Source organism: Niallia sp. 03133 (assembly GCF_052663225.1).
This window is the reverse complement of the sequence record NZ_JBQTCY010000009.1, coordinates 57,672-115,342: the sequence shown is the minus strand read 5'-3', so window position 1 is coordinate 115,342 and position 57,671 is coordinate 57,672. Positions and strand designations below refer to the sequence as shown.

Below are 57,671 nucleotides of genomic sequence, written 5' to 3'. Positions count from 1 at the left end.
CAGACAATTGGTGTATCCATTCTTCTGTTCGTGGTGGCATATTTTCTTGTTGCTTATTTACAGCTGGAAATAAAGTGGCTGTTTGTTTTTACGGCAGTATGGATAGCCTTATTCATTATTGCCTGGATACAAGAAAAGTTTGCAGCAGGGGAACAAATAAGAGGAATGATGTATGTATTAGTAGCTGCTACCTTTCTCAATCAGTCAGTTTTTAGTATCGAAATTAATTTTTTCACCTTATTTTTTTATCGATTGATGCTGATGGTAGTAGCTGCGCTGTATCTTTTTTATAGCATAAAGGAAAAACGTCTCGTAAAAGATTTTCAGCAGCTGCCTTTAAAGGGAGTCTGGTTGTTTTTATGTATATGGTTTTGCTATGGCTGTATTTCCGTTCTGTGGGCAAAATCTATTATAGATGCAGTCAAGTATATGCTGCTGCTGACAATCGGAATGATGTTTGTGTACTTAGCGAATATCATCTTTACAAGAGTTTCCCGTCTGCTTATTTTTTACGTGATATGGATGGGCATGACTGTAGTCTTGTTGATGCTAGGACTCATTAATCACTATATGCAAATTCAGCTGCCAAGTTCAAGCCTTTATGGTGGACCGGAATATAAGCTTGCCTATCCAACAGCAGTATTTTTTAATCAAAATGACCTTGCAACCTTTTTAAGCATATCGTTCTTTTTTTATATGGCTGCGGCAAGAAACAGCAGCAGTGTATGGATAAGAAGAGGTTCATGGCTGCTCGGAATACTTTCTGTTTATGTTATTTATTTAACTGAATCACGTGCCAGTTTATTGGCGATTATTGCTGGAATTTGTGTTTACTTCTTTTTGCTGTCAAACCATAAGGTCAAAAAAGCAATAGGCTTTTCTTTTGTCATTTTCAGTATTATCGGTATGTTAATTACTGCACCAATAGTAATAAACAAAATGGAAGAGTGGACAATGATTTCAGAAAGTTATGAGGGAATAAAGCCATTGCCTTCTAATCTTGCAAGAATAAATTTATTAAAAAACACTTTTTATTATGTGCTAGATTCATATGGATTAGGAGTAGGGGCAGGGAATATACCGTATTACTTAGAAAAATATCCATTCTACCCAACTGGTGATATATGGCAAGTGCATAACTGGCTGGCAGAGATTATTGGGAATTTTGGAATCTTTATCTTTTTAGGCTATATTGGAATGATTTTCTACATCTGTCTATCTTTATATAAACTCTATAAGGTAGCCTATAGTCCTGCATACAGAATGTTATTAGAAGCATGCTTTACTGCTCAGATAGCTTTTCTTGTCTCAAGTATTAGCCCAAGTTCTGTGAGCAATCTTTATTTTCATTGGGTATTTTTAGGATTTGTGCTTTCCACTATAGCTGTATTAAAAAGGCGGAAACACAAAAGGGTGAAGGAGTATGTTTTTTTATGAAAGAAATGATGGTTAGAATAGTTCAGCGTATGAAGAAAAAATTATGGTTATGTATAATCATTATTTTTATGTGCAGTTTGATTGGAGCAGCAATGCCATTTGGAAAGGAAAAGCAAACTTATACAACAGAAGCGGATATAGAGTTGGGAAGCTATGATAATTCTTCCTTTAATAATGCGAACCAAGTTGTACAGATGGTAACGAACAAAGCTTTTTATGATCAGTATGTAGAGAAAGATTGGTTTGAATTGATAAACAAGTCTTTAGTGGTGGCTGTTTCTGCCAATAACAGCGTTCATTTTACTTATACAGGATCGAATGAAGAAGAGTCATTGGGTAACTTAACAAAAGTTATTCAAGCCTTTTTAAAATTAGATCAAGAACATTTTTCCCAAAAAAAATCAATTATACAAGAAAATATTACTGCTTTAGGGAAAATGGAGGTCAGCCCAGATACAGCAGTTGACAAGCAGCGTTTTTTATATGAGCTGCAAAATAGTGAGATAGATATGGTGCCAGCTTCTATAGTGAAGGATGTTTCACTAATCGAAAAAAGCAGAACATTATCGGCGAAAGACAGAGGTGTATTAGGAGCTTTAATAGGAATCACTTTCAGTTTTATATGGGTGCTTTGGCCTGGGGGGCAGACAAGATATCCTAAAACGTATTCCTCAAAAAGGAAGGTGTCTTCAGATGAAGTATGAAAATGATTTAGTATCGATTATTATGCCTTCCTATAATAGCAGGAAATATATTCAAGAAAGTATTCATTCGGTGCTACAACAAACGTATAAAAATTGGGAATTGATTATTGTTGACGACTGTTCGTCAGATGGAAGCCAAGTGCTGCTGCAAGAGTTGGAAAAAGAGGATAAAAGAATACAAGTATTTTATGAGAAGGAAAACGGAGGAGCTGCTGTTGCTAGGAATAAGGCGCTTCAGCAGGCAAAAGGAAGATTTGTCGCTTTTTTAGACAGTGATGATAGATGGAAACCCAATAAATTAGCAGTACAGATAGCATTTATGAAACAGAATCAATATACTTTTACATTTACAGCATATGAGTATATGTCCGAAGAAGCAGCACTTTTAGGGAAAATAGTGTATGCACCAAAGGAAGTCACGTATCAAGATATGTTAAAAAACACGATTGTGGGCTGTTTAACGGTTGTGATAGATCAAAAGAAAACAGGTCCTTTCCAGATGCCCGATATTCGAACAAGGCAAGACTTGGCAACATGGCTGAGTATTTTAAAAAAGGGATACAGAGCATATGGGATAAATGAAGTGTTGGCAGAATATAGAGTTGGTAATATATCAATATCGGGGAATAAATGGCGGGCAGCCCAAAAAACATGGTATGTCTACCGTCAAGTGGAAAATCTAAACCTTATAAAAGCCACTTGGTGTTTTTCCCACTATGCTTTTCATGCTGTCCGCAAAAGATTATAAAGTGAACCTTTCCATCAGTGGGAATCTTACTGCCCGTTAAGAGTGGGATAAAAATAAAAGGAAGAAAAGGGAAAAGAGATGAAAAAAATCCATGTAATCGTTGCAACAGGAGAATGGACAGGAGACCTGCTTCGTTATCGCAGGCATCGACTTGCAGAGTTTTTATTGAAACAGCAAGAGACAGAAGAGGTTATTTGGCTATGCCCCGCTTCTAAAAATAAGATCTTTCCAGAGAAGCTGCAAAGTGGCATTACACAATGGCCGATATCCGATGCAGGGGAAAGCAAACTGTTTCGTTTCAGCCGTTTTATTTCTTTTTTTTATAAAAAGAAACTAGATTCCCTTATTGCATATTTAGAAGAGAAGAAGAATGAATATCAATTCATACTTTGGTATACGTACCCTGCTTATGCTGCCCTATCTGAGCGGCTGCCATGGGATAACATAATTTATGACTGCAGTGATTTATGGTCCCATCCGATTAATGGAACTCCATCCTTTTTAGCCTCTGTAAGGGAAAAGTTAATTTATCAAAGCGAAGAAAAAATAATAAAACAAGCAGAACATATAACATGTACTTCTCTTTTCCTATTTAATAAAATGCAAGAAAGAATTTCGGAAAGCAAAAAGGAAAAGGTGTATACCTATGAAAACGGAGTTGAATTTGATTCTTTTCAAATACAAGATAATAAAGAGGAAGACATTCTTCCTGATTTAGCGACTGGCACGGTGTTTGGCTATATTGGCGGAATTAAGCCAAAGCTGGATTTTGATTTAATTAAAAAAGTGGCTCAACAAAAAAAAGACTGGTTGTTTTTATTCGTTGGACCTGACGGAACGAATGGAAGTGAAGATTTCCAGCAATTATTAACAGAAAAGAATGTACGATGGACGGGGAGTGTTCCTCCGGATCTTGTGCCTTTATATATGAATAAAGTAGATATAGGCATCATGCCATATAAAGCATCTCTTTATAATAAAGCTATTTTTCCCCTCAAACTATTTGAATTTTTGGCTGCAGGCAAACCAGTAGTTGGTGTACATCTCCCATCAACCAATCTATATAAAGAGACCGGAGTTTACAATCCATTAGATGATAATGACAGTCACGTTTTTATCCAAGCTTGTGAAGAACTAGAGAAGCAATTAGACAATAAAGCATTGATAAACAGAAGAATCCAATTGGCAAAAATGAAAGATTGGGATACTATATTTGCAGAAATGCTCAGGGTAGCTTTGAGCAAAGAAGTTGGATCACAAGTAATCTAAAAGAAGCAGTACTTCCTTTACGGAGGTACTGCTTCCTTTTTTATATTTAATTGGTTCGTCGGGCTGAAAAAAGGAAGGGGGATAATTTGTTCGAAAATAAGAAAGTATAAAATTTTTGAAGTTAGACTAGTGTCTAGCTCCAGCGCCCTATCGACTTCAACGCTTCCCTCACCTCGTCTACGATAAGTCAACATCGAATCGCTTGCGCTCTTCGTGTTTCCTTTATCTCACTCGATTCAGTCCATCTTATTCCGTCGATAAGCAAGGGCGCTAGCGCTTTTCTTATCTATGTAAAGCGATAGTTGTATAAATTGAAGATTTATTATATCAAAAGTAGAAATATATAGCGCTGTCATTTTGTCCATACACATCAATAGGTTATACTAATTACAGTTGCCAAAAAAGTGAGAGTATGTATAAGCTATGGGAACGAATTAATTAAGGAGTTAATTTGTGAACAAATAGACACAAAAAACTAGCTGTTAATCCTTATAATAAATGGGATAATGACCCTATAAAGTGAACCTTCCATCAGTGGAGATCTTCTTTATCCCCGCTGATGGTTAGTTGAACTTATCGGACCTTTACGGGCAGTTATCCCCCACCTAGCTTCCTTGATTTCTTAGCATCTTTAGGTGGGGGTCCTACTGCCCGTTAAGAGTGGGATAAATTAATGGAATTATGAGGTGGATCAAGTGAAGACAATTGTAGTTGTAGGTGGAGGAATAACGGGATTATCTACGATGTATTATTTGCAGAAGATAAAAAGAGCAAATAATTTAGATGTGAAACTTTTATTAGTAGAAGAAAAAGAAGCATTGGGCGGAAAAATTCATTCCATTGAAAAAGATGGATTTATCATGGAAACAGGGGCAGACTCTATTGTAGCCAGAAATAAAAATGTACTGCCGTTTGTAAAAGAGCTTCAACTAGAAGACGAGCTTGTTTATAATGCGACAGGAATTTCCTATATTCATACGAAAGATAAGCTATTAGAAATACCGAAGGACTCTATTTTTGGCATTCCGATGAGCTTAGATTCCCTTTTTTCTAGTGAACTTGTATCTGCAAAGGGGAAGCTGGAAGCATTAAAAGATTTATTTAAAAGAAATAAGAGTTTTACGAAAGAAACGTCTATTGGTGAATTTTTAGAGTGTTTTTTGGGAAAAGAACTAGTCGAAAAACAAATTGCTCCAGTATTGGCAGGCGTTTATTCGGGCAGTTTGGAGACATTATCAATGGCATCGACGCTTCCCTATCTATTGGATTATAAAGAAGAATATGGAAGTATCATTCAAGGGTTGGCGAAGAATAAAAGCACATTTCAATCGGCAGCCAATAAAAAATTTATTTCTTTTAAAAATGGTCTGTCATCGATTATCAATCGTTTAGAAGAAGTGTTAACAGACGCAACAATTATAAAAGGAATACAAACAACTAAAATAAACAAGAACAATCAAACATATACCCTTTCTTTTTCTAATCACGCTGATATAGAAGCTGATTCTGTTATTTTAACAACTCCCCATGATGTGTCACAGCGCTTGTTGGCCAGCGATGAGCTGAATCTTGATTTTAATAAATTGCAAAATTCATCGAATATTACAATGTATTTAGCATATGATGTCCCAGATGAAGCTCTTCCTAAAGATGGGACTGGATTCATTGTTGCTGAGGATAGTGAATTAATTTGTAATGCATGTACGTGGACAAGCAGAAAATGGGAGCATACATCCACCAACAACCAGTTGCTTTTACGGATTTTTTATAAAAAATCTAATCCGGCTTATGAATATCTTAATGGATTGACAGAAAATGAACTAGTCAACACAGCAATGAAAGATATTGAAAAAAGCCTTGGCATTAATGTGAAGCCAACAAGCTATGAGATTACAAAATGGAATAACTTAATGCCTGTTTATTCCTTGCAGCATAAAGAAGCAATTGACAGCTTAACAACCAAATTAGCAACTCTTTATCCCGATGTATTATTGGCAGGATGCTCTTATTATGGTGTAGGAATAGCTGCGTGTATTGCCAATGGAGAAGAAACTGCAGGGAAAATCGCCAAGGTATTGATGAAAGAAATATACTGAAAATAAAAGGATGATAATGTGTTGCATAAGCAATCGGATTATCATCCTTTTTGTAGATACCAGTTAATAGTATTTATATCTTTTTTTCCGCGATTGTGGATAAAAATTAAAGATAAATAAAACTGCGGCTAATGCATAGCAACAATAGGAGATGGAAGGAAAACTGACTGAATTTTTGACTCCGATGGCAATAAAAGCCCAAATTAATACGAGAGGGTAAAGCCAATCTTTTTCTTTTATTCGGAAAAGGATGCCGACACCTGATGCTACACCTAATAAAGTAACCGTCCATGTTGTATCAGAAAGAGAAAAAACATCCCATTCTTTATACTTTACGTAGTAGCTGATATTTAGGATGGATGCTACACTTATCCATCCTAAATAGATGGAAAAAGGAAAATAAGCGGAAAAGCTGCTAGAGTAAAATTTGATTTTTTTATATAAAAGGATCAAGGTAATCAGTAATAAAATCATTGTAACAACAGATAATGCCATATATTCATAATGCCAAACAATAATCCAGCAGGCATTCAATAAACAGCTTAGTATAAATAAAAAAGATGTTTGGGTATAAACGGAAGAGTTTCGTTTAGTTATTTGGATTTCTCTTACTAGCCATATGGCTACAGCCGTATAAATAAGTCCCCAAATCATAAAGGCGTATGGGGCAGGGGTAATCAGCACAATTACTTTATTGGATATTTCATCTGTCGTCTGTCCGTTAAGGGGAATGATATTGGCTAATGCATTGATTCCGATCATAATGAAAAAGGCAATTAGATGCAGAAAAAAACGTTTCACTATTATCTCCTCTTTCTGTAGGTTTTATCATTTTTATAAAGTGAACCTTCCATCAGTGGGGGTTTTGTTCATCCCCCACTGATGGTTAGTTGAACTTATCGGATCTTTACGGGCGGTTATCCCCCACCTAGCTTCCTCGATTTCTCAGCATCCCCGAGGTGGGGGTTTTACTGCCCGTTAAGTGTGGGATAAATTAGATCTTGGTAAATAAAGCAGCTGCAGGCTATTCAAAAACAATTGTATTTCGATGCGTGAAGCCTTGGTAGGAGCTAAAGCAAGTGTTTTGGTAATGAGTTTCCCGACTGCCTGGGTGATGCTTCTTTTTTTATTCCACAAAAGGGAGGCAGCTAATCCTTTTCAGGAGGAATTAATTTTGCTAGCAAGGCTGATTGCCCGCCATTATAATAAGATTAAGAGGTAGTTTTTTTTAAGAAATAAGAAAGTATAAGTTTTCTGAAGTCAGATAACTGTCTAGCTCCGACGTACAGGATGTACTAGTGCCGATGTTGCAACAGGCTCGCAGGATGCGGGTCAATCGACGTTGCAACAGGACGTTGCGTATTTAGTCGATTTTCCTCTTTTGCGTACTTAATCGGCCAGCGCCTATTGCCTATCGAACTTCAGGTCTTCTCCCTACGATAAGTCAACATCTACGCTTGCGCTCATCGTGTTTCCTTTATCACGTTATAACGGGCAGTAAGGTATCGCCTAAGAATTGTGAAGTAGGTGAAAAAACTGCCCGTAAAAACCTGATCGACTCAACTAACCATCAGGTGGAAATCGCCCTGATAGAAGGTTCGTCTTATCTCAGTCGAAGCCCTGCCAGTTCGTACGGCAATGAGCAAGGCGCTTGCGCTTTTCTTATTGTCTAGGAAATTATAAACGAGATAGAGTTGTGGATAACTTAGCAGTTTGGTCCGCGTCCAGCTCCAGCGCCTATCGCCTATCAAACTTCAGGTCATCTCCCTACGATAAGTCAACATCGATTCGCTATCTCTCATCGTGTTTCCTTTATCACGTTATAACGGGCAGTAAGGTATCGCCTAAGAATTGTGAAGTAGGTGAAAAAACTGCCCGTAAAAACCTGATCGACTCAACTAACCATCAGGGGGAAATCGCCCTGATAGAAGGTTCGTCTTATCTCAGTCGAAGCCTTTCCAGTTTGTACGGCGATGATCAAGGCGCTTGCGCTTTTGTTCTTGGCAGTGTACTTTTATGGTGAATTGAGGCTTAATAATGGATCAAGTGATTATGACTTATATTGTTGTTATGTCCGTAACAGGTGTTTTTCAAGTGATTTTAGGGATTATTGCCTATCAAAATAGAAAAGTTTTTGTAGGTACAAAAACTTTTGTCTGGCTTTCTGCTTTTTCTGCCATCTATTCCTTTGGCCATGCTTTAGAATTAACGAGTACAACCATGAGTGGAGTGATGTTTTGGGTTGTGTTTCAGTATATTGGTATGCCCTTTTCAGCACCGGCAACCTTAATTCTTGTGCTGCAGTATATTGGATTGGAGACACTTGTTAATAGGAAGACATATGTGTTATTTTATCTTATTCCATCTATTTCTTTTATATTGATAGCCACAAATGATTACCATCATCTTTTTTATAAAGCAACGGATCTCACTTATGAGAAAGGAACCGCGCTCCTAAATATAACAGTTGGACAGTGGTATATTGTCCACGGAAGTTATACGTTTGGAACACTTTTCATAGGAGCACTGCTTCTAATCTGGTATTGGATAAAAACAAAATCAAAGCATTGGAAGCAAATATTGACATTAATAGTAGGGATTATATTGCCTGTAACTGCTTCCTTTTCTTATTTAATTGAATTAACGCCAAAAGGAATCGACCCTGTTCCGGTGGTTATGTTTTTAACTTCCAGCATGTATTTATGGGCCATTATTTCGACACATTGGCTCGTCGTTAACCCGATAGCAAAAGATTATATCTTTGAAAGTATGCGGGATGGCGTTATTGTACTGGATATGTCGAGACAAGTAGTGGAATATAACTCATTAGCAATTGAACTATTTCCTTCTCTAGCCATAGGTCAAGAGATACAGGAAATAGAAGCGATGGATGCAAAAATACTGGATTCGCTAAAACAGTTGAAGCATACTCCTATCGTAGCGGAAATTAAATGTAGGAAAAGTAGCGAGCTGAACTATTTTCAAGTAAAAGTTTCCCCAGTCAGCAAGCGTACTGGTGAGATTGTTGGAAGCATCATCGTTTTAATAGATATTACAGAGCATAAGCAATTGCAAAAACAATTACAGCAGCTTGCTTATACAGATGGATTGACCAATATATATAATCGCACCTATTTTTATGAAAAAGCCCAAGAATTGGTTGTACATGCATTAGAGTATCAGCAGTCCGTTTCTTTTGTATTATTTGATATTGATTTTTTTAAACATATTAATGATCAATACGGGCATGCATGTAGAGACAAAGCAATACAGCATGTTGTATCAATAGGAAAAGAGCTTCTTGGGAATAAAGGTATTTTCGGTCGTTATGGCGGTGAAGAATTTGTGATGTGCTTACCTGAGTGTACTTTGCAAACAGCAGGTATATTTGCCAATAACTTAAGAAAAGAAATTGAAAGCAGAGTATTGGACTCTGATGGGATAAAACTTAAGATTACAGCAAGTTTCGGCATTTCTTCCATCACTTCTTCTAATATATTGGAAACGTTGGATGAACTGATTGAAAAAGCGGATCGGGCTCTGTATGCTTCAAAAAATAATGGACGAAACCAAGTACATATGGCAGAAGAAAATGAAATGAAAAAATTCACAACTATCCAATATATTCTCTAGCATTTTAGCAGGTTATATGGGATGTTAGGTTATCTGACAAATATAGTTGAAATATTTTGAAAATAGACAAAAAATGATTGCGAAAAGCACAAGCCTGTATTACAATTTCCATAAGGCATATGCATTATATTGAATATTTATGTTAACCCCATAAATACCTCATATAATATCCATGTGCAGCAGGAGGACGTTTATGTATAATCCTAATACTGTATATATTATTGGCGAGAGTAAAACATCTTCCAATAATGCTATTATGCAGCAATATAATGGCTTTTTTATTGCCCTTATTATTGATAAACAGACACATAAGATAATAGATGCAGAGTGTTCCTCTACCATTGATTTAACGTCAGCTTTTATTAAATCAATCTTAATTGGGAACTCGATCTTTGATACCGACTTCATTTTAAAAGAAATTGAATCACGCTATTTTGGGTCGTCTCAAAAAGCAGTAATGGTTGCTTTTAAAAATGCCTATTTAAAATATAAACAATTATAAAATAAAAAACTGCTTTTTCTGTTAAGCGCAGAGGAAATCCAGTTGATAGAGAACATACTTCTCTATCAACTGGATTTTTTTATTTATCCCACTCTTAACGGGCAGCAAGACCCCCACCTCGGGGACGTTGAGGAATGGAGGAAGCTAGGTGTTGAAACTCACCCGAGGGAGGTACACAAACGAAGGTCTCCACTTCCTGTGGCAACGTTTGTTTGATCCCCATCCTGTGGACCTCAAGCTTTCCATTAGGGGGGATGAAGAAAATCCCCCACTGATGGAAAGGTTCACTTTATCTAGAAATGTATCGTTACTTTGCTAAAAAACAGAATTTTCAATCTAGGTGTATAATACTAGTAATTACTAAAATATAGGAGGTTAATAAATTGAAAAAATTGTATATGTCTGTTGATATGGAAGGGATTACAGGTTTAATAGACCACACTCAAGTAGATTCAGGAAAACTAAATTATGATCGCAGTCGAATAATTATGACAGATGAAGCAAATTGCGTGGTAACTAGTGCTTTTGAAAATGGACTGGAAGAAGTAGTAGTAAACGATAGTCATAGTAAAATGAACAATTTACTGATTGAAAGATTGCATCCGAAAACAAAATTAATCACAGGTGATGTAAAGCCGTATTCCATGGTTCAAGGCTTAAATGAATCTTTTGATGGTGCCATTTTTGTTGGCTATCATGCACGTGCATCTACTCCTGGTGTTATGACACATAGCATGATTTACGGTGTTCGACATATGTACATAAATGATGTCATTGTTGGAGAATTGGGATTTAATGCATATGTTGCTGGATATTTCGGGGTCCCCGTTCTAATGGTGGCAGGCGATGACCAAGCAGCTAAAGAAGCAGAGGAGCTTATTCCTAATATTACAACAGCGGTAGTAAAAGAAAGCATATCCCGATCAGCTGCCCTTTCCTTAACGCCAAAAATGGCGGGCGAGCTGTTAAAGGAGAAAACGAAGCTTGCATTAGAAAGAAAAGCTTTTGTTCAGCCGCTGACTCCACCTGCAACCCCGCTTTTGCGAATTGAGTTTGCCAATTACGGTCAGGCCGAATGGGCTAACTTAATGCCTGGAACAGAAATAGAGCCAGGAACTACTATTGTTCGATTTCAAGCAAAAGATATCCTGGAAGCATATCAGGCGATGCTCGTCATGACTGAATTAGCAATGCACACAACATTTTGTTAGGAGTGGTACATCATGAGGTCCTACTATTTAAAAAGATTTTTTTCGATGATTGTTACATTATGGATTATTATAACGGCAACTTTTTTCCTGATGCATCTTACTCCTGGATCTCCCTTTAATGAAGAGCGAAGTACAAATAGCACCATTCAAAAAAACTTAGAGACCTATTACCACTTGGATCAGCCGTTAATTGTTCAATATGGCATTTATTTAAAGAAAATTGCAACATTTGACTTTGGCATATCGATAAAAAAATCGTCCCAAACCGTTAATGAAATGATTGGAAGAGGTTTTCCCGTTTCATTAGAGCTTGGAGTAATCGCTCTTATTGTCGCCGTGATTTCTGGGATAACGCTAGGAGTCATTGCAGCATTAAAGCATAACGGATTCATTGATTATCTAGCGATGACCTTTGCGGTAATTGGTATTTCTATTCCGAATTTTGTGTTGGCAACCATGTTAATACAGCAATTTGCTGTGAATTGGCAAATACTCCCCACTGCGACATGGACAAGCTGGAAGCATATGGTGATGCCTACTGTCGCATTGGCAACAGGACCAACAGCCATCATCGCAAGGTTAACAAGGACAAGCATGCTGGAAGTGTTAACACAAGATTACATAAAAACAGCAAAAGCCAAGGGGTTGACGCCAGTAAAAATTATTTTTAAGCATGCACTTCGAAATGCACTTCTTCCAGTCATCACCTTGCTCGGGGCACTTGCTGCCAGCATATTGACAGGCACATTTGTCATAGAAAAAATATTTGCCATACCTGGAATGGGAAAATATTTTGTAGACAGCATTAATAACCGGGACTATCCGGTGATAATGGGCACGACTATTTTTTATAGTGCGATTTTAATCGTGATGCTGTTTCTAGTCGATGTTGCATATGGGCTATTGGATCCAAGAATAAAGCTGCATAAGAAGGAGGGGGAATAAAGATGGGCTTGCGTAAGGAACGCTTCGTTGAAAACTCACAGCATGACAGTGCTTTAGATGAATGGTTTGTGCCATTGCAAAAAAAAGAAGGGGAGGCAGAAGCGGTTGTTCGACCTAGTCTTTCTTATTGGCATGATGCGTGGAGAAGATTAGTAAAGAATAAATTAGCAATGAGCGGGCTGGTTTTTTTAATAGGTTTAATTATCATGGCTATAATTGGTCCAATTATTTCTCTTCACACTATTAGTGAACAAAAGCTGATGAATCAAAATCTTCCTCCTTCTTCAAAGTACTGGTTTGGCACGGATAATTTAGGTCGAGATGTTTTTTCTAGAACATGGTATGGAGCGCGTATTTCCCTTTTTGTAGGGACGGTTGCTGCGTTGATTGATTTTGTTATCGGTGTTTTATATGGAGGACTTTCGGGATATAAAGGTGGAAAAATCGATCATTATATGATGAGAGTTGTCGAAGTTTTATATGGATTGCCCTATTTATTAATTGTCATTTTAATTATGGTGGTAATAGGACCTGGACTTTCTACTATTATTATTGCCCTATCTATAACAGGCTGGGTTGGCATGGCAAGAATTGTGAGAGGGCAAGTACTGCAAATAAAAAACTATGAATTTATATTAGCTTCTAAAACGTTTGGAACAAAAACATCCAGAATATTAAAAAAGCATCTTTTGCCGAATACGATGGGCCCGATTATTGTGCAAATGACCTTAACGATTCCAACTGCCATATTTGCGGAAGCTTTTTTAAGTTTTTTAGGATTAGGAATTCAGGCTCCCTTAACAAGTTGGGGTGTAATGGCAGAAGAAGGATTGTCTGCTGTATTGTCTGGTCATTGGTGGAGATTATTTTTTCCAACTCTCTTTATCTCTTTGACTATGTTTGCATTTAACGTTTTAGGGGACGGTTTACAAGATGCCCTTGATCCAAAGTTAAGGAGGTAGCATATGACGAACATATTAGAAGTGAATAATCTTCATGTATCTTTTTCAACATATGGGGGAGAAGTGAAAGCGGTAAGAGGTGTAACTTTTGTTCTGAAAAAAGGCGAAACACTGGCAATTGTAGGAGAATCAGGCTGTGGGAAAAGCGTTACCTCACAGAGCATTATGCGCTTAATTCCAAATCCTCCTGGGCAGATAAAAGACGGTTCTATTTTGTTTAAAAACAAAGATTTGACGAAGCTAAAAGAGAAAGAGATGCAAAAAATCCGAGGGGTGGATATCTCGATGATCTTTCAAGATCCCATGACGGCACTTAATCCTAGCATAACAATTGGAGAGCAAATTATGGAAGGAATTAGACAGCATAAAGGGATATCGAAAAACGAATCAAAAGAGAAGGCTCTTAAGATGCTCCAATTAGTAGGCATTCCAAATGCGGAGATGAGGTTAAAGCAATATCCTCATCAGTTTAGCGGCGGGATGAGACAAAGAATTGTTATCGCCATGGCGTTGATTTGCGAGCCGGAAGTTCTGATTGCAGATGAACCGACTACCGCTCTTGATGTTACCATACAAGCTCAAATAATAGATTTATTTAGAGAAATTCAACAGAAAACGCAAGTCTCTATTATTCTCATTACACATGATTTAGGTGTTGTCGCTCAAGTAGCGGATAGGGTGGCTGTTATGTATGCTGGAAAAATGGTTGAAATCGGAGATCGAAGGGATATTTTTTATCATCCGCAGCACCCTTACACAAAAGGTTTGTTGCGTTCTGTGCCTCGTTTGGATAAGGAAGGAGAGTTGCTGCCAATTGACGGCACACCGCCGGATTTATTTTCTCCTCCTGCAGGCTGTCCGTTTGCTCCTCGATGTGATTTTGCAATGGAGGTTTGCCAAAGGATATATCCGATGAAGACTTTTATAAAGAGTGAACATGAAGTAGACTGCTGGCTTCAGGATGAGCGTGCTCAAAAATTGATGGCTAGATAAGGACTGTCGAATATAGCATGGGGATTTTGTCATCTATTTGCTTCTTTCTAAATTAATTTAGAGAAAGCAATTAATAGATATAGTAAACTATTTCAATTTTAGGGGGAAAACAATGAAAAAAGTATGGAGCAGTATACTAGCAATTATGCTGATTTTTACACTTGCAGCATGTACAGCAAACAGTGATGCAGGCACCGAAAAGAAAAAGAAAGAAAGTGAAAAAGTGCTTTATTTAAACAATCAGGTAGAGCCAACATCTTTTGATCCGCCAATTGGATTTGACAGTGTATCATGGAGCGCATTAAACAATTTAATGGAAGGATTAGTAAGGCTGGATAAAAACAATGAGCCAGTTGCTGCCACTGCTGAAAAGTGGGATGTATCACAGGATGGAAAAGTGTATACATTTCATATTCGTGATAATGCGAAATGGTCGAATGGAGATGATGTAACAGCAGGCGATTTTGTGTTTGCATGGAAAAGGCTTTTAAATCCGGAAACGGCTTCACCTGCTTCTTTCCTTGGATATTTCATTGAAGGAGCAGAAGATTATGCCAATGGAAAAGGTTCTGCTGATGACGTGAAAGTGAAAGCAGTGGATGATAAAACATTGGAAGTAACGCTAACAAGCCCGCAGGCATTCTTTTTAAATGTTATTTCTAATCCGGCATTTTTTCCAATAAATGAAAAAGTTGCGAAAGAGAATCCAAAATGGTTTGCAGAAGCAGACAGCTTTGTAGGCAATGGACCATTTAATTTAACTGCATGGGAGCATGACAATTATTTTGAAATGACAAAAAATAAAAAGTATTGGGATGCAGATACAGTGAAATTGGATAAAGTTCACTGGGCAATGATCAATGATACCAATACAGAATATCAAATGTTCCAAAATGGAGAGTTAGATACTTCTGATGTTCCGGCAGATTTAAGTGAACAGCTGTTTAAGGATGGAAAAGTGAAAGTAGAAGATCAAGCTGGAACTTATTTTTATCGTTTTAATGTAACGAAAGAGCCTTTTCAAAATAAAAATATTCGTAAAGCATTTGCAATGGCTGTAGATCAACAGCAGATCGTTGATTTTGTGACAAAAAGCAAAGAGAAGCCAGCATATGGTTTTGTTTCTTATGGATTTAAAGATGCAAACGGCAAAGATTTCCGTGAAACAAGCGGCGACTTATTGAAAACAAATGTAGAAGAAGCGAAGAAATTATTGGCACAAGGGATGAAAGAAGAGGGATACAGTAAACTTCCTGAAGTGACATTAACCTATAGTACAAGTGATACACATAAAGCAATTGCAGAAGCGCTTCAACAGATGTTTAAAGATAATTTAGGAGTAGATGTAAAGCTTGCCAATATGGAAGCCAATGTATTTGTTCAAGACCAAACAGCATTAAAGCTGCAGTTATCAAGAAGTTCTTTCTTAGCTGATTACGGGGATCCGATTAATTACCTTGAAAATTTCCAAACAGGTTTAGCGATGAATAGAACTGGCTGGTCTAACAAAAAGTATGATCAATTAATAAAAGAAGCGAAAAATGAATCAAATGAAGCAAAACGTTTTGACCTTATGTATGAGGCTGAAAAACTGCTGCTGGATGAGGCACCGATCTTCCCTATCTATTTTTATAACTATGTATACTTGCAAAATGAAGATGTATCGGGAATTGTCCGCCACCCTGTTGGATATTTAGAATTAAAATGGGCTGACAAGAAGTAATTGGCAAATGGGGGCTGACTTTCATCATGTTGTGAAAAGACAGCCTCCTAAATAATATCATGGTAGTTTTTAGCAAAAAGAATGGACTGTAAATATTGCAATAGCCGTAAGTAATGGAGGTGAAAGAATTGAAGCCAATCAGATTACAAAAAGGGGATACAGTAGCCGTTATTGCTCCAGCAAGCCCTCCTAATAAAACAAACGTTGAAAAGGGAATTGCCTTTTTAGAAAATATAGGCTTAAAAGTGAATTTTGGGAATAATCTTTTTCGTCATTATGGCTATTTAGCAGGCAGTGATCAACAAAGGCTGGATGACTTTCATTGGGCATTTGCAGATAAGGACATAAAAGGAATTATTTGTGCGTGTGGAGGATATGGAACAGCTCGCATTGCTGAGGGAATAGACTATTCTATTATAGAAGCAAATCCAAAAGTCTTTTGGGGCTATAGTGATATTACGTACTTGCATCATGCCATTTTTAAACAAACAGGTTTAACTACCTTCCATGGACCGATGTTGTCTTCCGATATAGGAATGCCAGAATGTCATCCTTTAACGAAACACATGTTTCAACAATTATTTGAACCAACGAATATCATCTATACAGAAGAATATTCTCCACTGAAAGCACTTGTGGTAGGAAGAGCGGCTGGCTTGATTGTCGGTGGAAATTTATCGCTGATTACCAGTACATTAGGAACCTCCTTTGAAATAGATACAAAATCAAAAATTCTATTAATAGAAGATGTACATGAAGAGCCAAGAGCAGTTGATCGAATGTTAAATCAGCTTCAGCTCGCAGGAAAGCTGCATGATGCTGAAGGTTTTATTGTTGGCGATTTTCATGATTGCGAGCCGAAAAGAGAGCATTCTTTATCGCTTGAGGATGTAATAGATACGTATATAACAAGAACAGGAAAACCAGCACTAAAAGGATTTAAAATCGGCCATTGCTCACCAAGCATTGCTGTTCCATTAGGTGCGTATGCTGAATTAGATACTAGTGCAAAAAAATTAACAATAGAAGCGGGCGTTCAATAAGGGGAATCTTCCATCCCTGTTCTTTTTTACTCTAATTGGATCATTATGGTAAGGTTGTCTCAAGTTTATATTTAAATGGAGACTGACTGCCAATTGAACTATTAAAAAAAGATCAAATCGGATTTGTACTAAGAACAGGTTAATAATTGAAACTAAGGATGATACATATTGATCATAACAAAAGTAGAGACATTCCGTGTTGCAGTTCCGTTAATCAAACCATTTAAGACGGCACTAAGAACCGTTACAGTAGCAGATTCTATTTTAGTGAAAATCAGCTGTGATAATGGGGTGATAGGCTGGGGTGAGGCTCCGCCGACAATTGTTATTACAGGAGAGAGCTTAAATAGTATTGAATCTGCTATTCAGCAAGTGTTTAAACCATATTTATTAACAAAAAACATATTGAGTTTAGAGTCATTGCTGCAAGGAATTCAAACAATCCTTATTGGCAATTCGAGTGCAAAAGCGGCAATTGATATGGCTTTGTATGATTGTTTTGCTCAATATTGCAATATGCCCTTATATCAGCTATTAGGAGGGCATAAGGACAAAATTGAAACGGATTTTACTGTTAGTGTGAATGGACCAGAAGAAATGGGAGAAGATGCTGTTTCCTATGTGAAACAAGGATTTAATGTGCTGAAAGTAAAAGTGGGGAAAGATGAAATCAATACGGATGTTGATCGTATTAGAGAAATAAGAAGAAGGATAGGCAGCGAGATAAAAATAAGACTGGATGCCAATCAAGGATGGAAGCCGAAAGAAGCGATAACTGCCATTCGGAAGATGGAAGATTTAGGGTTGAATATTGAATTGGTAGAGCAGCCGGTAAAAGCATATGATATTGATGGCTTAAAAAAAGTAACAGATGCTGTCGATACGTTTATTATGGCAGATGAAGCAGTATTCACCCCTAAACAGGCTTTTGAGGTGCTGAAGACAAGAAGCGCCGATATGATTAATATAAAATTAATGAAGTCAGGCGGTATTTATCAAGCTCAAATTATTAATCATCTTGCTGAGGTTTCAGGAATGGAATGTATGGTAGGGAGTATGATTGAGACAAAGCTGGGCATAACGGCAGCTGCACATTTTGCAGCAAGCAAAAAAAATATCACTCGTTATGATTTTGATGCTCCATTAATGCTTGCCCATGATATTGTTGATGGCGGTATAAAGTATGACGGAAAAGTGATTACTTTATCTCAAGGAAGCGGATTAGGAATCAATCGGATTTTATTAGAAGAAAGGAAGCGCATTGTATGAGTAAGGACACTGTTTATATTGTCGATGTGCCTGTTGCTACGCTGTGGACTTCTGATGATTCTGCTAGAGTAATAGATAATCCTGCATTGCAAAATCCATGTGTTCTTTCTGAGTGGATAGAGAGGTTGGATTACGATAGAAGATTGGAATTATGCACAAAAAATTTAGTACAGTCGCAAGTGCTGTTTGGCCAGGAAGTGTTGGTGCAGGAAATAAAAGCTGGATGGGCGAAAGTTCTTGTTCCAAAACAAACGACATCCAAGAATAAAACAGGGTATCCTGGCTGGATTCCACTAACTCAGCTAAAGCAAAATAGCAGCTATACATTCGCGGGCAAAAAGATAGCAGTTGTATCTATTCCGATCGCCAAATTGTTCGATAACGAGCTCCATGCTGTAATGGAAGTCTCCTATCAAACAACATTGCCTGTTTGCCGTCAAAAAGAAGAGTGGACGATTGTTCAGACTTCATCTGGTGAAAGGTGGATAAAAACATCAGATATTTGTATTTTTGATTCTAGCAGCAAGCGATTAAAGGGAAATGGAGCTAGAATTGTAGAGGAAGGAGAAAAGTTTCTTCATCTAGAATATCTATGGGGCGGCATGAGTGCCTATGGATATGACTGTTCTGGATTTAGTTATACGATGTGCAAAGCAAACGGATATAGTATTCCTAGGGATGCTCATGAGCAAGCTGATACTGGAAAAGAAATCCCATTAGATCAAATGGAACCTGGAGATTTATTGTTTTTTGCTCATGAGGAAGGAAAAGGAAAGATTCATCATGTCGGTATTTATTACGGCTCTAATAAACTTTTGCATTCACCAAAGACGGGAGAAACAATAAAAATTGAACCGATGTTGGGAACGCTATATGAAAAAGAGCTTTGCGCTGTAAGAAGATATTGGGAGTAAGGGAGATGCACTGAAGATGAGCCAACAAGTTTTATTAAAGGTAGAAAAATTGTCGAAAAATTTCACACTAGATCATAACGTTCAGCTGCAGGCAGTTAATGAAGTTTCCTTTCATATTAATAAGGGAGAAACCTTTGGCATTGTTGGAGAGTCGGGATGCGGTAAATCTACTCTTGGAAGAACCATTATCGGCTTGTATAAAAGTTCAAAAGGAACCATTCATTATGACAACAAGAAGATGGAAACATTAAGGGAAAAAGAAAAGTTTTCCTTTTATCAAAAAATGCAAATGATTTTTCAAGATCCCTATGCGTCCTTAAACCCGCGATCCACTGTAAGAGAAATTATTGCAGAGCCAATGGAAGTTCATCAACTCTATAAAAATAAAAAAGAACAAAATGAAAGGATTTATGAATTATTGGAAAGTGTCGGCTTAAATAAGGAACATGCTAATCGTTACCCGCATGAATTTAGCGGCGGACAAAGGCAGCGTATTGGCATTGCAAGAGCATTGGCGCTAAATCCTGAATTTATCATCGCAGATGAACCAATTTCTGCACTGGATGTTTCCGTACAAGCACAAGTTGTGAATCTATTAAAAAAATTACAAAAAGAGAAAGGGTTGACCTATCTTTTTATCGCGCATGATTTATCGATGGTAAAACAAATCAGCGACCGTATTGGTGTTATGTATTTAGGAAACTTAGTGGAACTAACGACAAGTCGAGAATTATATGCGAAGCCACTACATCCTTATACGGAAGCTCTGCTTTCCGCTATCCCGATACCAGATCCAGATTTAGAGGATCAGAGACAAAGGATCATTTTAAAGGGGGAATTGCCTAGTCCAATAAATCCTCCAAGTGGATGTGTTTTTCGAACACGCTGTCCAAAAGCGATGGACATTTGTGCAAAAGAAAAACCAGCATGGCAGGAAGTAGGAGAGGATCATTTTGTAGCATGCCACTTATATAAAGATGATACGAAAGAAAACGGATATTAAGATGGAGTTTTCGGCGCTTGAAAAAAAGATAAATGAACTTGTTTTACTCTATGGAAAATATGGACACATTGGCATAAGCATGGAGTGGCAGGAAAAAAAGATAGAATATAATAACAGTGATTTGTTTCCAAGTGCCAGCCTTATTAAGCTTCCTATATTAATAGAATTATATGAGCAAGCAAAAGAGGGGGAAATTAATTTACAGCATTTAATAAAAATCGCCGATATAGAACCAGTAGGCGGAGCTGGAATTGTTCAAGCGTTATCTTCTTCTAGTACCTTAACCATTAAAGATTTAGCAGCACTAATGATAATAACTTCTGATAATATGGCTGCCAATTTTCTCATAGATCGAGCAGGAGCAAATAGAATTAATGATCGATGTAAAAAGCTCGGAATGCATGCAACCAAATTAAATAGAAAAATGATGGATGAACAAGCAAGAAGACGAGGAATAGAAAACAGTACAACACCTTTAGATATGTTGAAATGTTTAAAAGAGATCAAGAAAAGCGAAATTTTATTTTCTGTATTATTGCAGCAGCAGCTTCAAAGCAAGCTTCCTTTTTATTTTAGGGAGGAAAGTGCCATTCAAATTGCCAATAAAACTGGCGAGTTGGATGGAGTTGACCATGACTGTGCCATTCTGCAATTTGGAAATCAAACGTTTTATGTTTCTGTACTTACAGAACAATTTTTAGATGATAATAAAGCGAAAGAATTTATTCGTTTAATTGGAAAATGCATCGCTGCCTTTTTGAAGGAAACGAGAGAAGGAGAATAGGCAATGTCTTAAAAATCAAATCATTTTCAGGATGTCGACAAACGCACGATTTCATATGAGGGAGTGGCTGCTATCAGCTAAGGTACAAAAAGCGATGGATAGAGTTACGGGTGTCATATATTGGATTTGGATGGATTTAAATTAGCATTGGCAAAGCAGAATTTTAAATAAGAGGCAGGAGCGATGAAGCTCTTGTCTTTTTCAGTTTTTTCAATGGTAATAAAACAATGTACGCATGAATAAAGTTAGAAATCATATATTTGTTACAGATATAAAAAGTTCACACAAATTTGATTACATTTGTCGTTCGCCATTATAATAATGGTATACAATAGAAGGAAATATGTAGAGAAGGTAAAGGTTGAGATGATGGAAAAAAACAAAGTGATAAATCAATTTATTCAAATTTTATCGGAAGAGAATGTTAAAATAGATGAACCATTAAATAAATATACGTACACAAAAATTGGCGGGAAAGCAGATCTTTTGTTATTCCCAACGACGTATCAGCAAATACAGGATGCTTATCAACTTGCATTAAAACAACAACTTCCCATCACTATATTAGGAAACGGATCGAATGTATTAATAAGAGATGGTGGAATAAGAGGAGTTGTCTTTAATTTAACAAGTTTAACTGATATTACATTAAAAGGGGATAAAATTATTGCTCAATGCGGGGCTGCAATTATTGATACATCTCGATTTGCTTTGGATCATTCTTTAACCGGTTTAGAGTTTGCCTGCGGAATTCCAGGTTCAATTGGTGGTGCATTGTATATGAATGCAGGTGCTTATGGCGGAGAGGTTGCAGATGTTTTGGAAAGTGCAAAAGTATTAACAAAAGCTGGTGAAGTAATATTGCTCGCAAAAGATGATTTAGAATTAGGATACAGAACGAGCAGCATCCAAAGGAACGGATTCATTGTATTAGAAGCTACGTTCCAATTAACGAAAGGCAATAAAAGTGAAATAAAAGCAAAAATGGATGAACTGACTTTTTTAAGAGAATCCAAGCAGCCTTTGGAATATCCTTCATGCGGAAGTGTATTTAAAAGACCGCCAAATTATTTTGCTGGAAAGTTAATACAAGACAGCGGATTACAGGGAGCGAAAATCGGCGGTGCGCAAGTATCAACGAAACATGCTGGGTTTATTGTTAATGTTGACAAGGCAACAGCAAATGACTATCTATCTTTGATCCGTCATGTTCAAAAAACGGTAAAAGAGAAATTCGATGTGCAATTAGAAACAGAAGTGAGAATTATTGGCGAAGAGTAAAAAATATAAAAGTGGTAGCATTAGGGTTTTTGAATAAAATTTCCATTGTTTATCTATATTAAAAAGGCCGACTTCAACAAGTTATTTTATTCTCCATAACTTGCAAAGTCGGCTCTTTTCTTTTCACTTTGTAAAATAGAAGATGCTTATTTTGCTTTTATAGGTTATTTTTTTTGTTAAACTGAAGAAAAGGTAGCCACAAATAGCTCCTAAAATATTTAAAATCAGGTCATCAATATCTGCTGCACGATCCATTGTAAAGTAATATTGTGTTAATTCAATGGATAGAGAACATAAAGCAGCAGCCATGATAGTAACGATCATTTTAAACCGTCTTTTATAAATGGCAGGAAAAAGAAAGCCGAACGGTACAAACATAAGAATATTCCCAATTGTATAGAGCATCCAAAAGAATGGGGGCTTATACTTAAACTGATAAAGAATTTGTACGTATGGGACGATATTGATATGCCCTTTATTACCAGGCGGAGAAAAATGAAATGGATTCAATGTAACATATAAAACAAGCAGAAGGTAAAGAAAAAAGATATTAACTAATACTTCTCTTCCAGTTCTCAAGTTATTTTGATATTGTTTACATCTATACGCTCGATAATAAATCCAAAAGGGAACAGTTAATAATAGAATAAAGGGAAAACTGAGAGAAAATTGAATACCGCTTTTTATCCAAAGAATAAAAAAAGCGAATATAATGATAAATGGCAGTAAAATCTTGTTAAAAATGTTCACTTTTGATCTAAAATCCTTTCTAGTAGTATCTTTATTATATATATATGGAGCTTGTTTTAAAAGTAGAAGAGTAATTATATTGAAAAAGAGTTGTTCACTAATAAAAGTCGGAATTTTCTTAAAGCAATACAGCGGGTATGATAGAATAGTTTCTAAAAGATGTATTTAATATATTGGTAATGATGATTTCCGCGGCCGTTTAGGTTTGCTGTTTAATGCTTAAGTAGTATAAAGTGAACCTTCCATCAGTGGGGGTTTTGTTCATCCCCCACTGATGGTTAGTTGAACTTATCGGATCTTTACGGGCAGTTATCCCCCACCTAGCTTCCTCGATTTCTCAGCATCCCCGAGATGGGGTTTTACTGCCCGTTAAGTGTGGGATAAACAATTGCTTCCTGCCTAATTCATAAAAGTTAGCAGAAGGCGTACAGAAAGGAAGCATATAGATAATGAAATCGAAACAACTAGTTGGAATTATATTAGCGGGTGGGCAATCTATAAGGTATGGTGAGCCGAAAGCATTTGTGAAAAAAGGGAGCAAGTTTTTTTATCAATATTCTATTGATGCTTTACTTCCATTTACTTCAGAAATATATCTTGTCGCACATCCAGATTTAAAAAGTCGATTTCTGTTTAATAAAAAAGTGCTGGTGACAGAAGACCATAAACCATTTCAAGGGTATGGCCCATTAGCAGGTATTTATTCTGTTATGGAGGAAATAGAAGCAGTCTGGTATTTCGTATTGCCGATTGATTGTCCATTTATAACGAAACAAACAATTGAAGAAGTGCTGGATTCTATTGCAGAAGGAGCAGAAGCTGTAGTTCCTGTAGTAAATGGGAAAAAACAGCCGCTGATTGCTGCATATCATCGAAAATCGAAAGAGCGAATATACGAAGCATTAAAAAAGAACACTTTGTCCATGAACGGATTATTAGAACATCTTTCTGTTACGTTTGTGGAATGCTTAAATAAAGAGGATTTTGTTAATATAAATAAACCAAATGATTATGCAAACTATATAAAGTGAACCTTTCCATCAGTGGGGTTTTCTTCATCCCCCACCTAGCTTCCTTGATTTCTCAGCATCCCCGAGGTGGGGGTCTTACTGCCTGTTAAGAGTGGGATAAATCCCAAAAATGGAAAGTATAAAAAGTAAAAGGAAAATTAAATGTTATGTACTGTAAAGAACGCAGGGAGGAAGAGTTGGTGACACATTTTCGTAAACCAATTCCGGTAGAAAAGGCTATTGAAAAGGTCTGGAAATGCCGTCAGCCGGGGATTGTGCAAACCGTAAAACTAAAAAAAGCGATGGGGCACTTTTTAGGTGAAACAATTATCGCTACATCAGATATACCAAGATTTGATAAATCGCCATATGATGGATTTGCCTTGCGGACTGACGATATAAAGGAAGCTGCCTCTGACAAGATAGTAGAACTGGAGGTTGTGGATCATATTGGAGCAGGGATGGTAAGTTTTAAAAAAATTCGACCTTATCAAGCCGTTCGAATTATGACAGGTGCACAAATACCAGAAGGGTGTGATGCTGTTATGATGTTGGAGCTGGTAAAGGAAATAAAGAAAAATGATAAAACGTATATTCAAGTAAAAAGAAACCTAAAAAAAGGGGAAAATATATCTTTTCAAGGAGAAGATATTCAGAAAGGAACAAGATTAGTAGAAAAGGGAGTAAAGATAAATCCTGGAGTACAGTCTCTTTTAGCAACCTTTGGTTATAGTGAAGTGAAGGTTATGCGTCCACCTGTTATCGGAGTATTCGCTACTGGCAATGAATTGCTGGATGTGGATGAACCGCTTGTCTCAGGGAAAATCCGCGACAGTAATAGCTACATGCTTGGTGCTCAGATTGAACGATGCGGGGCTGTGGCTAAATATTATGGGAAAATTCCTGATTCAATCGAAGAGGTCTGTGAAGTCATTAAAAAAGCAATAGATGAGGTGGATGTGGTGATAACATCTGGCGGAGTCTCTGTTGGTGATTTTGATTACATGCCTCAAGTATACGAAAAGCTTCATGCAGAAGTCCTTTGTAATAAGATTGGAATGCGGCCTGGAAGTGTAACAACAATTGCTGAATTAGATGGTAAACTATTGTATGGATTATCAGGAAATCCTTCAGCTTGTTATGTTGGTTTTGAGCTTTATGTACGCCCTATTATCCGTGATATGCTGGGAAGCAAGAAACCATTTGTGAAGAGAGCAAAAGCTATTTTAGCAAGCGATTTTCCAAAAGCGAATCCATTTCCTCGATTTGTCCGAGGTAAACTTCATTTTCAGGATGCTAGAATATATGCAACACCAGTGGGAAGAGATAAATCGAGTGTGATCTACTCTCTAGCTTTTGCAGATTGCTTGCTTGTTTTGCCGGGAGGAACTCGGGGATATCAAAAAGGTATGGAAGTCGATGTGCTATTATTAGAGGATCAAGAAGGCAGTGAGAAGTATTGATTGTTCAATTCGTAGGTTATCAAAATAGCGGAAAAACTACTGCGATGGAGTGGATGATTCGGACATTAACAGAAAAAGGAATTCGAGTAGTTGCTCTAAAGCACCACGGGCATGGAGGGGCACCCAGTTCTTATTTAAAAGATTCTGCAAAGCATCGAAAGGCAGGAGCCATGGCGAGTGTTGTCGAAGGAGATGGTGTTCTTCAATTAGAGATGGCTAAACAGGAATGGAGCTTTGAAAAGATTCAACGATGGCTTTCCTTTTTAGATTATGACCTTCTGTTGGTGGAGGGATATAAACAAGAGAGGTTTCCTAAAGTTGTTTTTTTGCGGTCAGACGAAGAGAAAAAAGAATTTGCATCCCTTACAAATATTCAGTTTATCGTTCCTTATTGTGAAACACTCGATGAAAAACAAGAATATTTACATGAAATTGTACAATGGATAGTGAGAGAAATAGAAATAATATAGAAGATTTTAGCATGTAGGTATAACATAATGAAAAGCTGAAAAAATAGAAAAGCAATCCATTGGAATAGTATAGAGCAAGTCATAGCTAAAAAGCAGCTCGTTTGGAGACGTGCAGAAGCACTTCTGTATAACATCAGAGGTGCTTTTTGTGTCATCATCAAGTAAGATGAATATGCTGATTATTTATTAAGGGGGATATAAGGTGAGTACGCAGTCATTTACAACCATAAATAAAGAAACAAAAGACCTGCCAATTTTTATAGAAGAATGGGAAGAAAAAGCAAAAGAAAAACTGGAAAAAGGCCCGTTTGATTATATAAGAAGCGGCTCTGGAGATGAAGAAACATTAAAGGCAAATCGGAATGTTTTTCAAAAATGGTCTATACTACCGAGAGTTTTAAGGGATGTATCATTAAGTTCTGCAGAAACAACTCTTTTGAATCAAAAGTTGTCATTTCCATTATTGTTGGCACCTGTAGGCTATCAAGGGCTGGCGGATAATGAGGGAGAAAAAGCGGCTGCAAGAGCAGCAGAGCGAGCAGGAATTCCTTATATAGCAAGTACAGTATCCACTTACTCGCTGGAAGAAATAGCGGAAGCTGCTCCAAACGGAAACAATTGGTTTCAATTGTACTGGTCAAGGAATAAAGAAGTATCTGCAAGCATGGTGAAAAGAGCAGAAAAGGCTGGATTTAAAGCGATTGTTGTTACGGTAGATACAGGGTTGTTAGGCTGGAGAAAAAGTGATTATAAAAATGGATTTGTTCCTTTAATGGAGTCGCTGGGTGATGCAAATTACCGGAATGATCCTGCATTTCAAAAAAGTGTACCGGAATGGAGCGACGAAAATATTGTAGCAGCTATACTTAGCAATATTTCACATCCTGATTTAAATTGGGAAGACGTCCTTTTTCTAAGAAAACACACTACATTGCCCATTATTCTAAAAGGTATTCTTCATCCGAAAGATGCAAAAAAAGCAGTGGAGTTAGGGTTTGATGGAATTATCGTTTCCAACCATGGAGGACGCCAGCTTGATGGAGCAATCTCCAGTTTAGATGCGTTGCAGCTTGTTTCAAAAGCAGTAAATAATCAAATACCCATTATGGTAGATGGTGGAATCCGAAATGGGGCTGACATGTTTAAGGCGATTGCCCTTGGAGCAGATGCTGTTGCAATAGGGCGTCCGTTTATATATGGGCTATGTGTTTCGGGTGAACTCGGTGTAACTTCTATTATTGATAATTTGAAAAAAGAATTTGAATTGGCATTAGCGCTTTCTGGAGAAGTATCTGTGCATGAGTTATCTGAAGAGAATCTCTATTCGGATAAGTAGATAATATTATTTTTCTAGTTGCAGTTTATTCTTGAAGAATGAATAAAAAATATACTGATATAATTTTATGATGAGTTGGAATAATACTATATGAAAGTTTCTCTTAATGGATATCAGAATCGAATCCTTACGAAAACAAGTACTTCTGACGTGGTATGTTAGAAAAAGTAACAATTGCAGCAGGGAACATTTTTTAAAGATTAATTATGGGAAATTATTCTCCTAGAGAAAAAAGTGAAAAGATTGTTACCATTTTTAGATTAATAGTGTTACAATATACAAAAGTTTAAATATACTGATTTTTCGTTTTAATTGGAAATTGGAGGGGTAGAAGTTGACTGGATTAAGAAGTGACATGATAAAAAAGGGGTTTGACCGTGCACCGCATCGTAGCTTATTGCGTGCAGCAGGAGTAAAAGAAGAAGACTTTGGCAAACCGTTTATTGCGGTTGTTAACTCATATATCGATATTGTGCCAGGACATGTACATTTACAAGAATTTGGGAAAATTGTAAAAGATGCTATTCGTGAAGCAGGTGGTGTACCGTTTGAAATGAATACAATCGGCGTGGATGACGGGATTGCAATGGGGCATATTGGTATGCGCTATTCATTGCCAAGCCGTGAAATCATTGCTGATTCCATTGAAACAGTTGTATCAGCGCATTGGTTTGATGGAATGGTATGTATTCCGAACTGTGACAAAATCACGCCGGGAATGATGATGGCATCTATGCGCTTAAATATTCCTACTATTTTTGTCAGCGGCGGACCAATGAAAGCCGGTGTAACAAGTGATGGCAAAAAAATCTCGTTATCATCTGTATTTGAAGGGGTTGGTGCATATCAATCCGGAAAAATCGATGAAAAAGGGCTTCAAGAATTAGAACAATTCGGCTGTCCGACTTGCGGATCCTGTTCAGGTATGTTCACTGCCAATTCCATGAACTGTTTGGCGGAGGCACTAGGACTAGCATTGCCAGGAAACGGGACAATCTTAGCTGTTGCTCCAGAGCGTAAAGAATTTGTAAAAAAATCTGCTAAACAGCTGATGAATCTAATTAAAGACGATATTAAACCAAGAGATATTGTAACAGAAAAAGCGCTTGATAATGCTTACGCGTTAGATATGGCATTAGGTGGATCAACAAATACAGTACTTCATACGCTTGCGCTGGCAAATGAAGCAGGCGTTGAATATCCGTTGGAAAGAATTAACGAGGTTGCTGCCAGAGTGCCTCATATTTCTAAATTGGCACCTGCTTCTGACGTGCATATTGAAGATTTGCATGAAGCTGGTGGAGTATCTGCTGCTCTTTATGAATTATCAAAAAAAGAAGGAGCATTGCATCTTGATACATTAACTGTAACTGGAAAAACATTGGGGGAAAATATTGCGGGCTGTGAAGTAAAAGATCGTCATGTTATCCGTTCAATTGATGATCCACATTCAGAAAAAGGCGGATTAGCTGTTTTATTCGGGAATTTGGCTCCAGATGGTGCAATTATTAAAACTGGTGGAGTACAAAAAGGCATTACACGTCATGAAGGTCCTGCTATTGTTTTTGAATCACAAGAAGAAGCATTAGAAGGAATTTCAAAAGGAAGAGTAAAAGAGGGGCATGTCGTAATCATCCGTTATGAAGGACCTAAGGGTGGACCAGGAATGCCGGAAATGTTAGCACCAACTTCTCAAATCGTTGGAATGGGTCTTGGCGCGAAGGTTGCTTTAGTAACAGACGGACGTTTCTCCGGAGCATCAAGAGGATTATCCATTGGCCATGCTTCTCCTGAAGCAGCAGAAGGCGGTCCGCTTGCATTTGTAAAAGACGGCGATCATATTGTAATCGACATTGAAAACCGTACAATGGATGCTATTGTTCCAGAAGAGGAATGGGAACAAAGAAAAGCAGAATGGAAAGGCTTTGAGCCAAAAGTAAAAACAGGCTATTTAGCACGCTATTCTAAGTTAGTAACATCAGCAAGTACTGGTGGAATAATGAAAATTTAAATGATGCATCTGATGAGGCAGTTTCGCTTCTGAACAGCTCTGCAAAACCAAAAGGGTGTATTTTTAGAAATGATTTCTAAAAATACACCCTTTTCTTTTTTCCTATATTAAAACTTTAACAAAGATGGAGGCTAAAATCCCCATCTTCGTTTCCTTGTACCTGAAGGTTTGACAAATGATCATTTGTCAACACTATGAAATAAGTGCTAATGTCACTCTTTTTTAATAGACTCAATGCTTTTTACATGGAGAATGTCAAGAAGAAAAACAAATACTGGGATTCCGATAATCAAGCCCCATACTCCAAAGAAATGTTCCGAAAAAATTAGTACAATAAATGTAAAGAAAACAGGTAAATCTGTTTTAGAAGACATCAACTTAGGATTTAATATATAAGCTTCTAGTGCATGGATAATGCAAACAAAAATAATGATAATCATAACATACATATAGCCGCCGATTGTGTATCCGATGGTTAATAGGGGAACAAGTGAAATGATAACTCCTGCTACAGGAATAAGCCCTAATAAGAATACTAAAATCGATAAACCGAGCAATTGTGGAAAATCAAGAATCCATAAACCAATCGTCGTCAATATACAATTTACCAATGCAATAATAAATTGTGCTTCTAAAACTTTTCCAAAAGTTAATACAAACTTTTTCCCGAAAAATTCTATTTCATTATAAAAGGCAGCTATCTTGCTTCGTTTAAAGTTTTCTTTATATTTGATTAAACGAGGCTTCTCTAATAAAAAGAAGAAGCTTAAAATAATTGCCAGCAAAAACTGTATTCCAAGTGTGCTGATATCTGTGAAGTATTTAACGACAAACCCTATGCCTTGTTCAAAATAGCTGTTGATATCTCTTTGTTTAATGACGTCAACAATATAATTAAGAACAGCATTATCATGAGGTCTTGTATAAAAATCGACAAGCTGTCTAATTAATGACGTAATTTCTTCTATTAACATTGGTAAATATTTCACGAAGCTATAGGATAATAAACCAACAATAGCTAAGTAAAGCACGCTTACTATCACGTTTCTTTTTATAGAAATCTGTTTCGAAATAATTTTTTCTAAACGATCCATTAAAAAGGATAGTATAAAGGTGAAAAGCATTAAGTTAATCATGCTTCTTAATACATAAATGCCTAAAATGATTAATGCAAAGATGGCGACGCGTTTTAAACTTTTACTCGCCATTATTTTATTTACTAGTTCCACATCATGTTCCCCTTATCCTTAAATGTTTATCTTCCCCTTTTATTTTACCTTAAAATCATACTTAAATAACTAAAAAAGAATTAGGAAGCATCATTTGCTGTTTTTTTTGCCGGTTTAGGCTTTTTCCATTTAAAGAATTTATTAAGAAAATAGAATATTTTTGAAGACTGTTTTGTTAATAAAGGGCCTAAAATGGCAAGAATAAGCACATATAATGCGGAAAAAGGCTTTAACATCGGCAACAATCCACCGGCAATGCCTAAGTTTGCCACAATAATCGAAAATTCTCCTCGTGAAACAATGGTAAGTCCTATATTAGATGAGGCTTTATGAGATAATCCGGATTTCCGCCCGGCTATCATCCCAGCAATAAAATTTCCAAGAATAGTGATAATAACCGCTCCTAATGTAAACCAAATAGCTCCACCAAGCTCAAAAGGATCGATGGTTAAACCAAAGCTGAAAAAGAAAATAGCGCCAAAGAAATCGCGGAATGGAACAACCATTTGCTCAATACGATGACTATGTTCTGTTTCTGAAAATACAAGTCCTAATAAAAGTGCACCAATTGCTTCAGCAACATGAATAGTCTCAGAAAATCCTGAAATGAAAAATAAGGAAGCGAATACAACAATTATAAAGATTTCATTGGAAGTAATGTCTAGCAGTTTGTTTAATAAAGGAGTTGCCTTTCTTGCGATGATAAAAAATAGCAGCATATATCCCATCGCTGTGCCGATGCTTAATAGCGTCCCGGTTAATGAAGTAGAATCCCCTAATACAAGTCCAGAAATGACAGATAAATATACAGCGAGGAAAATATCTTCGAACATAATGATGCCGAGAATTAATTCTGTTTCTGCATTTCCTGTTCGTCTTAGATCGACGAGTACCTTAGCAACGATTGCACTGGAGGAAATAGTGATGATTCCAGCAATAATAAGGACTTCTATTGTTTTAAAGCCATTTAAAAATCCGTATAAAAGACCCAATGAGAAATTAATTAGTATATAAATGGTTCCTCCTGTTACAATGGAACGTCCTGATTTAATTAATTTTCCAACAGAGAATTCAAGTCCTAGGTAAAATAAAAGGAAGAGTACTCCGATGCGGCCCATAAAATTGATAATTTCTGCGCTCTCAATAAAACGAAGGTCAATAATGCCAAAGTGAGGTGCGTGTGGTCCAACCATCATTCCAACAATAATTAAAAATGGAATGATGGAAAACTTCAACTTACCCGCGAGGATAGCAGCAAATGCTACAAGAAGAAGAGCGGTTCCAACTTCAAATACTAAATGATCCATTAAGTCTCACCTCCAGCGTTTCTTGAAAGTAGTTCTAAAATAAGCTTTTTAAGTGAATGCCTTTCCCCGGAAAAAACTAATGTATCACCAGCTTCAATGAAAGTTTCTGGGCCTGGACTTAACATTTTATCCGCATTTTTTTTCATGATGGCAATAACATTTACATCATATTTATTGCGAATATCTGCTTCTCCGATTGTTTGATTAACAGCCTTGGAGCCTGCTTCCACTTTATACCATTCGATAATTAAGTCATTAAATGCGACTTCGATTGTTTCCAATGCTTTTGGCTTATATGCCATGCCGCCTAAAATTCCAGCAATTTGTCTTGATTCCAGATCGTTGAATGTAACGCTGGAGATGCTTTCTTCATGATCATCGTCATCAAAGTGATATACTTCCCTTCTTCCATCATCATGGATAACGATTACTACTTTATCGTTGTTTTTTGTAATTAATTCGTACTTCTTTCCAATTCCAGGTAATTCAGTTTCTCTAATATTCATTCTTATTTCCTCCTAAAAGTAACTTGGTTTCTAATTGACAAAAATCGAGGCAGTTGTCCGAAAACATTTAAGAAAAAAACGTGTTTCTTATTCAATCGTAAGGCAATAAGCAAGGCGCTTTCGCTTTTCTTATAAATTAACATCAATGCGGGGAGTGGAATGTTCCTCTTTTGTTATTCCTAAAAACTTGAATGTTTCTTGTTTGGTGGAATGATTAAAATGCTTTTGAAGCAAAGAGATAGCAACGCCCCGTTTATAAGCATGATATCCAAACGTTTTGCGCATTGAATGAGTGCCGATTTTTGCATTCAGTCCAATAGCTTCTGCTGCTTGATGGATAATACGATAAGCTTGTTGTCTACTCAGATGTTGATCTGCTTTTTTTGACTGGAACAAATAGCTGTCTGGCAGTATGGAAGTGCTTTGCACATAAGAAAGAATTGCTTTTTTAACTTTTTGGTTAAGATAAATGTCTTTTGTGCATTCTTCTTTTTGTACTATATAAAAATCTTTTATTGTTTCATCGCTAAAAAGATCTTTAACACGGATATCCAGTAACTCTGTAATGGTTAAACCGGTATTAATCCCTAAAACAAATAAAAGATAATCTCTTTCGGAATTTTTTCTTAAATATCGCTTCATGCTGTTGATTTGTTTAAGATCTTTAATTGCTTCCACAACTTCCATTTTTGGATATCCACCTTCCTATGTTACTCATTACTGATTATAACTAATAATGAGTAACATAATTCAATTATAAAGAAAGAAAGTGCCAACGTCAATTGATATGATGTAAGGGTTTGCTAAACATGGTTTTTCATTCATGTAAAAAAATTATTTTTTACATATAAAAGGCTTAAATTCTGTAAAAAAGGGAAATGGGGTTTATAAGTAAAAAGTAAGTTATGGCAGAGTAAAATAGAAGGAAAAGTTTTTTTCTTGAACATTTTTAAGAAAAGCCCTTATAATTAAATGGTAAAACTATAACGTTGCGGTTAGGGGTGGAACCATGGGGATGTGAAATTAAAGATTGGGGAATTAGCAAAAATAACAGAAGTAACAAAGCGAACCATTGATTATTATACAACCCTTGGTCTTCTGCAGCCTGAACGTTCTACCACAAATTATCGATATTATGATGAGAATGCGATAAATCGCATTAAGTATATAGAAGAATGTAAAAAGAAAAAACTTTCCTTAGTGGAAATTAAGGAACGCTTGAATAATGAAAAAGTGGAAATGGTTGATATAGAATATTTAAAGAAGACACTAGACAGCATAGATAAAGAAATCAAGGGAATACTTACTTCTTTTCAGGGACAGGATCATCATAAAAAGAAGGAAGTTAGAAATACTATATCACATGAGAGTATTTCATTAATTCAAACTTTGTTGCTTCTATTAAGTTGAATTTTATTAAAAGAAAAAAGGATAAAATTTTTAATCGGAGAATATGTCTAGCTTAAGCGCTTATTGTCTATCATACATCACAGTACGAATTCCGATGACTAAGGCGCTTTTCGCTTTTCTTATTAATCAGGAGGTGTAAGCCTTTTTTAGGCTGTTTATTGGAGATTTTTAATTTAATTTTATTTGCCATTTTAATAGCATTAACAGGTTTTTTCGTTGCAACAGAGTTTGCGATTGTAAAGGTCAGAAGTTCCAGGATTGATCAATTAGTTGCTGAAGGACAAAAAGGTGCATTAGCTGCTAAAAAAGTGACAACCCATTTAGATGAATATTTATCAGCTTGTCAATTAGGAATAACAGTGACTGCGTTAGGATTAGGTTGGATAGGAGAACCAACTGTAGTTTCATTATTAGAACCAATATTTAACAGATTGGATTTATCAGAATCTGTTGTGCATATCATCTCCTTTATTATCTCGTTTATAGCAGTTACCTTTATTCATGTAGTGGTCGGTGAATTAGCGCCTAAAACGGTAGCGATCCAAAAAGCAGAATCCATATCATTGTTGTTTTCTCCGCCAATTATTTGGTTTTATCGCATTCTGTATCCATTTATATGGCTTTTAAATGGTTCTGCAAGAGTGCTGACAGGATTATTTGGGTTAAAGCCTGCTTCAGAGCATGAGTTGGCTCACTCAGAGGAAGAACTGCGTATTTTAATGTCTGAGAGTTATAAAAGCGGGGAAATAAACAAGAACGAATTAAACTATGTAAATAATATATTTGAATTTGATGAAAGAATAGCGAAGGAAATTATGGTGCCGCGCACCGAAATGATAACCATTAATATTGATCATACTTTTGATGAAATAATGGATATTCTGGAAGAAGAAAATTATACTCGATATCCTGTAGTTAATGGTGATAAAGATAGTGTATTAGGTTTAATTAATATCAGAGAGTTTTTAACAGCGAGAATTCAAAATAAGGAAAAACTTCAAATTGAAGAATATATGAAGCCGATTATTCGTGTAATTGAAACAGTTCCTATTCGTGAGCTGCTTATTAAAATGCAAAAGGAAAGGACCCATATGGCCATTTTGCTTGATGAGTACGGTGGAACTTCAGGTATAGTAACTGCAGAAGATATACTAGAAGAAATAGTGGGCGATATTCGCGATGAGTTTGATGAAGATGAAGTAGCTGATATTCGCAAACTGGATGAAGATCATTATATTGTAAGTGGAAAAGTATTAATCAGCGAGGTTAATGATCTTCTTGGCACACATTTATCGGAAGAAGAAGTAGATACTATCGGCGGGTGGTTTTTAACTAATAATTTTGATGCGGTTGAAGGGGAAGAGATAGAAGAAGAAGGCTATCACTTTATACTAAAAAGCATTGAAGAGCATCATATCCATTTTATAGAAATAATAAAATCCACAACGATTGAAGATGATTAAAACGCAAGGGAGAAGGAGATCCAATAAGGATGTCCTTCTTAATTATAAGTTGCTAGTAAATATTACCATCATTATAGAAAAAGCTGCCTTTAAGAAATCTTGGCAGCTTTTTCTTATGCAGTTAAATACTGTTCTAGTGAGATGTTCTAGAGCTTGTCCTTGTTTTATTTTGTTTATATTTATTCCATCCTTTTTTTACAATCGGATAAATGATAGGCGCCCATTTGATTACTCTTTGAATAAATTTTTTCATACAGTACACTTCCCTTTCTGGTTTTTCTTCTTATTCCCATTTGAGGTCCATGCTAAACAGATAATGAAGTGGAGTAGCAGGAACAGAATTCTTCATTGTAAATACTTTTTCCCTGAACAGACGAGATGGAAAGAAGAAAGGGGAAAAATACCATTTGACTTCTCGATGGAAAGTATATTGATTCTTGTAATTAGCGATGAAAGAGCATATAGTTTTTTATAGAATGTGTCACATATTAAAGCAGAAGGCCTTTAATGCCGCCAAATAAAAATAATTATTATTGAGTAAAAAGTAAAGGATAGGTAATTGAATGGAGAAAATAAAACCCTATTTAGAGAAAGTTCGTCGTTTTTGGAAAAGAAGACATGTTACTCAAATTATCCTTCTAGCAATTTTGTTAGTTGTCCTACTTTCTATTTTATATTTTACGTATTTAGCGAGTCAGGCTAATGTTAGCACACTAAAAGCCGGTTTAAGCCAAGCCACTGTTATTTATGACAAGGATGGAGATGTGGCTTCAAAGATAAAAACAGACCGTACAGAGGGAATAACATTAAAAGAAATTCCAAAATATGTTCCAGAAGCGGTAGTCGCAATAGAGGATGAAAGATTTTATAAACATAATGGATTTGATATTAAGGGAATTGGCCGTGCCTTTTTCAGTAATCTACTGGCTGGAAGAATTACCGGCGGGGGAAGCACCATTACACAGCAATTAACCAAAAATGCCCTTCTTTCTCCTGAACAAACCTATAAACGAAAAGCAGAAGAACTATTTTTGGCAGTAGAGATTGAAAAGCATTATAAGAAAGATGAGATACTGCAAATGTATTTAAATCATGTTTATTTTGGCAGCGGTGCTTGGGGAATTAGTTCTGCTTCCCATAAATATTTTGATAAAAACATTGCAGATGTTTCCATCAGTGAAGCTGCAATGCTTGCAGGATTACTGCAAGCTCCGTCTGCTTTAGATCCGTACAAAAACTATGACGGAGCAATCAAAAGAAGAAATATCGTTTTAAGTAAAATGAAAGAACAAAAAAAGATTACAAATGAAGAGTACAAGAAAGCAAAAGCAGAAAAAATAACCTTGAAAGATGGCGGAGGAACATTTATTAAGAGAGATTATCCTTATTATGTGGATGCAGTTATAGATGAAGCCATTTCTAAATATGGTTTAACACAGGATGAGCTTTTAAAGAGAGGATATAAAATTTATACCGAAATGGACCAAAACCTGCAATCAACCCTTGAAAAAACATTTGCCAGTAATTCATTATTTCCATCCAGTCCGGACAGCACATTAGTTCAAGGAGGCGCGGTATTATTAGATCCAGAAACAGGTGGTGTGAGAGGAATGGTTGGGGGAAGAGGCCAACAAGTTTTCCGAGGATTTAACAGAGCAACACAAATACAAGCGCAGCCAGGATCTACAATGAAGCCGTTAGCCGTCTATACACCTGCATTAGAAGAAGGATATAAAGTTACATCTACTTTGCAGGACAAACCCTTCAAAAAAGGGGATTATGAGCCTCAAAACTTTACGAAGACATATAAAGGAGAAGTTCCTATGTATGAAGCGCTGGAGCAGTCTTTGAATGTACCAGCAGTGTGGCTGCTGAATAAAATAGGGTTGGATAAAGGGTTGGATTCTTTAAAGCGTTTTGGCATTCCTTTAGATAAAGAGGATGAATATTTAGGGATAGCCCTAGGGGGAATGCATAAGGGTGTTTCTCCGCTCGAAATGGCAGAAGCATATTCAGCCTTTCCGAATGAAGGGGTGCGAATGGAAAGTCATTTAATTACAAAAATTGTCGGTCCAACAGGCAATATAATTGTTGAAAACAAAACAAAATCTATGAAGGTCACATCTAAAGCAGTAGCTAATGATATGACATCGATGCTACTAGATGTGATCAAATCAGGAACGGGTCAAGGCGCAAAAGTAACAGGTTTTCAAATTGCTGGAAAAACTGGGTCTACACAATTGCCTTTTGCCAATACTTCAGGAACAAAGGATCAGTGGTTTGTAGGGTATACGCCTAATTTAGTTGGAGCTATGTGGTTGGGATATGATAAAACAGACAGGCAGCATTACTTGCAAAGTAAAAGCTCTGGTGATGTAGTTCCTATTTTTAAGGCAATAATGAATCAGGCTGTTCAATATGTAGAACCTGAAAACTTTGATGTATTGCCAGTCAGTGAACAATTGAAAAGTGGTGCAGAAAAGAAAAAGTATATAGAAGATACAAAAAAAGCTTTAAAGGATAAAGCAGAAGAAATGAAAGTAACAATAGAGGAAAACTCTTCTAAATGGGATAAGGTAGTAGAAAAAATGAAAAAAGATGCAAAAAAAGCACGTGAAAAAGTAAAAAATATAATCGGGAATTAAATAAAGAAATGGAAATGTCCTTAATCTCTAGATAAAAGGTGGTGGGACATTTCTTTTTTTGCGGTTTATTTTAAAAAGGTGTGATAAAAGTAACAGCAATATTTAATTAGTATATTGATTTAATTATAGAAAAAGAAACTATTTTGTTAGAGAAAGAGGATTACTCTCTTAAAAGAGGGGAAAACACTTGTTTAATGAATAGATAATTGTTTGTATAACAGTGTGTTTCTGATAAAAAAATTGAAGATGTTTTGTTTAGGAAAATAGCATTTCCAAGACACATCTGCTATAATAATTTAGTTGACACTAGAGCATCCAGGTTATGAGAGTGTGAGATTACTAAAAAAATTGGTAATTTTATCCTTACTAATTTTGTCACATTTACATATTTGCAGATGTGTTATTATCATACAAGTAGTAATAATAGCTATTTTACCTTATGAAAGTGAATGTTTCATGGCTAGTTTTTGAACATTCTGTGAATATATTAACATTTAACATGAACTGGGAGGAGTTGTACAAAATGAAGGCGAAGAAGGGCTTTTTATTATCGCTCTTAAGCATCGTTCCTATCCTTATTTTAAGCGGGTGCGAGTCAAACATGGTTGTATTTGATCCGCAAGGACCTGTTGCTAAAAGCATTATGGACTTAATTAACTGGTCCCTAGTATTAATGGCAATCGTCGTTATTGTTGTATTTGGGTTATTTGGTTATATCGTTTGGAAATATCGTGAAAGACCAGAGAATAAAGATTATGAACCACCAGAAGAGCATGGTAGCACCTTGCTTGAAATTATCTGGACGGTTATACCTTTTATCATTATTATTGCTTTAACAATTCCTACGGTAAAAACAATTTATGCTTTAGAAGATATTCCGAAAGATTATAAAGATAAAGATCCAGTTGTTATAAACGTTACTTCCGCAGACTGGAAATGGATTTTCAGTTATCCAAAAGAAGGCATTGAAACAGTTAACTATGTAAATATTCCTGCTGGTGTGCCAGTAGAATTTAAATTAACTTCTGCTGGCACAATGCAGTCATTTTGGATTCCGGCACTAGCTGGCCAAAAGTATACAATGTATGGTGCAGAAACAGAGCTATATGTTGTAGCAAGCAACACTGGTTCTTATTTAGGGCAAAATACAAGCTTTAATGGACAATACTATGCTGAAATGCAGTTTGATGTGGAAGCGAAAACCCCAGAAGATTACGATAAATGGGTGCAAGACGTTAAAGATACTGCTCCAAAATTGACAGAAGATAAATACAAGGAATTATTAAAACCAACTCATCTGGGTCGCATGACATTCAATAATACTCATTTAAAATGGATTGATCACGGAAAAGGCGGCGACTCTAATTACTATTTGAATCCTGAATTGTATAAAGTTCATGGTTATCAAGGAAAAACTTTTTATGATGAAAAAGGAACAGATAGCAAAGAATCTGACGGAGGTGAACATCATGGACATTAAATGGAGTGATATTGTTATTACCGGAGATCCATTGATTCTTTCCGCTCAAATTGGCATTATTTTAACAATGGTTGGTGCTGTTGTTGGTATCACCTTTTTGAAAAAGTGGAAATATCTATGGGATGAATGGATTACAACGGTTGATCATAAGCGTATTGGTATTATGTATATTATCGTGGCAGTGTTGATGTTCTTCCGTGGTGGAATCGACGGTTTAATGATGAAAGCACAAACAGCTGTGCCGGATATGAAATTTTTAAATGCACAGCATTACAATGAAGTATTTACAACACATGGTGTAATCATGATTCTTTTTATGGCAATGCCTGCACTAATCGGATTAATGAACGTAGTTGTTCCTTTGCAAATTGGTGCAAGAGATGTAGCATTTCCACAGCTGAATGCACTTAGCTTTTGGTTAACATTCAGTGGTGCGATGTTATTTAATATCTCTTTCGTAATTGGAGGTTCACCTGATGCTGGATGGACATCTTATTTCCCGTTGGCAGGTAAGGAATTTACGCCTGGAATAGGAAATAACTTCTATGCCATCTCCCTGCAGATTGCTGGTATTGGTACATTAATGACTGGTATTAATTTTATTGTTACCATCTTAAAAATGCGTACAAAAGGCATGACATTATTGAGAATGCCAATGTTTACTTGGACAGCATTAATCACAAATATTATTATCGTTTTTGCATTCCCTATTCTTACGGTTGCATTAGCATTAATGACATTTGACCGTTTGTTTGGAACACATTTCTTTACCATTTCTGGTGGGGGAAATGCGATGCTATGGAATAACTTATTCTGGTTATGGGGACATCCAGAGGTTTACATTGTAGTATTGCCTGCTTTCGGTATGTTTTCAGAGATTATTTCCACATTCTCCAGAAAACAGTTATATGGCTATAAATCTATGATTGTTTCGATTGTTGGTATTGCAATTTTAAGTTTTGTTGTTTGGGTTCACCATTTCTATACAATGGGTTCAGGTCCAGTTGTTAACTCTGTGTTCTCTATTACAACGATGTTAATTGCCGTACCTACAGGTGTGAAAATATTTAACTGGCTATTTACCATGAGAAAAGGGCGCATTCAATTCACAACAGCAATGTTATGGTCACTTGCCTTTATACCGACTTTTACTATTGGTGGGGTAACTGGGGTTATGCTTGCAATGGCTGCAGCTGATTATCAATATCACAATACCCTATTCTTAGTAGCGCATTTCCATTATGTGTTAATTCCTGGTGTTGTATATGCTGTATTTGCTGGATTCTATTACTGGTGGCCAAAAATGTTCGGTTATGCCTTAAATGAACGTTTAGGAAAATGGCATTTCTGGTTATTTAATATCGGTTTTAACGTAACATTTATGCCTATGTTCTTCTTAGGACTAAAAGGAGCAGTAAGACGTTCTTATACATTCTCAGCTGAATCTGGATTTGCTCCATTATTTTTATTATCAGCAATTGGTTCACTTATTTTAGCAGCAGGTTTCGCTGTTTTATGCTATAACATTTATTACAGTGCTCGCAAAGCAGACAGAAATATTTCGACAGATCCGTGGAATGCAAGAACATTAGAATGGCATACAGCTTCGCCTGTTCAATTCTATAACTTTGCACAGCTTCCTGAAGTAAAATCATTAGATGCATTCTGGTATATGAAAAAGAATAAACAAGATTTAGTCTTAAAAGAAGAAGAACTGAAAGAGATCCATATGCCAAGCAATTCAGGCCTTCCATTCTTTATGTGTGTAGTATTTGGTCTAGTTGGATTTTTTATGATATTTGAAGTCCATATACTTGCTGCAATAGCTAGTATTGGTATTTTTGTAGGATTAATACTTCGTTCCTTTGATTATGATGATGGTTATCATGTAAAACTTGATGAAATCAAGAAAACGGAACGTGCATGGAGAGGTGAGAAATAATGGCTAAAGTAGATACATCTTTACCGTTGGAATACCAAACGGAACAAAACCGTTTGAATATTCTAGGTTTCTGGATCTTCCTAGGTGCTGAAGTCGTTTTATTTGCATCCTTGTTTGCAGCCCATGGATCATTGGCAACAAAATTTGCTGGAGGTCCAACTCCTGAAGAATTGTTTAAATTAAAGGATGTTATGATTGAAACATTACTTTTATTAACAAGTAGTTTCACTTGCGGTATTGCTATTTGGGAGATGCGCCGTCGTAATCTAAAAGGATTAATCGCATGGTTGGTTATCACTTTATTATTAGGTGCAGGTTTCGTTTTCTTTGAAGTGAATGAATTTATTCATTATGTACATGAAGGTGCAACAATGCAAACAAGTGCTTTCCTGTCTAGCTTCTTTGTCCTGCTTGGTACGCATGGATTGCACGTTTCCATGGGGATTGGTTGGGCAACACTAATAATCATTCAACTATTAAGACACGGGCTAACACCTACAACTGCTCGTAAAACATTCATTATAAGTTTATATTGGCACTTTTTAGACGTAGTGTGGATTTTTATTTTCACATTCGTTTATTTAGCAAGAATGTAAGGGTGGTGTAATAAATGGCGAAAAATCATGAAAATGAAAAATTTCCAATTGGGCATATTGCAGGGTTTATCGTTTCATTGCTTCTAACCTTTGCAGCAGTGGGAGCTAAGTTTACAGATTTACCATTTTATACGGTTATGTATATTATTGGCGCACTAGCAGTAATTCAAGCGCTTCTCCAACTGTTTATGTTTATGCATTTAACAGAAGGAGAAGGTAAAGTACAAGTGATTAATATTGTCTACGCATTCTTTTGTGCCATTGTTGTAGCAGCAGGTACAATATGGGTAATGACATCTGGACATGTGCACTACTAATATACAAATGAACTAAATTAGTAATAGAAAAGTCTAATCTTAATCTGCCTTAAGGATAGCTAAATTAGCTACCACGGGCGGTTCGGATTAGACTTTTTTGTTGTTTAGGAAATAATAAACGAAATAGAGTTGTGGATAACTAAGCAGTATGGTCTGCGTCCAGCTCCGACGTACAGGATGTACTAGTGCCGATGTTGCAACAGGCTCGCAGGATGCGGGTCAATCGACGTTGCAACAGGACGTTGCGTATTAAGTCGATTTTCCTCTTTTGCGTAGTTAATCGGCCAGTTTGTTCGGCGATGAACAAGGCGCTTGCGCTTTTGTTCTTGGAATCAATTATTAGCTCCATGGCATAATTCTGATGAAAAAGATAAAGTGAAAAAGTGATTAGTAATATATATTGCAATTTTATAATAAAGCATACAAAATAAAGTAGAATATAGTAAAAAACAAGAGGGAGGAATGGAGCATGACAGTTCGATTCGGGATTATAGGAACAAACTGGATAACAGAGACATTTATCCAGGCTGCAAAACAAATAGAAGATTTTTCCTTAACAGCAGTGTATTCTAGATCAAAGGAAAAGGGAGATAGTTTTGCTGAAAAACATGGTGCTGCATATGTGTTTACTGATTTAAATGAAATGGCAAAAAGCAACTGTCTCGATGCTGTTTATATAGCGAGCCCTAATGCATTGCATGCAGAGCAGTCTATTGTTTTTTTAAAGAATAAAAAGCATGTGCTATGTGAGAAAGCGATTGCATCTAATGTGAAAGAGCTGCAGGAAATGATTTCTACAGCAAAAGAAAATAATGTTTTATTAATGGAAGCACTCAAAACAACGTTGCTGCCAAATTTTCGAGTTGTGCAAAAGAATATACATAAAATTGGAAAGGTACGCCGGGCTTTTGCAAGCTATTGTCAATACTCTTCTCGTTATGATGCATATAAAGAGGGCAATATTTTAAATGCGTTTAAACCAGAACTTTCAAATGGCTCTTTAATGGATATTGGTGTTTATTGTGTGTATCCGATGGTTGTATTATTTGGAAAACCATTATCGGTAAAGGCTTCAAGCTATTTGTTGGAAACAGGTGTCGATGGGGAAGGAAGCATCATTATGACTTATAAAGATATGGATGTTATTATTATGTATTCTAAAATCACGAATTCGTATATTCCTTCTGAAATCCAAGGAGAAGAAGGCAATATTTTATTCGATCAAATGAATACGCCAAAAAAGGTGGACATCTATTATCGAAACGGAGACAAGGAAGACATTACGCAGCCACAAAAAGAGGAAGCAATGTATTATGAAGCAAAGGAATTTGTGGAACGAATTAAAGCTGGTCAAACAGAATCTCCAGTAAATTCCTATGAAGTATCGTTGGCAGTTATGGAAATATTGGAGGAAGCAAGAAAGCAGACAGGAGTGGTCTTTCCAGCTGATCATAACTAATTAGAATAGCCATCCATCCAAATATTTTAGAGGTGGAAAACTGAAAAAGTTGCTATACATTTTAAAAAAAAGTCAGTATAGTGGAGTTAGAGTGGAATGTAAGCGTTATTCTGAGTTGCGTGGAGAAAAGGAGAGGGAATGATGACTTTATTAGGAGCAATTGAGGCTGGCGGAACAAAATTTATTTGCGCGGTTGGACATGCAAATGGAGAGATAAAAGAAAGAATTTCTATTCCAACAACTACCCCTGAGGAAACAATGCCGGATGTATTAGCATTTTTTCAAAAACATCAAGTAGAAGCAATTGGAATTGGATCGTTTGGACCTATTGATGTAGATAAAAAAAGTAAAACGTATGGGAATATAACCACCACTCCAAAATTACCTTGGAAAGACTATCCACTTTTAGAGGAAGTAAGAAAAACTTTTTCTATTCCAGTTGGATTCAACACAGATGTTAATGCTGCGGCACTTGGAGAGGCGATATTAGGGGCAGCAAAGGGATTGGATAGCTGCCTGTATATAACAATAGGAACCGGCATTGGTGCTGGAGCATATATACAAGGGGAACTGCTGCAAGGTCTGACACATCCAGAGATGGGTCATATTCTTGTAAGGCGGCATCCTCAAGATACGTATAAAGGCAGATGCCCATATCATGGAGATTGTTTAGAAGGCTTGGCATCAGGTCCGGCTATTGAGGCACGCTGGGGAACAAGTGCAAAAAATCTAAGCGATAAAGAAGAGGTTTGGGATATGGAAGGATATTATATTGCACAGGCTCTTATGCAGTATATTTTGATTTTATCTCCTAAAAAAATCATTTTAGGCGGCGGTGTGATGAACCAATCTCAAGTATTTACTTCTATTCATAAATATTTAGGCGACTTTTTAAATGGCTATCTTGTATTCCCAGAATTATCTTCTGAGATGGAGGACTACATCGTTAAACCAGGACTTGGTGATCACGCTGGAATTACTGGGGCTCTCCTGTTAGCTGAAAGAGCATTAGATGAAAGCAAAAAGTATATGATGAAATAATTACAGATTCAACTATATGAATTAAAAGTAGAGACTGTCTAGAAGGCAGTCTCTTTTATTATTCTTTCAAGCTTAACAAGCTGTAAGCCTTTATCCACTTCAAAGCTTTGTTTTATCGTAAATCCCAATTTGTTATATAAACGCAGTGCTGGTGTATTTTTAGCAGCTGTACATACGGTTATATAATTTGCATTCTTTAGGAAAAGATGAAGAAGCAATTTGGTCGCTAAGCCTTGGCCAAATAAAGAAGGATGAACAACAAGTCGGCAGATTTCTATCGAATCAGCCGTTTTCAGATAAGAAATAACGGCAGCCAGACGATTTGTGCTGTATATCCCTAAAAATGTTTCTTCGCTAGATTGTATATGTAAATAATCTTCTTTTAGAGGAGGAATATTTTCGTAGTCAATAATTTTCGATTCTACTTTATAAGCAGCTGTTTGTACTGCTAAAATTTCCTTTGCTATTTTCAATTCTTTATGATCTAACCAGGTTACCATCACTTTCATGTTCCTTTCTTATGAGTATATTCTAGTATACTTCAATTATGAAAGAGATAAGAACAAAAAATCGAATTTATGAACAAATTATTTCCTAACCATTAACGTTGAATTAAATATAGGGAAATCGGATTGCGAAAAAAATAAAATATCGGTTTAATGGAAATAAAAAGGAAAAGAAGAGGTGCAACTATGAAAGTGCTGGTGATAGAGGATAATGAAAGTGTTTGCTCCATGCTCGATATGTTTTTTGAAAAAGAAAACTTTTCAGGAAAATTTATTCATAATGGATTGGAAGGATATCAGCATTTTTTAATAAATGAATATGATTTAATTATACTTGACTGGATGTTGCCTGGAATGGATGGTATAACAGTATGCAGGAAAATAAGAGAAGTAAATAAAGAAATCCCTATTATCATGCTAACGGCAAAAGATTCAGAGTCTGATCAAGTGCTTGGACTGGAAATGGGAGCAGATGATTATGTAACAAAACCTTTTAGTCCATTGGCATTAACTGCTAGAATGAAGGCAGTAGCAAGAAGGTTTCATAAAACAGATGAAGATGAATCGCAAGAAACAAGTGTTGTGACAGTGAAAAAAGAAACGAGAGAAGTATTTATTTTAAATAAGCGAATTCCTAATTTAACACCAAAAGAATTTGATCTCTTAACCTTCTTTGTACAGCACCCAAAACAAGTATTTTCAAGAGAACAAATTTTAGAGCAAGTATGGGGGTTCCAGTTTTATGGAGATGACAGGACAGTAGATGTCCATATTAAAAGGCTAAGAAGAAAAATTGGCCGAGATAACCAGCCATTTTTCCATACAATATGGGGAGTGGGCTACAAATTTGATGAAACGGTGGTTTTTAATGAGGATTAAATATATTTATCAGCAATTGATCAGTCACATAAGCGTAATTATTGTTGCTTTCTTAGTAGTTAGTTTTGTATTTACTCATTTTGTTGAACAATTGGTATTAGAAATAAAAGGACAAGAGCTACTTGAATATGGTGTCAATATATTATCAGACTTGCAAGAAAATCCATCTCCTGCCGAGTATCAATCTACGCTTATAAAATATAATGATGTTTTAGGAAGCAGAGGAATCGGTTTTGGGATGTTCGATACTCAACGAAATCGGTTGTATGCGGTAGGAGGGAACTTTTCTATTACAAACGATGAGTGGAATAAAATAAAAAACGGAAAAGGAAAAATAATTAAAGGGAGTACATGGCGTGGAAATCAAGAGGTTACACTTGTTGCAATTCCTTATTCGGTAAATGGGCAAGTTGCTGGAGTCATCTCCCTTACTGCACCATTAAGCGACTCTAAACAAATGATTAATAAAATCAATGAATACTTGGTATATACGGTGTTTTTCGCTTTTGCTGTAGCACTATTATTAAGTATTTTATTATCACGCATCCATGTTAAAAGGCTGAAAAAATTACAGGAGGCAACAAGCCTTGTTGCGATTGGAGATTATAATGTTAATGTTCCTTCCTCCAATTTTGATGAAATAGGGGAATTGGCGAATGATTTTAACAGCATGGTTGGAAAATTGCGAGAATCAAAAGAAGCAATCGATGCTTTAGAGAATAGAAGAAGACAATTTATGTCGGATGTATCCCATGAAATGCGGACACCTTTAACAACTATAAGTGGTGTAATAGAGGGCTTAAATAATAATATGATTCCGGAACAGGAAAAGGGAAAAGGTCTTACATTAGTAAGCCAGGAAACAAAACGACTGATTCGGTTAGTAAATGAAAATTTGGATTATGATAAAATCCGGTCGAATCAAATTGTACTAATGAAAGAAAGGATACAGCTTCAAGAGGTTTTAGAAATTATTCAGGAGCAGTTATTTACACAAGCAGAAGAAAAAAAGGTGGAAATTGAAGTTGTTGTTGCGGAGGAAGTGATGATTTATGCAGATTATGATCGCTTAATCCAAATTATAATGAATATCACCAAAAACAGCATCCAGTTTACCGAAAATGGTCTGATATGGCTTCGCGGCAGGATGGAAGACAACAACACCATTATTGAAATCGAGGATACAGGAATTGGGATTGAGGCAAAAGAAATAGAGAATATATGGAAAAGGTTTTATAAAGCAGATATATCCAGAACGAATACACCTTATGGCGAATTTGGGTTGGGTTTATCTATTGTGAAGCAATTAGTGCAATTCCATAAAGGCAGCATAACGGTTGAAAGTGAAAAAGGACAAGGAACAAAATTCACTATTAAAATTCCATTAAATGAATAGTCAGCCTGAAGTTGGTGCAAATGATACTTATCTATACTATGACTCTGTTTCTTTTTAGGAAACAGAGTTTTTGTATAAGTATCACAGTTGATATAGGGAAAAAGTTTCAGCTCTGCGTCTCGGTTTATTCTTGATTATTTCTAGTTCTTTTCAAAATTTGTTAATAATTTATTCACATATAATGGTTAAGATGTATCTATAAGATAGCAGCAAATAAGGTTTTTAATAGATTTTTGCTGATTCAATAAATGAGCATCTTCCAAAGTAGATATAAGCGGGAAGGTGAATGGGAAAGAGATATAAATAAAGGAGGCAATTGAAATGAATGATTTTGATAAAAGAAAAGATCATACAGCAGAGGAAGAACAGGATATAGACAGAAAAGCGGAGGAGGCATTAAATCATCTCAATGTGGCAGGAGATGAAAATAAACAAAAAGAAGAGACTGCTGCTTCAAGCAAACAGGATAATGCTGAACTAACTGCTTCCAATAAAAATTTAGATACTAAGAGTGCTGAATCAGGGACAAGGGAAGAACCAGAAGCAGCTGAACAAGAAAAGCCGCAAGATAGATTAGAAGAAGAAAATACAGGAAACCTGATTGCTGCTTCCATGGAAGAACCGACAGCACAGCGTTCAAATATACAAAAATCAGGCGGGAAATCAAAAGTAAAAGGGTTTATTTCCCTATTGGCAGCAGGGATTGTAGGATCGGCGTTAACGGTTTTTACAATTCCGTATTCTGATTTATACCAAGACAAGTATGAAAAGGTTGAGCAGCAAGTGGAGGATTTAACAAAAAAAGTAGAAAACAGCAATTCTAGTAACATTACAGCTCAAACCACTACTGCTGCAGCTTCCTCTTCTGGGAATTCCTCTTCTATCGCAGATATGGTACAAGCATCATCAAAAGCAATTGTTGGAATAGTGAATTTACAGAAACAGCAAACAAACCAGTTTAACCAAAGCTCCCAAGATGATGTGCAAAGCGGCTCTGGTTCAGGAATCATCTTTAAAAAGGAAGGCCAATATGCATATATTGTAACAAATAATCATGTCATTGAAGGGGCTAATAGTTTAGAAATATCGCTCTATAACGGCGATAAAACAGAAGGTAAATTAATTGGTGCGGATGCTCTTACGGATTTAGCGGTAGTTAGAATTGATGCAAAATATGCAACAGACACGATTGATTTTGGCGATTCTTCTACACTAAGACCTGGAGACCAAGTTTGGGCCATAGGAAATCCCCTTGGACTCGACCTATCTAGAACGGTTACACAAGGAATTGTCAGTGCTGTAAATAGAAGTATAACCGTTAATACTTCTGCAGGAGATTGGGCATTTAACGTTATTCAAACAGATGCAGCAATTAATCCTGGAAACAGCGGCGGAGCATTAATCAATGCAGCCGGCAAGGTTGTTGGCATAAACAGCCTGAAAATTTCAGAAGATGGAGTAGAAGGATTAGGATTTGCCATTCCAAGCAATGACTTGATACCTATAGTGAATGAAATTATCGAAAAAGGAAAAGTGGAACGCCCATATATTGGAGTTGGATTAGCAAGCTTGGAAGAAGTGCCGCGCATGTATTTAGAAGATCTCCCGAATAAAGTAACAAAAGGAGTAATGGTTACGAATATTGACTCTAATTCTGCAGCTGCTAAAGCAGGATTAGAAGTGCAGGATGTTATTGTTTCAATTGATGGTACAAAGTTAGAAGGATCATCTGATTTAAGAAAATATTTATATACAAAGGTTAAAGTTGGAGATAAAGTTAAACTAGAAATATATCGTAATGGCAAGCTTAAAACGGTAGAATTGACCTTAACGAGCAATACAAATGCGAATTAATAGTGCTTGAGAACCAGATGGATCTACTCCGTCTGGTTCATATGATGAAATAAAAGAATATGTTAATAATTTGGACATAATTTTATGTTAACATTTTGTGTATGTCTTCGTTCAATAGAATGGTATAGGCATCTATTGATAGGAACAAATAAAAAGGGAAAATAGAAAGGATAGAACATGATAAAGAAAAAGAAAGTGTTTTTGCCAATTCTAGGGATCGTATTAATTGCTTTAATTGCAGGTTCTGTATTATTAGTGAAAAAAGAAAATACAGCAGCAACTGTTAATGGAGAGAAAATAACAAAAGATGAATTAAATGAAGCATTAAATAAACAATATGGTTCAAATATTCTTGATTCGCTTATTGCGGATAAAATTGTAGATTTAGAAGCAGAAAAAGAAAAAATTAAAATAACGGAAAAAGAGAAAAAAGAGGAAATGAATACATTAATTGCTTCATATGGTGGAGAAGATGCATTTAATTCAGCATTAAAATCAAATAGTGCTTCCAAATCGGATATTGAGAATCAAATGGAACGTTATTTGAAGATAAAAAAATTGTTGGCGCCAAAGATTAAAATTACGGACGATGAAATTAAATCTTATTTTGATGAAAATAAAGCTAATTATGCACAAGCTGAGCAAGTAGAAGCGAGTCATATTTTAGTAAAAGATGAAAAAACAGCGCATGAAATAAAGAAAAAATTAGATGATGGAGCAGACTTTGCCGACTTAGCAAAAGAATATTCTACGGATACAGGATCAAAAGCAAATGGCGGAGAACTTGGCTATTTTGGAAAAGGAGAAATGGCACCTGAATTTGAAGAAGCAGCCTTCTCCATGAAAGTAAATGCAATAAGCAACCCAGTAAAAACAGATTACGGCTATCATATTATTAAAGTTACTGGTCATAAAGATGCAAAAGATGCCAAGCTGGAAGATCATAAAGAGGAAATAAAAGAGGCATTGTTAGAACAAAAGCTGCAAACAGAATACAGCACATGGCTGGAACAGAAAAAGTCAGATTATAAAATTAAAAACTATATTAAAAATTAATTGGTTGTAAGTGTAAGTATACGGGAGAGGCTATTCTAATATGGGATAGCCTCTTTGTTTAGGAGATATTGACATGTGGTTAATAACCATATTATTGGTACAGAAACGGTATCTCTCCCTTTAATAGAAAGGTCGTATCTTAAAATTATTTGTTTGCCAGGATGAGAAAACTACATATTTAGTTAAATATAGGAAAAGATAAATAGAAGAAAAAATATTTTAAAGGAGGAAAAGGAGAATGAAGCATCTACTCATTCTTTTACTATGCACAATAGGACTTATGCTGCCAAATCATGAAGGAATGGTGCAAGCAGCACTAACATCTCCAACTATTGACGAGAATGCAAAGGAAGAAGATCAAGCTTTTTTAAAGCAAATGGCTGAGAGTCTTGGCATCAAAACGGAAGGAAAAGAATATGCAAAAATAAAAAAAGAAATTCATGAAGTTTTAATTAAAAAAGAAGCAGAGAAATTAGGCATTAAAACAGAAGGAAAAGATATAAAACAAATAGCAATGGAAGTCCATGAAAAAAATATAAAACAAGAAGCAAAAAAATTAGGAATTAACACGGAGAATAAAGATTTACGAGTGCTGATGAAGGAAGTCTTCGAAGCGAAAATTCAACAAAAAGCAAAAGAGTTAGGCATTGATACAAAGGGAAAAGATATGAATCAGCTTGGAAAAGAGGTTCGAGTAAAAATCATTTATACAGAAGCTAAAAAAATCAACATAAAGACAGAGGGGAAAGAACTTGGGGAAATTGCAGAAGAAGTTAGAGAAAAACAAATAATGACCGCAGCAGAGAAGCTTGGATTAGATACAAAAAATAAAACTGCAAAAGAGCTGTTAAAAGAAATGATGGTAAAATACCCTGATGAAGTGAAAAAATTAAAACTTCTGTCATTCTATGAAAGAGTCGGAATGCATGGGCATGCGAAGTTTAAGCATGAATAGATAGAAGCAGAAAAAGTAATCACTTATAGTGGTTATTTTTTTATTGTTATTGAGATAATTTGATCAATCTATTTGTTGAAAATTACATAGGATATTTTATCCATTTAAATAAGTCTTTTCTATTAAGAATCAGCATAGAAAATCTAAGGTTTTTTACCTAGGAATGAATTGTTCTTTCGTTGTTCTCTCAAACCTAATATCTATTTTTGTGAAAAAAAGTCATAAATGAATGTATTTTTTTTCAAGGATTAGTATGCTTATTTTAAAGGGCTTTAATTAGCAGAATATTGTCCTTCTTTTTTCCTTATCCTTTTTTCGTAGTTAGTCATATTTTAGAGGGAAATTTGGAAAAGGACATATATAAAACAAAAAACTTTAGAAGTACATTTAATAGCAAACAGGGAGATTGTATAGGAGGAATACATATTGAAACAAAATTCCAAGCTGCGAATTACAGAAAAAGATAATAATATATACAAAGCTTTATGTGATTTGTACAAGGAAAGAGGCCAGAGTGCAGGTATTGGTCCAACTGAAATTGGTTTAAAGGTTGGAAGAGATCCTTACGATGCATCTGCATATTGTAATGCATCATTAAAAAAGCTTATGCACTTTAACAAAATTGAAAAAATAGATAGTGGTAAATATAAACCAATACTATAGTCAAAGAACGGCTAAACGAAAAGCTGGGATAATACTTATCCTGGCTTTTTTATTATTTTTATCCCACCAGATAAAAAACGATAAATTATTTTGAAATAGGATTGCGGCTTGATTAAACTATTGTATAATAAACAATAAATAGTAAACATTATGTTTAATAATACTAAACATCCGAAGCTTAAAGTTTACTATTTCTAAACAAAAAAGTGGGTAATGATATGGAAATTGGAAAAAAAATAAAAAATCTACGTTTGAAAAAAGGACTAACACAAGAAGAATTAGGAGAAAGAACCGATTTAAGCAAAGGATATATTTCTCAATTGGAAAGAGAGTTAAGCTCTCCATCTATTGAAACTTTTTTTGATATTTTAAAAGTGTTAGGGTGTTCACCAAAACAATTTTTTGATGAGGAAGAACGACAACAAAAAGTGGTATATACAGAAGAAGATGTGACAAATTTTTATGAAGAGGAACGGGGCTATCATATAAAATGGCTCGTCCCTGAATCAAATGAAAAAGAAATGGAACCGATTAGGTTAAGTTTATTAAAGAAAGGAGAATTTAAAAAATTTGAACCGTCCCTTTCAGAGACTTTTGTGTTCATTATAGAAGGAAAGGTGCTATTAAAGCTGGGTAAACAAGAATACATAGCAAAAAAAGGGCAATCGATCTACTATCATGCAACAGAGGAGCACCAGTTGTTTAACATGGCAGAGGGAAAATCGGAGCTGCTGCTTGTAGCAACAGAATCCTACCTTTAAGGAAAAGAATACAGACTGCCAGCTACGTTTGTGCGACCTTTATTATATAGAAAGCTCCTACATATGAGGCTGCGAATGAAACATATTCGTTAGGTTTTCTTTTATCCCACTCTTAACGGGCAGTAAGACCCCCACCACTGATGGAAAGGTTCACTTTATAATTTTGTAGTAACAATAGAATAGAAGTTTTGGCTGCATTAATCGTTCTAAAAAAGGAGGAAAACGATGTCGGAACCACCAATTATTCGATTTGAAAATGTGAAAAAGGTATATGATCCTCATACAACAGTACTTGATAATATAAGTTTTGAAATGGAAAGAGGAAAATTTTATACACTCCTTGGTCCCTCAGGATGTGGAAAAACAACGGTTTTAAGATTGATTGCAGGATTTATGGAGCCGACATATGGAAATATTTATTTTCAGAATAAGGTCATTAATAAAGTTCCCGCCAATAAGAGGCTAGTAAACACCGTATTTCAAGATTATGCACTTTTCCCTCATTTAAATGTGTTTGAAAATGTTGCTTTTGGGCTGCGCATAAAGAAATGGAAAAGGCATTTAATAGAGAAGAAAGTGAAAGAAGCATTGCGTTTTGTAAACTTAGAAGGTTATGAAAATAGAGAAATTAGTGAAATGTCGGGAGGGCAAAGACAGCGTGTTGCAATAGCTAGGGCGATTGTCAACGAGCCGGAAGTAATTCTTTTAGATGAACCGCTGTCTGCTTTAGATTTAAAGCTGCGGACAGAGATGCAGTATGAATTAAGAGAATTGCAGCAGAGGCTTGGCATTACCTTTATTTTTGTTACACATGATCAAGAAGAAGCGTTAGCCATGTCTGATGAAATTTTTGTGTTAAACAAAGGAAGAGTGGAACAAAGCGGTACACCTACAGATATTTATGATGAACCAATCAACCGTTTTGTTGCAGATTTTATAGGAGAATCCAATATTGTGTCTGCCAGAATGAAAAGAGATTTTGTTGTTGAATTTGGCAGTAAAACATATGACTGTGTCGATCAAGGATTTGATGTAAATGAACGGGTGGAAGTAGTTATTCGACCAGAAGATTTAGTGATAACTACGATTGAGAAGGGAAAGTTAAAGGTAAAGGTTGATTCCCAGTTATTTAGGGGAGTTCATTATGAAATTTGCGGCTATGATGAGGCTGGCAATGAATGGCTTGTACACTCCACAAAAAAGGCGGTTGTTGGAGAGGAAATTGGTTTGCATTTTGAATCGGAAGCAATTCATGTTATGAGAATCGGAGAATCGGAAGAAGAATTTGATCGGCGTCTTGAAGCATATGGTGCTGCAAATGAAAAATAACGCCAAATGGTATACTATTCCTTATTACTTGTGGATCATTCTTTTTGTTATAGCACCTGTTGCTCTAATTGTGTATTATTCCTTCTATAATATTGAAGGAGCATTTTCTTTTGCTAATTACCAAAAATTCTTTACACCTGTTTATCTTAAAATGACGATAAGTTCTTTTGGGTACGCGTTTTTAATTACGTTTTTTTCACTTATCATTGCCTACCCCACAGCCTATTTATTAACTAAAACAAAGCATAAGCAGTTGTGGCTCTTATTAATTATTCTGCCTTCATGGATTAATTTATTATTAAAGGCATATGCCTTTTTAGGTATTTTTAGCACATATGGAGCAGCTAATGAACTTCTGCAATTTATTGGTATTGGGAAACAGCAGTTATTATTTACTGATTTTAGTTTTTTATTTGTGAGTGTCTATATATTTATTCCCTTTATGATTTTGCCGATTTTTAATGCTTTAGAGAAATTGAACCCGAGCTTGCTCGATGCATCGAAGGACTTAGGAGCCTCTTCTTGGATTAGTTTTAAACGAGTCATTTTTCCATTAACCATTAATGGAGTCAAATCAGGCTGTCAAGCTGTATTTATTCCGGCGTTGTCTTTATTTATGATAACAAGGCTGATTGCAGGAAATCGCGTTATTACACTTGGAACAGCAATTGAACAGCATTTTTTAATTACACAGGATTGGGGAATGGGTTCTACGATTGCTGTATTTTTAATTATTAGTATGATTATTATTATGGTTCTTACCGGAAGCAGAAGGAAGGGAGTTGAAAAATGAAAAAATTTTCTGGTTTCTCTGTTTTCTATTTAGCAATTGTATTTGCCATTTTATATGCTCCCATTTTTTATCTTATTTATTATTCTTTTAACAGCGGTGGGAACATGCATCACTTTGAAAACTTTACCTTTAAATGGTATAAAGAACTTTTTCATGATACAAGATTGCTGATTATTGTACTGAATACAATCATTATTGCCCTGTTATCTGCTGCGATCTCTACTGTCATTGGCGTATTTGGTGCGATCAGCATTTCCATGTTTCAGAAAAAGCAAATAAGAAATTCTATTCTTTCTTTAAATAATGTGCTGATTGTTAGTCCAGATGTCATTATTGGAGCATCCTTTCTTATCTTTTTTACAATCTTAGGGATAAAATTAGGATTTTTATCTGTTTTATTATCTCATATTGCATTCTGTATCCCGATTGTAGTAATTATGGTTTTGCCCAAACTGCAGGAAATGAGCCCGAGCTTGATTGATGCGGCTTTAGATCTGGGGGCAGGTTGGAGAGAGGTTCTTGCAAAAGTGATTTTTCCATATATTTCATCAGGAATTTATGCTGGTTTTTTTATGGCATTAACATATTCTTTAGATGATTTTGCTGTAACATTTTTTGTGACCGGAAATGGATTTACGACATTATCTGTAGAAATTTACTCATTGGCAAGAAGAGGCATCGCCTTAAATATCAATGCCCTATCTGCACTTTTATTTTTGTTGACACTGCTTCTTGTAATCGGTTATTACATGATTATTCAACGAGCAAATAAAAGAACTGCCATGGGGGTGAAAAAATGAAATCTTTATCCCGAGGATTAATCATTATTTTAGTATTATCTGTTGTTCTTTTGCTTATTGTACAGAAATTAAATGCCACAACAGGCTATACAAGTGGCAATGCATTAACTGTTTACAATTGGGGCGACTATATTGATGCAGATTTAATTGAAAAATTTGAAAAAGAAACGGGAATTAAAGTTGTTTATGAGACGTTTGACTCCAATGAAGCAATGATGACAAAGATTCAACAAGGTGGAACGAATTATGATATTGCTATTCCATCTGAATATATGATTGATAAAATGAAAGAGGAAGATTTATTAATTCCAATTGACCACACAAAAATTCCAAACCTAAAAAATATAGATAGCCGCTTTTTAAATTTATCCTTTGATCCAGGCAATACATACTCCATCCCTTATTTTTGGGGAACGGTTGGCATTGTATATAATCCGAAAATGCTGAATGGAAAAAAAATCACCTCTTGGGAGGATTTATGGGATAAAGATTTAAAAAGTGAGATATTGTTGATTGATGGGGCAAGAGAAATAATAGGCATGAGTTTAAACAGCCTTCACTATTCTCTTAATGATAAAAATCATCAGCACTTAAGACAGGCAAAGGAGAAATTAGATAGGTTGACTCCGAATATAAAGGCAATTGTAGGAGATGAAATTCGTATGCTGATAGAAAATAGAGAAGCTGCAATAGGTGTATTATGGTCAGGCATGGCCGCAGAAATTATGTGGGAAAATGAAGATGTACAATATGTTGTTCCGAAAGAAGGATCCAATCTCTGGTTTGATAACATGGTAATCCCAAAAACAGCTAAAAATATAGAGGGTGCACATAAGTTTATCAACTTTATGCTAGAAGCTAAAAATGCCGCCCAAAATACAGAGTATGTAGGTTATTCTACACCAAATAAAGCTGCAATGAAGTATTTGCCAAAAGAAATTACGGAAGATAAGCGATTTTATTTAGATGAAAAAATGACATCTAAGTTAGAAGTATACGAAAACCTTGGACAAAAATCACTTGCTGAATATAACGATCTTTTCTTGGAGTTTAAAATGCATCGAAAATAAGAAAAGCGCAAGCGCCCTGGCTCATCGACAGAATAAGCTGGACTGAATCGAGTGAGATAAAGGAAACACGAAGAACGTAGTGATTCGATGTTGACTTATCGTAGACGAGGTGAGGGAAGCGTTGAAGTCGATAGGGTGCTGGAGCTAGACACTTGTCAGACTTCAGAAAACTTATACTTTCTTACTCTTTAACAATAGGCTGATCTAGAGGATGTTTTATCCCCAGATCAGTTTTTTTATTGTATAGGAAATTATAAACGAGATAGAGTTGTGGATAACTTAGCAGTTTGGTCCGCGTCCAGCTCCAGCGCCTATCGCCTATCAAACTTCAGGTCATCTCCCTACGATAAGTCAACATCGATTCGCTATCGCTCATCGTGTTTCCTTTATCTCAGTCGAAGCCTTTCCAGTTTGTACGGCGATGATCAAGGCGCTTGCGCTTTTGTTCTTTGAGAGACTGTTTTTTTGGTTGTTAATATCCACTTTAAGCTGCAGTATCTGTCTCTTTAAGAAGAATGAGCTCGTATTTAAACAGTTGAATGCATATGCTAAAGTACTCATTCTAGCTTCTTTCGGTAAACTGGTTCTGTGTCCCTGCGGGAAATTACAGTAGGATGACAATTGTTAAATGTAAACGGAGAGATAAAAAGGGTTTAC

Annotated in this window: 50 protein-coding genes (1 of these 50 only partly in view); 43 read left to right on the top strand and 7 right to left on the bottom strand. The window is 35.9% G+C overall.

Translation table 11 applies throughout. The annotated features are described in order from the left end of the window. The 5 genes from tuaE to ACTYBU_RS14070 form a co-directional block, all read left to right on the top strand. Positions 1-1,437, top strand: partial view of a teichuronic acid biosynthesis protein TuaE gene (tuaE, locus tag ACTYBU_RS14090; RefSeq protein WP_445490706.1) — the 3' portion only. 24 nt of this gene lie to the left of the window's left edge; 1,437 of the gene's 1,461 nt are visible here — the last part of the coding sequence; its start codon lies beyond the left edge, outside the window; its stop codon occupies positions 1,435-1,437. 29 nt (positions 1,438-1,466) lie between these two features. Continuing rightward, positions 1,467-2,141 carry a hypothetical protein gene (locus tag ACTYBU_RS14085; RefSeq protein ID WP_445490705.1) on the top strand — a complete coding sequence of 225 codons (675 nt, stop codon included), beginning with the start codon at positions 1,467-1,469 and terminating at the stop codon, positions 2,139-2,141. Continuing rightward, positions 2,131-2,889: a teichuronic acid biosynthesis protein TuaG gene (gene tuaG / locus ACTYBU_RS14080; protein WP_445490703.1), complete on the top strand. Its 759-nt coding sequence runs from the start codon at positions 2,131-2,133 to the stop codon at positions 2,887-2,889. Before ACTYBU_RS14085 ends, tuaG begins: the two co-directional genes overlap by 11 nt. 78 nt (positions 2,890-2,967) lie before the next feature. Further along, on the top strand, positions 2,968-4,158 hold the full coding sequence (gene tuaH, locus ACTYBU_RS14075; protein WP_445490701.1) for a teichuronic acid biosynthesis protein TuaH: 1,191 nt from the start codon (positions 2,968-2,970) through the stop codon (positions 4,156-4,158). 695 nt (positions 4,159-4,853) lie between these two features. Continuing rightward, positions 4,854-6,254: a protoporphyrinogen oxidase gene (locus ACTYBU_RS14070; protein WP_445490700.1), complete on the top strand. Its 1,401-nt coding sequence runs from the start codon at positions 4,854-4,856 to the stop codon at positions 6,252-6,254. A 63-nt stretch (positions 6,255-6,317) separates the two neighbouring features. On the opposite strand, the gene ACTYBU_RS14065 is transcribed toward ACTYBU_RS14070, so the two are convergent. Then, the gene (locus tag ACTYBU_RS14065) at positions 6,318-7,055 is read right to left on the bottom strand and encodes a tryptophan-rich sensory protein (protein ID WP_445490699.1); all 738 of its coding nucleotides are present in this window, start codon (positions 7,053-7,055) and stop codon (positions 6,318-6,320) included. Between the two features lie 1,236 nt (positions 7,056-8,291). On the opposite strand from ACTYBU_RS14065, the gene ACTYBU_RS14060 reads away from it, so the two are divergent. From ACTYBU_RS14060 to murB, 13 genes are all read left to right on the top strand, one after another. Continuing rightward, positions 8,292-9,887, top strand: a complete 1,596-nt coding sequence (locus tag ACTYBU_RS14060; RefSeq protein ID WP_445490697.1) for a histidine kinase N-terminal 7TM domain-containing diguanylate cyclase — start codon at positions 8,292-8,294, stop codon at positions 9,885-9,887. 193 nt (positions 9,888-10,080) lie between these two features. Next, positions 10,081-10,389 carry a DUF3870 domain-containing protein gene (locus tag ACTYBU_RS14055; RefSeq protein ID WP_445490695.1) on the top strand — a complete coding sequence of 103 codons (309 nt, stop codon included), beginning with the start codon at positions 10,081-10,083 and terminating at the stop codon, positions 10,387-10,389. A 398-nt stretch (positions 10,390-10,787) separates the two neighbouring features. Continuing rightward, positions 10,788-11,600, top strand: coding sequence for a M55 family metallopeptidase (locus ACTYBU_RS14050; protein WP_445490872.1), 813 nt, complete (start codon positions 10,788-10,790; stop codon positions 11,598-11,600). Between the two features lie 12 nt (positions 11,601-11,612). Beyond that, positions 11,613-12,545, top strand: a complete 933-nt coding sequence (locus tag ACTYBU_RS14045; RefSeq protein WP_445490693.1) for an ABC transporter permease — start codon at positions 11,613-11,615, stop codon at positions 12,543-12,545. A gap of 2 nt (positions 12,546-12,547) precedes the next feature. Then, positions 12,548-13,507 carry an ABC transporter permease gene (locus tag ACTYBU_RS14040; protein WP_445490691.1) on the top strand — a complete coding sequence of 320 codons (960 nt, stop codon included), beginning with the start codon at positions 12,548-12,550 and terminating at the stop codon, positions 13,505-13,507. Between the two features lie 3 nt (positions 13,508-13,510). Beyond that, a complete protein-coding gene (locus ACTYBU_RS14035; RefSeq protein ID WP_445490689.1) occupies positions 13,511-14,500 on the top strand; it encodes an ABC transporter ATP-binding protein in 990 nt (329 codons plus the stop codon). A 112-nt stretch (positions 14,501-14,612) separates the two neighbouring features. Next, entirely contained in the window at positions 14,613-16,223 is a 1,611-nt protein-coding gene (locus tag ACTYBU_RS14030; protein ID WP_445490687.1) for a peptide ABC transporter substrate-binding protein, read from the top strand. 113 nt (positions 16,224-16,336) lie between these two features. Beyond that, the gene (locus tag ACTYBU_RS14025) at positions 16,337-17,266 is read left to right on the top strand and encodes a S66 peptidase family protein (protein ID WP_445490686.1); all 930 of its coding nucleotides are present in this window, start codon (positions 16,337-16,339) and stop codon (positions 17,264-17,266) included. Positions 17,267-17,434: 168 nt separating this feature from the next. Beyond that, positions 17,435-18,535 carry a dipeptide epimerase gene (locus tag ACTYBU_RS14020; protein ID WP_445490685.1) on the top strand — a complete coding sequence of 367 codons (1,101 nt, stop codon included), beginning with the start codon at positions 17,435-17,437 and terminating at the stop codon, positions 18,533-18,535. Next, positions 18,532-19,449: a C40 family peptidase gene (locus ACTYBU_RS14015; RefSeq protein ID WP_445490683.1), complete on the top strand. Its 918-nt coding sequence runs from the start codon at positions 18,532-18,534 to the stop codon at positions 19,447-19,449. Before ACTYBU_RS14020 ends, ACTYBU_RS14015 begins: the two co-directional genes overlap by 4 nt. A 16-nt stretch (positions 19,450-19,465) precedes the next feature. After that, positions 19,466-20,452 (top strand): ABC transporter ATP-binding protein, encoded by a 987-nt coding sequence (locus ACTYBU_RS14010; RefSeq protein ID WP_445490682.1) that lies wholly within the window; start codon positions 19,466-19,468, stop codon positions 20,450-20,452. Further along, positions 20,427-21,236, top strand: coding sequence for a serine hydrolase (locus tag ACTYBU_RS14005; RefSeq protein ID WP_445490680.1), 810 nt, complete (start codon positions 20,427-20,429; stop codon positions 21,234-21,236). The genes ACTYBU_RS14010 and ACTYBU_RS14005 overlap by 26 nt, the downstream gene beginning before the upstream one ends. A gap of 369 nt (positions 21,237-21,605) precedes the next feature. Then, positions 21,606-22,517, top strand: a complete 912-nt coding sequence (gene murB, locus ACTYBU_RS14000; RefSeq protein WP_445490679.1) for a UDP-N-acetylmuramate dehydrogenase — start codon at positions 21,606-21,608, stop codon at positions 22,515-22,517. Positions 22,518-22,640: 123 nt separating this feature from the next. Here the strand turns inward: murB and ACTYBU_RS13995 are convergent, their stop codons facing one another. Next, positions 22,641-23,267, bottom strand: coding sequence for a VanZ family protein (locus ACTYBU_RS13995; RefSeq protein WP_445490677.1), 627 nt, complete (start codon positions 23,265-23,267; stop codon positions 22,641-22,643). A 449-nt stretch (positions 23,268-23,716) separates the two neighbouring features. On the opposite strand from ACTYBU_RS13995, the gene ACTYBU_RS13990 reads away from it, so the two are divergent. The 5 genes from ACTYBU_RS13990 (at position 23,717) to ilvD (ending at position 29,557) form a co-directional block, all read left to right on the top strand. Further along, on the top strand, positions 23,717-24,298 hold the full coding sequence (locus ACTYBU_RS13990) for a molybdenum cofactor guanylyltransferase (RefSeq protein ID WP_445490676.1): 582 nt from the start codon (positions 23,717-23,719) through the stop codon (positions 24,296-24,298). A 179-nt stretch (positions 24,299-24,477) separates the two neighbouring features. After that, positions 24,478-25,740: a molybdopterin molybdotransferase MoeA gene (locus ACTYBU_RS13985; RefSeq protein ID WP_445490674.1), complete on the top strand. Its 1,263-nt coding sequence runs from the start codon at positions 24,478-24,480 to the stop codon at positions 25,738-25,740. After that, complete coding sequence (gene mobB, locus ACTYBU_RS13980; RefSeq protein WP_445490673.1) at positions 25,737-26,210, top strand: molybdopterin-guanine dinucleotide biosynthesis protein B; 474 nt, start codon at positions 25,737-25,739, stop codon at positions 26,208-26,210. Before ACTYBU_RS13985 ends, mobB begins: the two co-directional genes overlap by 4 nt. Positions 26,211-26,412: 202 nt before the next feature. Continuing rightward, on the top strand, positions 26,413-27,546 hold the full coding sequence (locus tag ACTYBU_RS13975; RefSeq protein WP_445490671.1) for an alpha-hydroxy acid oxidase: 1,134 nt from the start codon (positions 26,413-26,415) through the stop codon (positions 27,544-27,546). Between the two features lie 334 nt (positions 27,547-27,880). Beyond that, positions 27,881-29,557, top strand: coding sequence for a dihydroxy-acid dehydratase (ilvD, locus tag ACTYBU_RS13970; RefSeq protein ID WP_445490669.1), 1,677 nt, complete (start codon positions 27,881-27,883; stop codon positions 29,555-29,557). A 212-nt stretch (positions 29,558-29,769) separates the two neighbouring features. Here the strand turns inward: ilvD and ACTYBU_RS13965 are convergent, their stop codons facing one another. The 4 genes from ACTYBU_RS13965 to ACTYBU_RS13950 form a co-directional block, all read right to left on the bottom strand. Beyond that, entirely contained in the window at positions 29,770-30,786 is a 1,017-nt protein-coding gene (locus ACTYBU_RS13965) for an AI-2E family transporter (RefSeq protein ID WP_445490667.1), read from the bottom strand. Between the two features lie 80 nt (positions 30,787-30,866). Next, positions 30,867-32,093, bottom strand: coding sequence for a cation:proton antiporter (locus tag ACTYBU_RS13960; protein WP_445490665.1), 1,227 nt, complete (start codon positions 32,091-32,093; stop codon positions 30,867-30,869). After that, positions 32,093-32,599 (bottom strand): cation:proton antiporter regulatory subunit, encoded by a 507-nt coding sequence (locus tag ACTYBU_RS13955; protein ID WP_445490663.1) that lies wholly within the window; start codon positions 32,597-32,599, stop codon positions 32,093-32,095. The genes ACTYBU_RS13960 and ACTYBU_RS13955 overlap by 1 nt, the downstream gene beginning before the upstream one ends. A 129-nt stretch (positions 32,600-32,728) precedes the next feature. Next, entirely contained in the window at positions 32,729-33,286 is a 558-nt protein-coding gene (locus ACTYBU_RS13950) for a tyrosine-type recombinase/integrase (RefSeq protein WP_445490661.1), read from the bottom strand. 330 nt (positions 33,287-33,616) lie between these two features. Between ACTYBU_RS13950 and ACTYBU_RS13945 the strand changes: the two genes are divergently transcribed. The 9 genes from ACTYBU_RS13945 to ACTYBU_RS13905 all read left to right on the top strand — a co-directional run bounded on the left by ACTYBU_RS13945 (position 33,617) and on the right by ACTYBU_RS13905 (position 44,952). Beyond that, positions 33,617-34,009, top strand: a complete 393-nt coding sequence (locus tag ACTYBU_RS13945) for a MerR family transcriptional regulator (protein WP_445490659.1) — start codon at positions 33,617-33,619, stop codon at positions 34,007-34,009. A gap of 158 nt (positions 34,010-34,167) precedes the next feature. Next, complete coding sequence (locus ACTYBU_RS13940) at positions 34,168-35,472, top strand: hemolysin family protein (protein ID WP_445490658.1); 1,305 nt, start codon at positions 34,168-34,170, stop codon at positions 35,470-35,472. Positions 35,473-36,035: 563 nt separating this feature from the next. Next, on the top strand, positions 36,036-38,117 hold the full coding sequence (locus tag ACTYBU_RS13935) for a PBP1A family penicillin-binding protein (protein ID WP_445490656.1): 2,082 nt from the start codon (positions 36,036-36,038) through the stop codon (positions 38,115-38,117). A gap of 523 nt (positions 38,118-38,640) precedes the next feature. Further along, positions 38,641-39,597 carry a cytochrome aa3 quinol oxidase subunit II gene (gene qoxA, locus ACTYBU_RS13930; RefSeq protein WP_445490654.1) on the top strand — a complete coding sequence of 319 codons (957 nt, stop codon included), beginning with the start codon at positions 38,641-38,643 and terminating at the stop codon, positions 39,595-39,597. Beyond that, positions 39,587-41,539, top strand: a complete 1,953-nt coding sequence (gene qoxB / locus ACTYBU_RS13925; RefSeq protein WP_445490652.1) for a cytochrome aa3 quinol oxidase subunit I — start codon at positions 39,587-39,589, stop codon at positions 41,537-41,539. The genes qoxA and qoxB overlap by 11 nt, the downstream gene beginning before the upstream one ends. Next, positions 41,539-42,135, top strand: coding sequence for a cytochrome aa3 quinol oxidase subunit III (gene qoxC, locus ACTYBU_RS13920; protein WP_445490650.1), 597 nt, complete (start codon positions 41,539-41,541; stop codon positions 42,133-42,135). Before qoxB ends, qoxC begins: the two co-directional genes overlap by 1 nt. Positions 42,136-42,149: 14 nt before the next feature. Beyond that, positions 42,150-42,452 carry a cytochrome aa3 quinol oxidase subunit IV gene (gene qoxD, locus ACTYBU_RS13915; protein WP_445490648.1) on the top strand — a complete coding sequence of 101 codons (303 nt, stop codon included), beginning with the start codon at positions 42,150-42,152 and terminating at the stop codon, positions 42,450-42,452. A 469-nt stretch (positions 42,453-42,921) separates the two neighbouring features. Next, positions 42,922-43,911 carry a Gfo/Idh/MocA family protein gene (locus ACTYBU_RS13910; protein WP_445490646.1) on the top strand — a complete coding sequence of 330 codons (990 nt, stop codon included), beginning with the start codon at positions 42,922-42,924 and terminating at the stop codon, positions 43,909-43,911. 141 nt (positions 43,912-44,052) lie between these two features. Beyond that, complete coding sequence (locus ACTYBU_RS13905) at positions 44,053-44,952, top strand: ROK family protein (protein WP_445490870.1); 900 nt, start codon at positions 44,053-44,055, stop codon at positions 44,950-44,952. 38 nt (positions 44,953-44,990) lie between these two features. Here the strand turns inward: ACTYBU_RS13905 and ACTYBU_RS13900 are convergent, their stop codons facing one another. Next, on the bottom strand, positions 44,991-45,461 hold the full coding sequence (locus ACTYBU_RS13900) for a GNAT family N-acetyltransferase (RefSeq protein WP_445490645.1): 471 nt from the start codon (positions 45,459-45,461) through the stop codon (positions 44,991-44,993). Between the two features lie 183 nt (positions 45,462-45,644). Between ACTYBU_RS13900 and ACTYBU_RS13895 the strand changes: the two genes are divergently transcribed. From ACTYBU_RS13895 to ACTYBU_RS13845, 11 genes are all read left to right on the top strand, one after another. Beyond that, positions 45,645-46,337 (top strand): winged helix-turn-helix domain-containing protein, encoded by a 693-nt coding sequence (locus tag ACTYBU_RS13895; protein ID WP_445490643.1) that lies wholly within the window; start codon positions 45,645-45,647, stop codon positions 46,335-46,337. Next, positions 46,327-47,733, top strand: a complete 1,407-nt coding sequence (locus ACTYBU_RS13890) for an ATP-binding protein (RefSeq protein WP_445490641.1) — start codon at positions 46,327-46,329, stop codon at positions 47,731-47,733. The genes ACTYBU_RS13895 and ACTYBU_RS13890 overlap by 11 nt, the downstream gene beginning before the upstream one ends. A gap of 321 nt (positions 47,734-48,054) precedes the next feature. Further along, positions 48,055-49,587, top strand: coding sequence for a S1C family serine protease (locus ACTYBU_RS13885; protein ID WP_445490640.1), 1,533 nt, complete (start codon positions 48,055-48,057; stop codon positions 49,585-49,587). Positions 49,588-49,764: 177 nt separating this feature from the next. Next, positions 49,765-50,643, top strand: a complete 879-nt coding sequence (locus ACTYBU_RS13880) for a foldase protein PrsA (protein WP_445490639.1) — start codon at positions 49,765-49,767, stop codon at positions 50,641-50,643. A 238-nt stretch (positions 50,644-50,881) separates the two neighbouring features. Further along, complete coding sequence (locus ACTYBU_RS13875; RefSeq protein ID WP_445490637.1) at positions 50,882-51,598, top strand: hypothetical protein; 717 nt, start codon at positions 50,882-50,884, stop codon at positions 51,596-51,598. Between the two features lie 426 nt (positions 51,599-52,024). Continuing rightward, positions 52,025-52,261: a hypothetical protein gene (locus tag ACTYBU_RS13870; RefSeq protein ID WP_445490635.1), complete on the top strand. Its 237-nt coding sequence runs from the start codon at positions 52,025-52,027 to the stop codon at positions 52,259-52,261. Positions 52,262-52,479: 218 nt separating this feature from the next. After that, positions 52,480-53,022, top strand: a complete 543-nt coding sequence (locus ACTYBU_RS13865; RefSeq protein WP_445490633.1) for a helix-turn-helix domain-containing protein — start codon at positions 52,480-52,482, stop codon at positions 53,020-53,022. 225 nt (positions 53,023-53,247) lie between these two features. Further along, entirely contained in the window at positions 53,248-54,351 is a 1,104-nt protein-coding gene (locus ACTYBU_RS13860; RefSeq protein WP_445490631.1) for an ABC transporter ATP-binding protein, read from the top strand. Continuing rightward, positions 54,329-55,144: an ABC transporter permease gene (locus ACTYBU_RS13855; RefSeq protein ID WP_445490869.1), complete on the top strand. Its 816-nt coding sequence runs from the start codon at positions 54,329-54,331 to the stop codon at positions 55,142-55,144. The genes ACTYBU_RS13860 and ACTYBU_RS13855 overlap by 23 nt, the downstream gene beginning before the upstream one ends. Then, a complete protein-coding gene (locus ACTYBU_RS13850; RefSeq protein WP_445490629.1) occupies positions 55,141-55,944 on the top strand; it encodes an ABC transporter permease in 804 nt (267 codons plus the stop codon). The genes ACTYBU_RS13855 and ACTYBU_RS13850 overlap by 4 nt, the downstream gene beginning before the upstream one ends. Then, entirely contained in the window at positions 55,941-57,014 is a 1,074-nt protein-coding gene (locus ACTYBU_RS13845; RefSeq protein ID WP_445490627.1) for an ABC transporter substrate-binding protein, read from the top strand. The genes ACTYBU_RS13850 and ACTYBU_RS13845 overlap by 4 nt, the downstream gene beginning before the upstream one ends. The last annotated feature ends 657 nt before the right edge of the window (positions 57,015-57,671 follow it).

What these genes read in the sequence shown, in the direction of transcription:
- ACTYBU_RS14085 (WP_445490705.1), top strand. Translation starts at nt 1,467, where the DNA reads ATGAAGAAAAAATTATGGTTATGTATAATCATTATTTTTATGTGCAGT.
- tuaG (WP_445490703.1), top strand. Translation starts at nt 2,131, where the DNA reads ATGAAGTATGAAAATGATTTAGTATCGATTATTATGCCTTCCTATAAT.
- tuaH (WP_445490701.1), top strand. Translation starts at nt 2,968, where the DNA reads ATGAAAAAAATCCATGTAATCGTTGCAACAGGAGAATGGACAGGAGAC.
- ACTYBU_RS14060 (WP_445490697.1), top strand. Translation starts at nt 8,292, where the DNA reads ATGGATCAAGTGATTATGACTTATATTGTTGTTATGTCCGTAACAGGT.
- ACTYBU_RS14055 (WP_445490695.1), top strand. Translation starts at nt 10,081, where the DNA reads ATGTATAATCCTAATACTGTATATATTATTGGCGAGAGTAAAACATCT.
- ACTYBU_RS14050 (WP_445490872.1), top strand. Translation starts at nt 10,788, where the DNA reads ATGTCTGTTGATATGGAAGGGATTACAGGTTTAATAGACCACACTCAA.
- ACTYBU_RS14045 (WP_445490693.1), top strand. Translation starts at nt 11,613, where the DNA reads ATGAGGTCCTACTATTTAAAAAGATTTTTTTCGATGATTGTTACATTA.
- ACTYBU_RS14040 (WP_445490691.1), top strand. Translation starts at nt 12,548, where the DNA reads ATGGGCTTGCGTAAGGAACGCTTCGTTGAAAACTCACAGCATGACAGT.
- ACTYBU_RS14035 (WP_445490689.1), top strand. Translation starts at nt 13,511, where the DNA reads ATGACGAACATATTAGAAGTGAATAATCTTCATGTATCTTTTTCAACA.
- ACTYBU_RS14030 (WP_445490687.1), top strand. Translation starts at nt 14,613, where the DNA reads ATGAAAAAAGTATGGAGCAGTATACTAGCAATTATGCTGATTTTTACA.
- ACTYBU_RS14025 (WP_445490686.1), top strand. Translation starts at nt 16,337, where the DNA reads ATGGAGGTGAAAGAATTGAAGCCAATCAGATTACAAAAAGGGGATACA.
- ACTYBU_RS14015 (WP_445490683.1), top strand. Translation starts at nt 18,532, where the DNA reads ATGAGTAAGGACACTGTTTATATTGTCGATGTGCCTGTTGCTACGCTG.
- ACTYBU_RS14010 (WP_445490682.1), top strand. Translation starts at nt 19,466, where the DNA reads ATGAGCCAACAAGTTTTATTAAAGGTAGAAAAATTGTCGAAAAATTTC.
- ACTYBU_RS14005 (WP_445490680.1), top strand. Translation starts at nt 20,427, where the DNA reads ATGATACGAAAGAAAACGGATATTAAGATGGAGTTTTCGGCGCTTGAA.
- murB (WP_445490679.1), top strand. Translation starts at nt 21,606, where the DNA reads ATGGAAAAAAACAAAGTGATAAATCAATTTATTCAAATTTTATCGGAA.
- ACTYBU_RS13990 (WP_445490676.1), top strand. Translation starts at nt 23,717, where the DNA reads ATGAAATCGAAACAACTAGTTGGAATTATATTAGCGGGTGGGCAATCT.
- ACTYBU_RS13960 (WP_445490665.1), bottom strand. Translation starts at nt 32,093, where the DNA reads ATGGATCATTTAGTATTTGAAGTTGGAACCGCTCTTCTTCTTGTAGCA.
- ACTYBU_RS13955 (WP_445490663.1), bottom strand. Translation starts at nt 32,599, where the DNA reads ATGAATATTAGAGAAACTGAATTACCTGGAATTGGAAAGAAGTACGAA.
- ACTYBU_RS13950 (WP_445490661.1), bottom strand. Translation starts at nt 33,286, where the DNA reads ATGGAAGTTGTGGAAGCAATTAAAGATCTTAAACAAATCAACAGCATG.
- ACTYBU_RS13935 (WP_445490656.1), top strand. Translation starts at nt 36,036, where the DNA reads ATGGAGAAAATAAAACCCTATTTAGAGAAAGTTCGTCGTTTTTGGAAA.
- qoxA (WP_445490654.1), top strand. Translation starts at nt 38,641, where the DNA reads ATGAAGGCGAAGAAGGGCTTTTTATTATCGCTCTTAAGCATCGTTCCT.
- qoxB (WP_445490652.1), top strand. Translation starts at nt 39,587, where the DNA reads ATGGACATTAAATGGAGTGATATTGTTATTACCGGAGATCCATTGATT.
- qoxC (WP_445490650.1), top strand. Translation starts at nt 41,539, where the DNA reads ATGGCTAAAGTAGATACATCTTTACCGTTGGAATACCAAACGGAACAA.
- qoxD (WP_445490648.1), top strand. Translation starts at nt 42,150, where the DNA reads ATGGCGAAAAATCATGAAAATGAAAAATTTCCAATTGGGCATATTGCA.
- ACTYBU_RS13910 (WP_445490646.1), top strand. Translation starts at nt 42,922, where the DNA reads ATGACAGTTCGATTCGGGATTATAGGAACAAACTGGATAACAGAGACA.
- ACTYBU_RS13905 (WP_445490870.1), top strand. Translation starts at nt 44,053, where the DNA reads ATGACTTTATTAGGAGCAATTGAGGCTGGCGGAACAAAATTTATTTGC.
- ACTYBU_RS13900 (WP_445490645.1), bottom strand. Translation starts at nt 45,461, where the DNA reads ATGAAAGTGATGGTAACCTGGTTAGATCATAAAGAATTGAAAATAGCA.
- ACTYBU_RS13895 (WP_445490643.1), top strand. Translation starts at nt 45,645, where the DNA reads ATGAAAGTGCTGGTGATAGAGGATAATGAAAGTGTTTGCTCCATGCTC.
- ACTYBU_RS13890 (WP_445490641.1), top strand. Translation starts at nt 46,327, where the DNA reads ATGAGGATTAAATATATTTATCAGCAATTGATCAGTCACATAAGCGTA.
- ACTYBU_RS13885 (WP_445490640.1), top strand. Translation starts at nt 48,055, where the DNA reads ATGAATGATTTTGATAAAAGAAAAGATCATACAGCAGAGGAAGAACAG.
- ACTYBU_RS13880 (WP_445490639.1), top strand. Translation starts at nt 49,765, where the DNA reads ATGATAAAGAAAAAGAAAGTGTTTTTGCCAATTCTAGGGATCGTATTA.
- ACTYBU_RS13875 (WP_445490637.1), top strand. Translation starts at nt 50,882, where the DNA reads ATGAAGCATCTACTCATTCTTTTACTATGCACAATAGGACTTATGCTG.
- ACTYBU_RS13865 (WP_445490633.1), top strand. Translation starts at nt 52,480, where the DNA reads ATGGAAATTGGAAAAAAAATAAAAAATCTACGTTTGAAAAAAGGACTA.
- ACTYBU_RS13860 (WP_445490631.1), top strand. Translation starts at nt 53,248, where the DNA reads ATGTCGGAACCACCAATTATTCGATTTGAAAATGTGAAAAAGGTATAT.
- ACTYBU_RS13855 (WP_445490869.1), top strand. Translation starts at nt 54,329, where the DNA reads ATGGTGCTGCAAATGAAAAATAACGCCAAATGGTATACTATTCCTTAT.
- ACTYBU_RS13850 (WP_445490629.1), top strand. Translation starts at nt 55,141, where the DNA reads ATGAAAAAATTTTCTGGTTTCTCTGTTTTCTATTTAGCAATTGTATTT.
- ACTYBU_RS13845 (WP_445490627.1), top strand. Translation starts at nt 55,941, where the DNA reads ATGAAATCTTTATCCCGAGGATTAATCATTATTTTAGTATTATCTGTT.